We start from the raw sequence: 57,671 nt of genomic DNA on the forward strand, positions 1-57,671 counted from the left end.
ATAATTGATAGTTTGCTGCCTTTCACAGTTTCACTGGCACCAGTGTTCAGTTTTAGCTGCCCACTGGTGTCTCTCAAATAAACCAGTTTGTAACTGGCGGGGGTGCAATATCCCTGCAATCTAGAAAAGCCTTATTTTTGTACCGTAAAAGCACCCAACTCAAAGCTGTTTACAAACCTAATGTACTAGCGGCAATATCGTAGTTCTTTTTTTGCTAATATTAAAATAGTAGTTTTTCCAAAATAATACCTTGTTCTAATTGTTATAAAGTATGCAAAAATCACCCACAAAATGAGCAAAAAATGAGCAAAAAATAAGCACCAAATAAGCACTTGATTTTGAAAATATGGTTGAAAATCAATGATTTACTATCTTCTGAACGATTTTTGAAAAATGCGAGTGTAGTAAAAAGACTTAGAATTGGCAAAAACTGAAACTATTTTAATAAAAAGTAAACCATTGCCATGGCAGGAGTGAAAAGGGCAAAGGGCAGCATAAAAATCCTTTTAATCCCACTAATCCTATAAATCATGGTTCAGACAAATTATATCGAACTTACCTCCACTATCAAAAATTTCAGGTAATTCGTGTTTTCCAAGCCCCAGATAATAGGGTGGTCACTAGATTGTGCCTTGAAAGTAACTTGCCTTATTTTCTTCTTTGCGTCTTTTGCGGCGGCGGCAATTGTTTGCAAAAACAAGTCGGGCGAAACAAGGTTGGTGCAGCTACTGGTAACCAAGAAGCCGCCATTTTTTATCAATTTCATGCCACGGAGGTTTATTTCCTTGTAGCCCGTTATGGCCTTGCCAATATTTTCCCGGCTTTTGGTAAAAGCAGGTGGGTCTAGCATCACCACGTCATATTTCTTTTCTTCCTTGTCCCATTGTTTCAAGGCATCAAAAGCATTCTTGGCTTCAAAGCGGCAAATGTTTTCTAAGCCATTCAGGGCAGCATTTTTATTGGCTTGTTCCACAGCCTGCTCGCTGATGTCTATACCTAACACATATTTTGCCCCATAATGGGCAGCATGTATCTCAAACGTTCCAGTATATGTAAACGCACCCAATACACTTGCGCCTTTCACTACTTGTTGTATGGCTCGGCGGTTGTCTTGCTGGTCTAGGAAATAACCTGTTTTCTGGCCGTTTTCAATGTTCACATTAAATTTCAGCCCATTTTCATTAATAATAATATTGGTATCGAATGGGGCTGACAAAAAGCCTTTCTGTTGTGGCAAACCTTCGAGTTCCCTTACAGGCACATCGTTACGTTCATAAATACCTTTGGGGTTAAAAATGGTTTCTAGGGCTTTTATTATAGCTGGTTTCCATTGCTCTATACCCAATGATAAGGTTTGTATTACAAAATAATCATTGAACTTGTCAATAATCAAGGCTGGCAGGTAATCTGCCTCGCCAAATACAAGGCGGCAGTTTTCAGTATAGCCCAGCTTTTGCCGATACTGCCAGGCTTTTTTAATTCTATCCAAGAAAAAAGCCTCGTTTATTTCTTCTTGTTTGCGGGTTAGTAATCGCACTGCTATTTGCGATTGTGGATTAATATACCCACGCCCAGCCAATTTTTTATCTGCAAAATAAACTTCTACAATTTCCCCTGCAACAATATCCCCTTCCGTTTTTTCTATCTCATTGCCATATATCCAAGGGTGGCCATTGGCTATGCGGGGTGCTATCTTGCGCTTCAAATACACTTTTACCATTGGGTAAAGGTATAGGAAGATTGGTTACTACTCACCACATAGGCACAGTAGTACATATAGATATAAGCGAATAAAAAGGAAGGAAACATAGTTGTTCGCCACTTTTCTATTTTCCTTAAAAGCTATTAGGAGCTAAAAGAAAAAGAAAACCTCTATGTTTTCTTTTTCTTGCTATTTATTTTATGTGCCTCTTTTTATTCCTAATTCCTAATTTATAATTCATAATTACTAAGTGTCCCTCTGTCAGGTTTTTCCTGCATTACCGTCATACAACAAAGTGGTGGAAAAGTCAATTAAGCACATTTTGAGGTTTGGGTGTATATTTGACATTTGGTAATAATGAACAAGGAGAATCATCTCAATTATAAATTTAAAATTGTAAAACAATGGCTTTAGAATTTACGGATGCTAATTTCAAGACAGAAGTTTTGGAAAGCGAAACATTAAGCGTGGTTGACTTTTGGGCAGAATGGTGTGGTCCTTGCCGTGCTATAGGGCCGGTAATAGAAGAACTAAGCAAAGAGTATGCTGGCAAAGTAAAAATTGGCAAAGTAAACGTGGATGTAAATCCAGAAACAAGCGTTAACTATGGCATTAGCTCTATACCTGCTATCTTGTTCATTAAAGATGGCAAAATAGTGGACAAGCAAATTGGCGCAGTGCCAAAAAGTGTGTTGGACAAAAAAATACAAGCACACTTGTAGTTATGAGTTATAAATAATGAATTATGAGTTGCCTGCATTGGTAGGGCTAATTTATAATTTTTCGATATAGCTTGGGGCTTCCTTTTTTGAGGAAGCCTTTTTTTTGCCTTTTTTGTAATATTCCAGCTAATTGGCTTACTAAATATGTGCATGACATTAAAGCTAGAGGAACAATTTGGAGCGATGTCCCAGCAGTACCTATCAGAAAAATAGTAATTTATGAAAAAGATTTATGCCTTTGTAGTATTCCTAGTTATGGCTGCTTTAGCCCAAGCCCAGCCACCCAAAGAAAAAGCCCTGCTGTGGAAAATTAGTGGCAATGGCATAGCCCAGCCTTCTTATTTGTACGGCACTATCCATTTGATGTGCCCAGACCAAATAAACGTAGATAAACTAATTAAAAGAAGTTTTGATGCAACCAAGCAATTGTTCTTGGAAATAAAAATGGACGACCCTGAGATGATGGCAAAAACAATGCAGCATATCATGATGAAAAATGACACATCCTTAGAAGATTTGGTAAGCAAAGCAGACAATGATAGCATGAATGCTGTTTTTAAGGAAAAAGCAGGTATGCTCATGAGCATCATGGCAAAAGCAAAACCCATGCTGCTCATGAGTGCAGTGTTCCCATCCCTGCTAGGCTGTTCGCCCGAAGGGTGGGAAAAGCAATTCCAAGACATGGCAAAGGCAAAGGGAATACCTCTTAAAGGGCTGGAAACCATTGAGTACCAGTTGAGTGTTTTTGACACTATCCCATACAAAGTACAAGCTGATATGCTGAAAGACTTGCTATACCACCTAGACAGCACCAAAAAGAGCTTTGCAGAAATGCTGGATGTATATTTGAAAAAAGACATTAATAAACTGCATAAAATGACCGTGAGCGACCCAGACTTTGGCAGCTACGAGGCATTGATGCTAAACAACCGCAATAATAACTGGATAACCTTTATAACTGCCGAGGCAAAGCAAACCCCTACCTTTTTTGCAGTTGGGGCAGCCCACCTAGGTGGAGAAAATGGGGTAATAAGCCTGCTTAGGAAAAAAGGGTTCACGGTGACTCCAGTTGCCAACTAAAAACAACAACAATTAATTATTCCAGCTACATGCAAGGAGAAAAGGAATTTATAGCACTGCTAAACAAGCATCAGCACATTCTGTACAAAGTATGCAGTATGTACATGGATGAAAGGGCAGAGCGTGAAGATCTTTTTCAGGAAATAGCATTGCAAGCCTGGAAATCATTTAGCAGTTTCAAGGGGCAATCGCAGTTTTCCACATGGCTATACAGGGTGGCTTTAAACACTGCCATCAGTTTTTTTAAGAAAGGGAAGAAAGCAAATACTACTTATTTCCCAGATATTATCATTAACACACCAACGGAAGAACTCAACCCAATAGAAGAACAAGTAAAAGCCATGTACAAAGCAATAGGGGAGCTGTCTAAAATAGACAAAGCCCTAGTGATGCTGTACCTAGAAGATTATAGCTACAACGATATTGCCGATATGCTTGGCATAACCGCCAACAATGTAGCGGTGAAAATGAACAGGTTGAAAATAAAATTGAAAGAACAATCACAAAAATATTATCAGTCCTAAAAAGAAATAAACAATGGAGTTAGAGGAACTGAAGCAATACTTGCAAAACAAGCAGCCCCAGAAGGAGGCTGCTAGTAAACCTGTGGAAAGTTTAGCTTCTTTAATACGGACTAACCCTAAATCGCCGATAAATAAAATAAAGAAAAGCCTTCTGTTCGAGATGTGGTTTACTGTAACCCTTGTTATTGCCGTTGGCTATGCTATATCGGTTACCCATATATGGTCGTTACGCACATACCTTATTATTGTTTTACTTTTTGGGATCGCCTGCTTAATCCCCTTAAATAAGTCCGCAAAAAAAATAAACAGGCTAAGCAATACGGTTTTGCCTGTGAAAGAAAACCTACAGGAAATACACGATATTATGAAAGCGTTCGTAAAAAGGTATTTACAGTTTACCATGGGGCTGATACCCGTATTTTTTATCCTTGCTTTTTCCTTAGGTTTTTATGAAGGTAGGACAAATGTTGTACCCCAATATGAAAAATATACTCATTATTTCACCAGTACTAGCCAGGTGTTAGTGTTCCTGGTGCTATATATTGTTTTTCTTACCGTGGGTATGTATTATTTTACAAAATGGTACTTAAAAAAACTATATGGAAAGTATATAGAAGAATTATCGTTTTTGATTGGCGAGTTGGGGGAATGATAAAGCTATAATTAGTTATTAACTATTTTTATTGGAAAACCTGTCTTTTTTAGGATATTTGCGTATGAACTTTTCTTTTTTCAATAAAACAATAAAGCCAGACCTTTCTTTTCTTACTGTGGACATGCACTCGCACCTGCTGCCAGGCATAGACGATGGCTTGAAAACAGTGGAGGATTCAGTCATTTTTATAAAAGAGTTGTACGCTTTAGGCTACAGGAAGTTAATTTGTACCCCTCATATTTTGGCTGGCATACACGACAATACCCCCGAAACCATATTGCCTGCGCTTGCCCTTGTAAGACAAGCTTTGGCTGCAGAAGATATACAAATGACAGTTGATGCCGCAGCAGAGTATATGATAGACAGGGAATTTGGCGAACTAATAAAGGAAGATAAGCAATTGCTCACTTTTGGCAAGAATTATATATTGGTGGAAATGTCTTATGTGGCAGCATCACCCAACTTGCACGAAGTACTTTTTGCACTGCAAATGAAAGGGTACAACCCCATCATGGCGCACCCTGAGCGTTATAATTTTTACCATGACGACTTTGAAAAGTATGAGCAGTTGAAAGACAGGAATGTTTTGTTCCAAGTGAATATTTTGTCGCTGCTGGGCTACTACGGCAAACCTGTAAAGAAAACGGCAGAAAAATTAATTGAGAAAGGCATGGTCAATTTTATAGGCACCGACATGCATCACCAAACCCACTTGAATGCCACCAAGCAATTTGTAAGCAGCAAAGAATTTTACAAGCTGGCAGAAAAAATACAATTGCTAAATGCAAGCCTGCTTTAATTATTTTGAATGATGAATTTTGAATTTTAAATGAAACAAGCGGCTCAATTATTTATATTGCCACAAAGGCACAAATAAAAACTAAGGGGTTAAATAAAAAAGAAGAAAGAAAAACACATGCTTTTCTTTCTTCTTTTTTATTTCTGCTGCTTTGAGCCTTAGTGTCAATAAAATTACACCAATCCCTTGGCACTTAAATACCTTTCTGCATCTAGGGCTGCCATGCAGCCACTGCCTGCGGCGGTAACAGCTTGGCGGTAATTTTTATCCTGCACATCGCCTGCGGCAAATACGCCTTCTAGGTTTGTTTTAGACGTGCCGGGTATGGTTTTGATATAGCCAGTCTCGTCCATGTCAATATAATCTTTGAATATGGCACTGTTTGGCTGGTGGCCAATAGCCACGAAGAAGCCGCCGATAGGCACTTCCTGCGTTGTATTGTCTTTTGTGTTTTTAATGCGCACGCCTTTCACGGAGTGGTCGCCTAGTATTTCATCCGTTTCGCTGTTCCAATAAACGGTAATGTTGGGCGTGGCCAATACCCTGTCCTGCATTACTTTGCTGGCACGCATGGTGTCTTTGCGTACAATCATGTGCACCGTGGTGCAAAGTTTAGATAAATACAAGGCTTCCTCAGCGGCAGTATCGCCAGCACCAACTATGGCCACTTCCTTCCCCCTGAAAAAGAAACCATCGCACACAGCACAGGCGCTTACGCCAAAGCCATTCAGGCGTTGCTCGCTCTCTATGCCTAGCCATTTGGCCGATGCTCCCGTGGAAATAATCACCGCATCTGCTTCTATCCAGGTTTCTTCGTCTATTTCTACTCGGTAGGGCTGTTGGCTAAAGTCAACCTTTGTAGCCATGCCATAGCGTATGTCTGCACCCATGCGGGCAGCTTGTTTTTCAAAATGCACCATCATTTCCGGGCCTTGAATGCCATCGGGGTAGCCGGGGTAGTTTTCTACTTCCGTGGTAATAGTCAGTTGCCCGCCCGGTTGTATACCTTGGTACAAAACTGGTTTCATATTTGCCCTAGCTGCATATATGGCGGCCGTGTAGCCTGCTGGGCCGCTGCCTATAATCAATACATGTACTTTCTCTATTGCCTTCTCGCTCATTGCTTCTTCTTTTATGGACAGCAAATTTATTGTTTGCTGCCTATTGTTCCCTATTAAAATTCCCACCCACCCGTTGTGGACGGATAAAAGCGGGAATACTTACTGATAACGAAAGTGGTTTTTAGTTTTGCCACAAAGCCATGAATGCATGAAGTGGGCACAAATACTTAGGCAGGGAAGGTGCAGAAGGCGATTTATGGTTTGTAAGACATCCCCTAAACTTTCGGGATGTTGCCGCTTAGGCCTAGTAGGTAGAATGAAATGAAGGATACGCGCCACAGGCACGCACCTGCAATACTTCTTTTTATGCATAATTAAGTTAACGTGGACTAGCTTGGAGGGGGCAAGAAGGTGGAGTGCAAACCGAGAACACTAATACAATTTTTATACTATTACTTTTGCTGGTTTTTTTATTAAAATAGTTTCGGTTTTGCCAATTTTGGGTCTTTTTGCAGCTTTTTATTTTTTTTAAAATCCTCACTATTTTTTGTAAACTATTGATTATCAATGATATTAGCGGATTTTAGGTAGAAAAAAAACTATCATTGATGATAATTTTGGTATCATAAAGTGATACCAAAATGATAATAGAATGATAGTTTTATGATAATAAAGTGATAATTTATTGATAAGGAATTATAATACCCTAATTTTTAAAAACTACTATTTTAATATTAGTAAAAAAAAACTGCGATACCGCTGCTTGGAAACTAGCTTTGTAAATGCTTTGTATCAGGTGCATTTATGGTGCAAAGATAAGTTTTTTTTAGTTAGGCCTAGTTTTTGGACAAATCAAAAAAAGGCAGCCCAAGCGAAAAACTCCTATACAACCAATTTGCCACGAAAGCACGAATAGCACTAATTTTATATACAAATTGGTTGTTTCTAGGTAAACACTAGTTGCTTGTAGGGAGACTTTTATGCACCCCGCGCCACAGGCACACACCAGCAAACAATTCTTTTTTAGCTAGGATTAAGTTGGCGTGAACTAGTGGGGAAAGTTTAGCATATTGAAATATGTTGACCAATTAAAAAGGGATTCATTATTGAATCCCTTTTTAATTTTTACTGATAACAAGCACTGCTTATTTTTTTGAATTATTTGCACCCAAGCCTTCTCTAACCATTAACGGGTGAGAAGGTTTTACATCACTTGCCTTTATTCCCGGCAAAGAAGATGTAGTTGGCGCAGGAGAAGGATTAACGGCAGTACTGTTGTTTTTTTTGTCTTGTGCCATAAAAAAAGTTTTATCAAAGATATTAAGTTTATTAGAATTAACGATTTCTACCTTTTGAATAGTGTCGGTTTTGATGCCAAAATGGAAAAGAAGGCAAAATAAATATGGGATACAAGCTAATAAGCCACATTGTAATGCTTTTAAATAAAAATTCCCTTTTCTTGTAAAAAGCCCTTTGTTAATTGATACTGCTTCTTCCAATTCATTAATATAGGAAGCTTTAATAAGATTGTCTACTTCTTCTTTTGTTTTACCTTCTTCTTCATAAGACATTCTGAATGTTCTGTAATAAATCTTCGGTTCATCAAGATATGCAACGCTAATGGGCATTAATAATCTAATTGTGTTAAATAATGAAAAGCCCAATACAACTATATAAAAGTAGAAACACAAATGGTTCCAGTCAAACCAACAGCCTATATTATCAAAAATCAGTCTTTGAGTCAATTGCACCAAGAATAATCCAAGTATAGAATAGATAAACAGCAAATTTGTAAACCTGTTGTAGTTTTTTTGGTATGCTTCTGAATATTGCTCTAGCCGTTTTTCATTAATTTCAATAATATAGTCTAGGCTGTAAAAGGATTTACTATCTGCCATAATTAATTTGCTTTTTTGATTGCGATTGAATGTTGTACAGCAAATTTATTGTTTGCTGCCAAAATCAAAAATAATGTTTGTCAAAACAATTGAAACCTTGAAAAATTATCACCTAAAATATAAAGTGATAAAAAGGCATAAAATATTTGTATCAAGAAAAAGAAGATTAGGTAATTAAAGGGGAGAGGTGGTTACCGAGCAAGGCTTGGCGATTGTGGCTGAAAATAGCGCTGGGTTAGCCGATAATTAAAGCCAAATACGGGCTTCTAAGGTTCAAATATATATGCTACTGCCCAATATTGTAAGGTCAGCCAGAACAAAAGTTTAAAAAAGGACTAAAAGCCGAGTGTGTTCCGCCATATTGCAAATATGGATGTTGTGTGCCGTATCATTTGTTCTCGTCTAGTTTTTTCAACAGTTCAGCAATTTGCTTATCTTTTTCAGTCAATGCTTGGTCTTTTTCTGCCAATGCTATATTTTGTTGTTCAATTTTTTCTCTTAACCCACCTGTCATAGCATCAACTGTCCTCCATGCCTCTTGTTCCGTTTCAATTTTCTTTTTTTCCGCTGGGTTTGTACCAGAATGGTGTAATATGTCTGTTGTAACTTTCATATCCTCAAAGTCGATTTCGTGGGTAAACTCTTTTGTTATTTTTTTATCGTCTATAAAATTAGTCTGCTCAAAAATGCTTAATAATTTATCAAGTTTTGTCTGATAACGATTGGTTATTCTTTCAACTTGCACAATGAAACTATCGTGGGTCAGTTTTTCTACAAAATCACTTTTTGTGTCAAGGTTGGTTTTGTTTATATGGTCAATATAATTGCGTTCTACCTTCAAGCACGGGGTGTCAATTTCATTGAGCCTAAATCCTAAAATGTAAATTGTGGTAATTGGCAATACTACTTTTTGATTGTTTATTGTGTCCTCTTTTTTATATTGCTCGGCTAAATAGTTTCTAAAACGCATCAAATCAATTTGATTTTTAGCTTTTTGAATTTCTATCAATACTTTTTTTTGTTCCCCTCCCTTAGTTTTTATAGTTGCAATAAAATCAAGCCTAAAAACTGCAAGGGCAGAAAGCTGGTCTGTATATGTGAATTCCTGTGGTTTTACTTCAACTGTTTCAATAGTTTGCTCCAAAAGAGTGCCAATGAAAAATTTGGCAACTCTTTCATTCTCCATCATCCTTTTGAAAACCACATCGTAAATAGGATTTGCAATTACCATTTTTTGTCATTTCAATGTGCAAATGTACAAATTTTCAGTTGTCTCTTCTATGTTGATGCTTGTTGGGTGATCGCCAGATATGGCACACAACGAGCAAGGTATTGCCTGCAGGCAGGGGCATAAAGCTGGGAGGGGTGGTTAACATAACCAAAAATATTTGTAACGGAGGAAGTATAAACCCTTTGGGAATCGCAGGATGTATGCCCATGTAGCTTGGCATAATATGAATAACCAAAATACAGGTTGTGGAAAACCATATTTAGCCCAAGATATTTGGTTGAGGCATTGGGGATGAGTTAGGTTTATTAACTATCTTCTTCCTCATTAATGCTTTATCTGAGAAATGGGTGGATATATCATATGTTTTATCAGTGTAATCGTCTTGCGTCTTATTTGAATTGTGATAAAATATTTTTATTGATTTACACTTGTCGTCTTCAAAGATTTGCTTTAGCATGGTCCTGTCTGATAAACCTAAGGAATGCCCGAAAATGTACACTTGAAAAAAATCCTTTTCAATAAACCTTATCAAATCGTGGAGATTGGTTGTTTTAAAATATCCGAATGACTTTATATGCTTCAAGAGTTCTTTATTCTTTAACTCTTCAAATTCAAGATAGCTTTTATTATACTCATCACCATAACCAAAAATTAATGGATTAGAGCTAGTACCTAATTTGCCATGAATATAATTTATCTCTGTAGAAACGGATTTCTCGCATTCTTCCTTGTATTTTTCCAAAGTGTTGGTATAGTTAAAGTTAAGTATCAATATCTTATTTGGTGATTGATCTTCAATTGTTAATGTTACTATATCCCTACCTTTAATTTGTTCGCAAAATAAGTTTGAGATTTCGGTTGAAAAAGGACATTCATTTTCATTTTCAACCTTAATCAGATATTCTTCTAACTTCTTTTTCAAGAAATCAAATTCATCATTTAAAGTCTTCACTTTAGCAAAATCAAATCCTTTAGAGTTTTTGCAAGCCAATAAATCTTTAAAATAGTCATCTTCTAAATCAACCCAATTAATTTCATTAATTTTATTTAATGTTTTCTCTAAAAAGCTAGATTTTATGTTTACTGAAACAATCCCTCGCCTTGAACCTGATTGGAGTGTTTCTAAAACCTCTACTGCATTTTCGGCATCAATTTCATGTTGATCATTAATATAATAAGAAGAATGCCTATAAGTTATTTCTATTAATGGGTCTATTGAAGAGTCATTTTTATAAAAGTAGTTAATTACATTTTTGATATAATCTTTAACAAAATCTGCGTAGCTAGTTTTTAGTTTGTGTGCAAGGTCAAACCCATTTCCAATAATAATTAGTCTATTCATTTTTACCTGTTTTTTTGCCATATTTCTTTAACTTCTACAAATATCAACACTATTCATATATTAGCCTCATCAATAACTTCCACCTCATTTATAGTTTTTCCGCATCACTGATATATTTTTTTTATTATTGCATATAATTCCCCTATTGGTTATGGCAAAAAAAGTAGTAAGTGTTTATGGCGATATTTCCATTAAATCCCCTTTCAATAGCGACCAGCTTATTATTGAAATTGGCAATTACCATATAGCCTGCCTGGTAAAGCTATCCGTGAAGCAGGAGCTTGCTGCCGTGGAGGTTTACCACTTTAATAGCTTTGAAGAAGAATGGTACGATATTTTTCAGGACGTGCGCTCAAAATCGAAGATACTGAACAGGGGCTTTATCGATACCCGTGTTTTTTTCAACCTGCCCGATACAGTTTTAATCCCTTCTGCCATGTATTCCGAGGCCGCTGCTTCTGAATACTTGCAGTTAATTCATGGGGATGTAATAAACCAAGTAATAAAGACAGACAAGGTGAACGTGGAGCCTTCGATAACGGTAGCCACAAAGATAAAGCGTGTGCTGATGGACACTGTGAACAGCAACCTGATGATGATAACCGTGCACAACAGCTACCGTGTGTTTTTAGAAAATTTGTTGGCTACCACAAGGCCATATAACCATTCCTTGCTGAAAGTACAATTGTACAACAACGAAATGATGGTGGGACTAGTGTATAACAACCAATTGTTGCTAGCCCAATTATACACGCAAAAAACATCGGAAGATATTTTGTACCATTTGCTGAATGTGCTGCAACAATATAACCTGCGTGCAGAGGAAACAACGTTGGAATTATCGGGCATGATAGAAATAAAAACAGCCTTGTACGAAAACCTGAAAAAAGTGTTTCCGAGGATTACCTTCGATAACCCTACCGAAGAATTGATAAAACTGCACGATTTTACCAAATACCCCAAGCATTATTTAACACCTTACCTTAATTTGCTTTAGGGTTCTTTGATAATATAGTTTGTAGGCCACTAGCGTATTTTTACCACTTATGACTTACTACTTACGACTTATGCGTATTATTTCCGGCAAATATGGTGGGCGAAGGATAACCCCTCCAGCCAATATGCCCCACACGCGGCCTACCACCGATATTGCAAAAGAAGGCCTGTTTAATATATTGCAAACCCGCATCGATTTTGAAGGGGCAAAAACCCTTGATTTGTTTGGTGGCACAGGGTGCATCAGTTATGAGCTTGCCTCAAGAGGGGCAGGGGCATTGACCATTATAGAAAAAGACGGCATTATGCAAGCGTTTATCAAGAAAAACATTGAAACGCTGAAAATAGAAAATGCTAAAGTAATACAGATGGACGTGTTCAGCTACCTGAACACCTGCAACGAGCAGTTCGACTTTATTTTTGCTGGCCCACCCTACGCATTGAATACTATTGATGACATACCTAAAATAATCGCCAGCAAAAAATTAATAGCCGAGGAAGGCTTCTTTGTGTTGGAGCATACCCCACGGAACAACTATGCTGCTTACGAAGGGTTTAGTTTCCAACGGAATTATGGCACTACTGTTTTTTCTTTTTTTGAAGGGGGGAAATAAGGTTAGATTTTAGCTTCATTTTAATTATGGCGAATTCGCCATAATTAAAATTCGATGTAAATTAAGAAATGAAAATACAATTTTCATTTCTTAATTCAAGTATTAAACAGAACTTTTATGCTAAAAAATTAAACATTTTAAATGATGGCTAAAAGCAAAATAATCAATATCCAAGGTGTAGAAATTTCAATAATCCCTTCGAAATTAGATGATTATATTTCACTAACAGATATGGCGAAAAGCCAAATGCAAGAGGTGATAATCATTAAATGGCTTAGCTTAAAAAGTACAATTGAATATATCGGAGAATGGGAAGCATTGTACAATCCAAGTTTTAATTATACCGAATTCGGTATAATTAAAAACAATGCTGGTAGTAATAGTTTTGCATTGTCTGTAAAGCAATGGATTGAACAAACCCAAGCTATTGGCATTACCGCAAAAGCAGGGAGATATGGAGGTACTTATGCTCATAAGGATATTGCATTTCATTTTGGTATGTGGATTAGCCCTAAATTTCAATTACTTTTAGTAAAAGAATACCAACGTTTAAAGGAAGATGAAAATAACCAGCTGAAACTTGAATGGAATTTACAAAGAACATTAACCAAAGTAAACTACAGCATACACATGGATGCTATAAAAGAAAATTTGATACCAAAAGAAATAACCAAGCAACAAGCCGCATTTGTATATGCCAATGAAGCTGATTTATTAAATGTGGCTTTATTTGGTATTACTGCAAAACAATGGAGGGAAGCTAACCCGGCTTTAAAGGGCAATGTTAGAGATGACGCTACTTTGGAACAATTGGTAGTGCTAAGTAATATGGAAAGCATAAATGCTTTATTAATTAACCAAGGATTAACTCAATCAGAAAGATTAGTGCAATTGAATAAAGTTGCCATAACACAAATGAAATCATTATTGGCATCTAGTAATTTTAAAAAACTGACGGATGGGAAATAATAAATACTATTTATAATTGAACAGGTACATGCTTTTTTAGGATAATAAGTTTTCTATGCAACCCATTTTTATCACAGGCATCGGTACAGGCATTGGCAAAACAGTTGTTAGTGCCATCATTACAGAAGCACTGGAAGCAGATTACTGGAAACCTATACAGGCAGGTATAGAAGAAGGAACTGATGCCTTGCAAGTAAGGTCTTTGCTTTCCAATACAAAAACAATGATACACCCAGAAGCTTATACCCTTCAAATGCCCGCCTCCCCACATATAGCCGCAAGGGCAGAAGGCAGGGAGATTAGTATTCCAGTTTTAATTAAAAGTCAACCGTCAACTGTCAACTGTCAACGGCATCTTATCATGGAAGGTGCAGGCGGCATCATGGTGCCAGTAAATGATAATGAATTTGTGATAGATTTGATTGTGGCATTGAAAGCCAAAGTAATATTGGTAAGCAGGAATTATCTGGGTAGTATCAACCATTCTTTATTAACAGCAGCTATCTGCAAACAAAAAAATATTGATGTAATAGGGTGGGTATTTAATGATCAATACTTGGATTATGAAAATGAAATTGTGCAATGGACAGGCTACCCAAAAATTGCATCCATCCCTTTTGTGGAAAATGTAGATAAATCCTTTGTTTTGCAGCAGGCAAACCTGCTAAAAGATGCTTTGCAAAAGCTTTTATAAATGACAAAGAAAGAACTGAGGACAATATATAAACAAAAGCGGCTTGAAATTGAGGCAAGGGAAAAATTGAAGCTGGACGATTTGCTATTGCTGCAACTGCAAACCTTCAATTTTGAAGGGGTACAAACCTTGCTTACCTACTGGCCTATGGCAAACATGGTCGAACCCAACACGCATTTGTTTTCTGGCTATTTGAGGCACTTTGTACCAGATTTGCAAATTGCTTACCCGGTGTGTGATTTTGGGTGCAACAACATGACAGCCATTTTAATTGATGAAGATACTGTTTACACCACCAACAAATTTGGCGTAACAGAGCCTAAAGAGGGTAATGCCATTCATGCTATTGACTTAGATTTGGTTTTTGTACCTAACCTTATTTGCGACAAGCAAGGCTACAGGGTAGGGTATGGCAAAGGTTTTTACGATCGATTTTTGGCTGCTTGCAGCGAAAATGTAACATTGATGGGTTTTAATTATTTTGCTCCCGTTGAAATTATTACCGATACCAACGATTTTGATATACCTTTAAATTATTGTATTACGCCAGAGGAAGTATTTGAGTTTTAAAACACCAGCAATAGTTTTCGCACAAAGCACAAAATGACTATTAATCGGGGAACTTAAAGTTTTTTGCCCTTGCCTCTCTCCCTAGTAGAGTGTTGGCGTGAGGTCTAACTACTAAAAAGTAAACTACCTTGTGTCCTTTGTGCGTATTTTCGTTGTGCCCCTTGTGGTTAAATGGCTTCTGTTGAATGGATATATAAGCATACTGAATGAATTTTAATAATGTTTTCCTGAAATCTTTCCGTGTTGTTTTGCTCCCGTTTGCTTTGTTGTATGGGCTGGGGGTAATTATTAGGAATTGGTTGTACGATAAAAAATATTTCAAGTCTATACCCTTTAATTTCCCCTTGATATGTATTGGGAATATAGTAATGGGCGGCACTGGCAAATCGCCGATGGTGGAATACCTGATAGATTTGTTGCACCCCGAATATAAAATAGGCACCCTAAGCCGGGGCTACAAACGCAAGACAAAGGGTTATTTGCTAGCTACTGAAAAAACAACGGCACTGGATATTGGCGATGAATCGATGCAGTTCCACAACAAATACCCCAATGTGGCTGTTGCCGTGGGGGAAGAGCGTTTGGTGGCCATCCCGCAGTTGCTGCAGGACAGGCTCGATTTAGATACCATCATCATGGACGATGCTTTTCAGCACCGCCAAGTTGCCGCAGGGCTAAATATTGTGCTTACAGAATACAGCAATTTGTATGTGCATGATTTCTTTTTCCCCACCGGCGATTTAAGGGATCAGCGTGCATCCATGAAAAGGGCAAATATTATTGTGGTTACCAAATGCCCAACGGATTTATGGAAAGACAATCAGGAAAAAATCATTAGGCTCATTGAGCCGTTGCCCCACCAAAAAATTTTTTTTACCACTATCAATTATGGCATACCTTACCATATTGTTCATAAAACAGAGCGTACCATTAAAAATACGGATGAAGTCTTGCTGGTTTGTGGCATAGCTAGCCCCAAACCCTTAAAGGAATATTTGCTAAAATATGCGTACACCTATTATCAAAAGAATTTCAACGACCACCATATATTCACCATAGACGATTTTAACGATATTAAGGAAAGGTTCGAGCGGATTGAAACTACAGAAAAGTTTATAATCACCACGGAAAAAGATGCTGTGCGTCTAGCTAAGTTTACAGAAGAAATAGAACAGCTACCCATTTATGTATTGCCAATTAAACACAAGTTTCTGTTCAACGAAGGAGAAGCATTTAATCAGTTGGTAATATCTTTTATCAACAGTTTTTCAAAACCTCAACACCATGAGTAAGAGTACAGGCAGCAAGAAGGCCAAGAATAAAAACGGCAAAAAACCAAGCGGCGGCCACAATACCGTGAAAGGAAGCCTGGAAATTACCAGGAGTGGCATGGGCTATGTAGTAATTGAAGACAAAAGCGGCGATGTGCTGGTAAGGCCCGGCGACTTTAATACTGCCCTAAATGGCGACATAGTAAGGGTGCGGATTATAAAGGAAAACCTTACCACGAAAAAGAAAGAGGGCAAGATTACTGAAGTGGTTACCCGCAAGCAAACAGAGTTTATTGGGCATATACAGCTATCTACCAACTTTGCTTTTTTTGTGCCGGACACCGACAAGCCTATGCCCGATTTGTTTATCCCATTAGACAAATTGAAAGGCGCCAAAAACAAAGACAAAGTGGTAGCCCGGCTGGTAGAGTGGGGCAAAGACGACAAAAAACCTGTTGGCGAAGTTGTGAGCCTGTTGGTGGCTGGCGACAGCAACGACTCGGCCATGAAAGAATTACTGGCAGAAGCTGGTTTCCCATTGTCGTTTAGCGATGAAGTAATGGAAGAAGCCCTCCGCTTGCCAGACGTGATAAGCGAGGAAGAAATAAAACTGCGCAAAGACTGCCGCGATATATTAACCTTTACCATCGACCCAATTGATGCTAAAGATTTTGACGATGCTATTTCTATACGCAAACTAAAAAATGGCAGTTATGAAATAGGTGTGCATATAGCCGATGTGAGCCATTATGTAAAGCCTGGCAGCCTGCTGGACGAGGAAGCCTATAAAAGGGCTACTTCCGTTTATTTGCCCGACAGGGTAAACCCCATGCTACCCGAAAGGATATCCAATGAATTGTGTTCGCTCCGCCCAAATGAAGACAAATGCACTTTCTCTGCCATGTTCCAGTTGAGCGCAAAAGGGGAGGTAAAGCAATATTGGATTGGAAAAACGGTGATACACTCCAACCATCGGTTTACTTACGAAGATGTGCAAACCATTGTAGAAACGAAGGAAGGACCATATAAGGACGAAATTCTATTGCTGAATACAATAGCGCAAGGTTTCAGGAAAGAGCGGTTTAAAAGCGGCGCTATCAACTTCTCGTCAACAGAAGTAAGGTTTAAGCTAGACGAAAAAGGCAAGCCTATTGATATTGTGGTAAAAGAAAGCAAGGAATCGCACCAGTTGGTAGAAGAGTTTATGCTGCTTGCCAATAAAACAGTTACCGAAAGCGTGTTTAAAGCAGAGGAAACAAGCGGCAAACCTATTCCATTCCCTTACCGCATACACGACCAGCCTGATGAAAAAAAGCTATTGCCTTTTATGGAGTATGCCAAAAGGTATGGCCATCAGTTCAATACCTCTACCCCGGAAAAAATAGCCCAGAGCTTCAACCAAATGTTGGCCGATGTAAAAGGAAAGCCGGAACAGCATGTGCTGGAGCAACTAGGCATCCGCACCATGGCGAAGGCGGCTTATACTACTAAGAATATTGGCCACTATGGTCTATCGTTTGAATACTACTGCCATTTTACCTCGCCCATACGCCGCTACCCCGATGTATTGGTACACCGTGTGATAGAAAGCATTTTGGAAGGCAAGCCCATGCACGACAAAAAAATGGAGGAAAAATGCAAGCACACCAGCGAGCGGGAACGTGCCGCCATGGAGTGTGAGCGCAGCGGCAACAAGTACAAGCAAGTGGAATTTATGCGTGCGCACCTTGGCCAGGAGTTTGAGGGCGTGATAAGCGGCGTGGCTGGCTTTGGATTTTTTGTAGAAACGATAGACTACAAGTGCGAAGGCATGGTAAGCATCATAAGCCTAAGCAGCGTGGACGAATTTTTTATGGTGGAAGGCGATTACAGCCTAGCTGGCAAACGTAGCGGCCGCAAGTTTAAAATGGGCGACAAGGTCTGGATAAAAGTAGTAGCCGCCAACTTAGAGAAACGCCAGCTAGACTATGAGTGGGTAAACAAGCCCATTACCATAAAAGAACAGCCCGTTGTGGCGGTAGTTCCGTCAGTCCCGGTGCCTCCTGTACAAAAAAAGCAAGTAAAAAATAAACCAGTAAAATCGGTTGTTGCGGAAGTAGTGCCACCAGTACCAGTAGAAGCCCCTCTTGTAGTTGAAAAGAAGGCAGCAAAAAAGGTAGCTGCTAAGCCTATTGATATTGTTGTGCCACCAGTTGTACCAGTTGAAGAAAAAGTGAAAGCTAAAGTAACAAAGAAAGCTGTGGCAAAACCTAAAACAGCAGAAGTTCCTGTTGTGGAACAAGCGGAAAAGAAGGCTGCAAAAAAGTCGGTGGCTAAGCCTAAGATTGTAGAAGTGCCACCCGTAGTAGAAGCAGTGGAGAAGAAGGTTGTTAAAAAAGCTGTCGGGAAGACGAAGAAAGCATAAACATTACATAAACATCAAAACACACACACACTACCTGCATATTATCCTTGACAGATAATGTGCAGGTAGTTTTTTTGTAGCCTGACAATATAAAAAATCAGCAAACATAAAATGTTGATTGAGAAATTTCGCCATTACCAAGTAATAGCACCAAGCCTTTTTACACAAAAAACCTTCAATAAAACACTCTTTTCTCAGGCATAAAAAAAGATTGTGCATAAAATTCTTCCATTATATATAAAAACTCTCTAATTTTGCTATTAATGTGTATTAATTACACAATAACGATTGAAATAAAAATGGTTGCAAATGCTGTATGGAAAGAAAATCTTTCCTTTGTTTATTCATGCAAAAAGTGTGCAAACAGCTAGTTTGGTCGTTTTAGGCAATTTTTTGAAACTTGCCGCCTTGTGGCTTAGTATTTGAAGAGCATACCTTGCATGTTTTTTATTGTTGGCTACCTCGTTAGGTAGCAATGGGCTAATTCTATCAAATTGTATTAGATGCAGCCAAGATTTTTTTATAATAAAATTATTAAGCATATTTTTTTTTAAATTGTTTGCCATGAAAAATTTTACTCCTTGTTTCCAACTTTGGAAAAATGCTTTAGCCAATATAAATTTAAAAAAAATACCTCACTTGGTATTGGCGTTGTTTTTACTGGGAGGGATGGAAGCCAAGGCGCAATCTTACCGCACTGTCGGCTCATTTACAGGAACTACTGCCGATTTTACAACAAATGAAAAGTACTCTTCTGTCGATAATGTAGATTACTATGTAACCTTCGATGCAAACTATATTTATTTTGGTGCGTTTAGAACAAACAATAATACATGGGGGCAATTTGACCACTTAAATATATATGTTGATGCAGATGCAAAATCTGGTGTTACATCTGGCGGTAGTGGAACTACCACTGGTGTGAACTGGGATGGTAATACGCCAACATTACCCATTCAGGCCGATTATAAAATTGCATTGAGGAGAAATAACAGTGGTGAAAGTTTTTATAGCTCATATAGTGGAAGTTGGTCAACAGGCTCTGCAAATGCAAAAGGCTACAGCCAATATGCAACTTCTACTGCAAATGGAGCTTTAGAAATTAGGGTGCCTTGGACTGATTTGGGAAGCCCTAGTGGTATTTATTTTATTATGTATGCTTCCTATAGCACTGGTTATTATGGTTCTGCACCCAATGGCACTTCTGGTGCAGGCCCTGCAAGCGGTAAATACTTTGGAGGTATTGGTGTGAGTAGCGCAGGATGTTATCCTACCAACACAATAAGCACACCTATTATTGATGCTTATTCTGGTGGGGCTCCTACGAGTGGTCAATTGTACGGAAAAGTAACTTTAACAGGTTCTTCAATTACCTTAACTGGTAACACAACTGTGGCACCGGGCGGTAGTTTGGTTTTGGCATCAGGCGTTACTTTTGGTGTACAAAGTGGCAAAACGTTGAATATGGCATCTGGTAGTTCGCTAACCAATAATAGCGGGTCTACTACTCCTTTTACAAATTTAACTGCTACTCTGAATTTCAATCTTTCTACAAATTATACTACTATTACTGGCTCGGTTTCTTATATTAATGGAAGCAGCACAACTACTGTGCCTTCCACTGTTTCTTTAGCCCTCAATGCTGGGGTTGATTTCGGGGCATCCTCTAATACTACTGTAAATGGTACAGTTACCTTGAACAATGGGGGCTATGTCAGCACCAACCCACCTGTTTATGCCGCTGGTACACTTATTTATGCAAGCGGTACCACTTATACTGCTGGTTCTGAGTGGGTAACCAATGCCAGTTCAGGTGCTGGCGTGCCTAATAATGTGCAAATAGGTGCTTCCGCAACAACCAACAATACGGTGCTTACTTTTGGCAGTTCCAGCGGCTACCGCCAAGTACTTGGAGCTTTAACGATTACAAACTTAACAACTGGTAACGGCTTGATCCTTTCTTCCAGCTCAGGTGGCGACCTTTACCTTGCTGGAAACTTTTCAGCCCCCCAAACAGCAGCATCGGCTTACGGAGGCTTCGCAGGTGGCTTTAATGGAAATGGCAGGGCTGTATTTTTTACAAGCGCAACAAGTGCTATTACAACACAGTCAGTTACTGGGCCTTCCTCTGGAGCTGCATTAACCATACCTTATGTAGTTTTTGGAACAAGTGCTTCTTCAGCTACTGCTGGGCATAGAAACGTTCAATTGGGTGCAGACCTTATTATTTCGGCACCTAATGGCGGCAATGCCGTTATTTTCGACTCTAGCTATTTAAGTTCTACGGCAGTTGGTGATGCAATAATTATTAATGGCAAAACGCTTACTATCGGTACAAGCGGCCAATCTTGCAGTACGACTGCTTTATATAACACGGGCAGAAGCACCATTGGAACAATAAAAGGCAGTTCTACTTCTAACCTAGTGGTTAATGGTAATGGAGGTAGTACATTTAATTTAAATTTGGATAATGGTGGAGGAAGCTCTGGTTTAAATACTTTGACATTAAACCAGCCAATAACCTTGCTTACAAAAGCTACAATATACGGTACTGGTTCAACAGCAGGTATTGTGTTGAATGGTAGCTCTATGCTAACGTTTGCACCCACAGCTGCTAATTTTCTCTACATAACTGGTGATATTAATATTGCTTCATCAGGAAGTATTGATGCAACCTCAGCTAACGCTACAGTTGCGTTTAGTGGTGCAGCAGCCCAAAGCATTCCTGCTGGTACTTTTAATACATCAACTGTAAATAACTTAGCAATCATAGATTCTGTTGGTGGAGCAACTTTGAACCAATCGCTTACTGTAACTGGTAATACACAGGTTGGTACTTCTAATCAAAGTGGTATATTGATTGTTCCCAATGGAGTGGTTTTAAATACTGCTACACTGTCATTAACAAGTAGCAGTGTGGTAGGTCATGTTGGTACGCTAACCATTAATGGCGGCAGTGCCCGTGCTGTTTATGGTGGCTCATCAAATGGTACAGTCGTTTATACAGCTGGAAATTTCAATACTGCAAGTGGCACTACCACGCTTACTGTGAATGGGTATTTAAAAAATTCTGTAAGCTCAACTATAAATCCTATTGCACTCACATTTGGGGCAAACAGCTTATATGAACATGCAACTAATGGTGGAACAATACCTACCCCTACTTCTGGTGTTTGGCCTTCAAACGCTACTGTTTATGTAACAGGCATGAGTTCAACCGCGCCATCTGGATTAACGCAAAACTTTGGCCGCTTTATCTGGAATTGTGCTAGCCAAACAGCAGACGTACAGGCTGGTTCTGGTTTTGGGACGCAAGACTCATTATATATACAAGCTACCAACGTTGCTAGCCCATCAACAGTTAGGAATTTTAGGTTAGGTGTAATCAGCGCAACTACAGCTTATTTATTTGGGAATATTTATGTAGGTAGTGCAAGTGGCAATACTGCCTTGCTTGATTTGAATTATAATGGAACTATAACAACTGATACCGCATCGAAGGTTACATTATTGGCCTCTGGCACTTTGAAAGCCACTGCTTCTAGCTCGCTATTTTTAAAGGGCGATTGGAGCAATGCTGGTACTTTTACATCAACAAACATTCCGGTTACATTTAATGGTACTTCAGTTCAGGCAATTAATGGCACCACTTCTTTTAATGCGTTAACGGTCAATAATGCTGCAGGGGTTAATGCCAATACTGATGTTACCGTTTCTGGTCTATTCACTCAAACAAGTGGTACTTTAACTATTGCAAGTGCTAAAACATTAACAATTGGTGGTACATTATCCTATACAGCTGGTGGCATAGATGCAAGTGCATCAACGGCTACGGTGGCTTTTACCAATAGTGGTGCATTAACATTAAATGCAGGGTTCTTTAATGCTAATGTTTCAAAACTTACTTTGAATGGTGCTGGCGGTGTAACGTTAGGTGCTGCTTTGACTGTTTCAAACACATTGACATTAACAAGTGGAATAATAACTACTACTGCTAGTAATTTATTAACCCTTTCTAATACTGCCAATACAGCAGTAAGTGGAGGTACTACTACTTCATTTGTTAATGGCCCATTAATTTGGAACTTACCTTCTGGTGGTAGTAGTAGTACATACACATTTCCCGTGGGTGCTGCTACGACTTATCTGCCATTGGCATTGGCTGCCCCATCTGGCACAGGTGCTTTGACTGCTACTATTCAAGCTTTTTTAGCTAATTCAGGAGGTTCAGCAAGCGGTACATTGTCTTCTATCAGTACTACAGAATATTGGTCTATCTCAACAACTGGTAGTTTTACAGGAGCTTCTGTTTCTTTAACAAGACAATCTACGATTTCACCACTCAACGTTATTGCTTCTAGTACCACTTCAAATGGTGCTTACATTTCCTTGGGGGGTACACCAGCGGCTTCCTCTGTAACTGGTTCAAACAATACTGGAAGTACAACACCACAATACTTCTTATTTGCACAAGTTTCTACCCCTACAGTTACTTCTGTTACTGCAAACAGCCCTATCACAGGACAAACTGCATTAGGGAATGGTTATTTTGGTCAAACTGTAGCTATTGTGGGGACGAATTTTGCAAGCGATGCTACAGTAAGTTTCAATGGCACTACTGCAGCTTCTCTTACTTATAATAGTGCTACATCTTTAACAGCCACTATTCCTAACGGCTGTACTACTGGCGTAGTTACAGTTACTAACCCAAGCACTACCTTGTCTGCAAATTCAAGCTCTTTTAATATACTTGGATATTTATCTGTTGCATCAACTGATTGGAATACAACCACCACATGGGCGGGAAGTGTTGTACCTGCTTTGAATTCAACAGTTACTATCAATACGTCAGTAACATTAACTGGAAATGTAACAAATGCACCCACAAGCATTACCATTAACAGTACTAAGAGCTTAATATTAAGTTCAACAGGTACAATAACTGCTACTACTGTTGTAAATAATGGCACATTCACACTTAATGCAAGCGGAGCTACTTTAAACATTGCAGCTGGTGGCACATTTACCAATAATGGTACTTCAACAAGTACAAACGGTACTGTAAACTTTGCTGGCGCAGGCACGGTAAATGGCTCTTCAAATACTACTTTTTATAACTTTACTATCAATACAGGCATTGTAGCTTTAAGTACTGTTCCTACTATCAATGGTACTTTCACTATCAATGGGGGCAATATAACAGCATCGCCCATTTATGGAGCCTCTTCCACGCTTACTTATGCCGTTTCTTATGGTCGTTATTTAGAATGGAATGCAACAGGATCTGGTACAATAGGTACAACCCAAGGATATCCAAATAATGTAACGGTTACTGCTGGTACATTAGATATACCTAATGGTACAAATAATGTGGCTAGGGCAATGAATGGAACGTTTACTATTGCTAGTGGAGCAACTGCAACGATGAGTGCTATGACAAACGCATTATCTATTGCGGCACTATCCAATACAGGTACTTTAACGCTTTCCACTGTATCAGGTGGCGACTTGAACGTAACAGGTGCTTTGGGTAATACTGGCACTTTCACACCTAATCTTCGTTTGGTAACTTTCAATGGCAGCTCAGCCCAAACCATTACGGGTACAACTACTTTTGATTATGTTACATTAAACAATAGTGCAGGACTTACTTTAGGCACTAGCACCAATGCCACTATAAACAAAACACTCACCCTTACTGCTGGAACATTTACTGTTGCGGCAAACACTTTAACCATTGCAAGTACCCTATCAGTAAGTAGCGGTAATATTGATGCTTCAAATAGCAGTGCAACTGTTGTATTTAATGGTTCGGCTGCCCAATCTATCCCCAATAATACATTTACAAGCACAGTGAAAAACCTTACCATCAGTAATACCAATAGTTCAACTGGGGCTACATTAAACCAAAATATTACTGTAAATGGCACGTTATTGGTGAGCAGTGGTGGATATTTTACCATTCCTAATGCTATTACTTTATCTTCGTCTAGCACTGTAACAGTTACGGGTACAATGACTGTTGCTGGTACTGGTTTATCATCTGCGGCAACTATTGGCGGGGTAAATAATGGTACTGTTTTGCTTTCAGGTTCTGGTGTACCTACAATCAATGGTACTTTAGCTATGAATGGTTATTGGCAGCATGGTACATCGGCTGTATTTACCTTGGGTGTTTCTCCCACAATGACTTTTGGTGCTAATAGCGTATATGAAATTACTAATATTAATTACACATCATTGCCATTTGTTACAGCTACAAACCCGCTTTGGAACAGTAATTCAAATATTATTGTTACCAATATGAGTAATGCCAATCCTTTGATTGCAACAACATCTTCTGGAACAATTTTAGGCAATGTAACTTATCAAAGTACTAGGACACTGGTATATCTTGCAGACGCTAATACCAATGGTTTTAAAGCTACCGTTGCTGGTAACATTACGTTCAACAATCCTACCATTACTACTAGGTCATTTATTTTTGGAGACCCTGGGGTTGGTGGTGCTACAAATATTAATGATACCATCAATATTGGAGGCGACTTTACTGCTACTTCTTGGACAGGCCTGTTAAACAACTCCAGTGGTAGAACCTTTACAGGTTGCAATTACGTTTTTAATTTTGCTGGGAATTTCATTGCCCCAGGAAGTGTTTCAGGAACTTCTGGAAATGGTTTACAATCAGGGGCATTAACCGCTGGTCAAAACACTATCAATTTTACTGGAACAGGCAAATATCTGAATTACAATTTGAATTTAGCCAATGCAGCTACAAATATTACCGGTTCATACAGTTTATACAATGTTTGGAATGTAACTTCAACAAATGTTACTGGCTCTTTAACTTGTTATGATAACACCCTTGCTCCTTTTGCAGTAACCAATGGCACATTTACGCTTGCAGATGGTGCAACCATCAAAACAAATAGTGCAACAGGTTTAAATGGTTCCATTACTACCGGTAGTACTAGAACTTGGGGCATTGCCACTTATCAATTTGATGCACCTGCTAGTGCTGCAGCAACTATTACGGGTAGTTACTTACCTACCACCGCTATTGCCAACTTAATTATCAACAATACTTCGGGCGTAGCATTAACCAATAGTTCATCTACAGTAAACACTGCATTAACACTTATCTCAGGTGCTTTAAGTTTAAATGCTAAAACCATCAATATAGCATCTAGTGGTGTTTTAAACAATAGTGGAGGTAGTATTGCAACTACTAATACAAACGGTTCTGACGGGGGTACTATATCATTTTTAGGTACAGGAACTGTAAATGGAAGTGCTCTCACATTCTATAACCTTTCCGTTGCAGGTGGCACTACTTTATTAAACGCCTCTCCAACCATCAATGGCGTATTTACCATTAATACCAATGGATTTATAAGTACCAATTCACCTTATTATGGCACTTCATCAACCTTGTTTTATAACCAAGCAGGTGCTTATAATCGTTCTATAGAATGGCTGCCAAATACCACAAGCAGTTCAGCCGCTGGTTACCCCAACAATGTAACTATCGGCAGCAGTACGCAAGCAGGAGCATTTAATTTGAGGAACGTTACTAATAACCTGCAAATGGGTGGCAACTTAACCATTGGTGCATCTTCTGGCTCTGCCAGTTCCTTAACGATGGATGAAGCCACCACCCCAAGAGCATTAACGGTGGTAGGAAATGTAGTTATCAATGCAACTGGCACGTTAACGCTTGGTAACCTTGTTAGCGGCAATGCTGGTGACCTTTATGTGAAAGGCAACTTTACCCGTTCCGGCACATTTGTGCCTAATAGTAGAGCTGTGTTTTTTACTGGCTCATCAGCTCAAACAATTACAGGTGCAACCACATTCGATTATTTAATTATCAATAATACTTCTGGTGGCGTTTCCTTGGCTGCAAGCAGTGCTTGTGCGGTTAATCAAACCCTTACATTGACCAGTGGCTTATTAAGCACGGCCAATTCAAACCTTACTATTGCCAGCACTGGCAATGTATCTGGTGGCAGCACCACGAGTTATATAGATGGTCCATTGTTAGAAACATTGGCTGGTAGTTTAACTTCGTCTGGAACATACTCTTTCCCAGTAGGTAATAGTGGTACTTATTTGCCGCTCACTTTGTTAAATGTTACTACTGGAGCAACTGGGCCAACTATTACCGTTACTGCAACTAATAGTGGTTCAGGCGGTACGGCGGATGGTACTGGAGTCTCATCTATTAGTGGTACTGAATATTGGAAAATCGCTACTTCCGCATCTGGCACTTATTCAGGCGGCACGGTAAATATTACTCGCCAAACTGCACTGGGTTCGTTCAATATGATTGCTAAGTCCACCACGTTATCGGGTACTTATAGTGCTATTGGCGGCACAACAAGCGGCACTACTATCACTGGTATTGCTACCCCTGGCACAGGCAGCATTGCAACAAATAGTTCTATTTATTTGGCAATGGCAGTTGCAGTAGGCGGCACACCAACCATAACTTCAGTTACGGCAAATTCGCCTATCACGGGGCAAACAGCCTTAGGCAATGGCTATTTTGGCCAATCTGTTGCCATTGTGGGTTCAGGTTTTGTAAGTGGGGCCACTGTTAGCTTCAATGGTATTGCATCTCCTTCTGTTACTTTTAATAGTTCTACTTCTTTAACGGCAACTATTCCCGCTTTAAGTACTGCAGGTGTGGTTACAGTTACTAATCCAAATACTTATTCTGGCAATTCATCTTCTTTCAATCAATTGGGATATGTAACCACGGCAGATGGCATATGGAATGGATCAAATACCGCCATTTGGCTAGGTGGTGCAGTGCCTGCAACGGGTTATCCCATTACATTGGTTAATGCCATCACTTTGGGGAATACAATTAGCAATTCACCAGCAGGTATTACTATTGCAAGTGGAGCAAGTTTGACTCAATCTAATGGTTCAGTAACTTCAACTGGGGCTGTGTTGAATAATGGAACATGGTCTTTATCTAATGGTACATTTACTACAGGTAATGGTGTTGCAGTAACAAATGCAGGTTCATTAACAATATCTGGTGGGACATTTACTACGGGCACTTCTGTAGTATTTACAAACTCAGGAACTTGGTCAATGACAAATGGTACGATAAACATTGGTGCTAGTGGCACATTGACAAATAATAGCACAGCATCCTTAACAGGTGGTACTATCAGTTTTACTGGTGCAGCAACTGTAAATGGTTCTACTGCATTGACTTTTAATAATATTAATATAAATACAGGTACTGTTGCGCTCTCTACTGTACCTACCATCAATGGCACATTTACCATTAATGGTGGTAACGTAAGTGCAGCACCTATTTATACGGCTTCTTCTACGCTTTCTTATGCTACTTCCTACAGTCGTTTTAACGAGTGGTCAGCAACTGGTGTGGGAACAATAGGAACTACTGCTGGTTATCCAAACAATGTAACCATTGCTGGCACTGCTACCACGGTTGATGTATCAAATAGTAGCAACACCGCTAGGGCATTGAATGGTGCTTTGACCATTAATAGTGGCAATACCCTAACCATGTCTGCCATGACTGGTTTATTAACTGCCTCAAGGGTTTCGATAGCTGGTACATTAACACTTTCCTCAGCAAATGGTGGTGACTTAGCTGTAACAGGAACTAGTTCTGGAACTGGTGCTGCATTTTATTTGAATGGAGGTACTTTCACACCTAATGGCAGAGCTTTATTTTTGTCTGCCACAGCAGGTACTACGCAGTATATTGGTAATGCAACTGCTACGGTAATTACTATTCCTTATTTAGTATTTTCAAATGCTTCAAACCTAATATTAAATAGCGATGTGTCTTTTACTGCACCTAGTGGTGGAAGTGCCATTTCGTTTCCTTCGGGCGGAGGTACTCTTAGCAACTTTATAAATATCAATGGCTATAACATGGTGGTTGGTACTGCTTCGCAAACAGCAAATGTATCTGGTACTTTGTATGTAAAAGGCGGTGGCACTGGAACATCTTCTACGCTTAGCATCAATGGAGCTTCTGGAACAATTTCATTAAATGTTGATGGTGGTGGTGGAAATTCATTCTTAAATACATTAACCATTAATCATCCTGGTGTTACACTAGTGAATAATAGTAATACTTATGTACAAAATTCCTTGGTGCTAACTTCTGGCACACTGAATATTGCCCCATCAAGTGGTACTGTTAATTTTCAAATTGGAGGCACTGTTTCTCGTACATCTGGCAATATTAATGCATCTACTTCTGCTGCAATAGTTACTTTCAATGGAACATCTGCTCAAACATTCCCTAGTTCTACTTTTTCAGGGTCAATTTATAAGTTGGTTATTAATAACACAGCTAGTACCAACCCTGGAATAACTATTCCCGCTGACTTAACTATTTCTAATAACCTAACGCTTACAGCTGGCTTAATAAGCACTGGGGCAAATACGGTTATCATGAGTTCAGGTGCATCTATTTCTACTCCTTCAGCTAGTTCTTATATTGATGGCAAGTTAAAACAGACTTATACTTCTGCTTCCGCAAAAACATTCCCTGTAGGTAAAGGTGGCAATTATCGCCCTGTGGTGTTTACTTACACGGCCAATCCAACCAATAAGGATGTAACAATAGAGCAGTTTGAATCTGGCAACCCACTTACAATTCCTTCCACGGCCAGCACTGCAAGGCTTGGCAATAGGTTTTGGAACATTGCTCAATCTGCTACTGGTACTAACTATACTGTTGGATTAAACAATGGTGGTTTCACGCCAACAGGCACAGTGAGTATGCTTAGAAGAGAAGGTACTGGTTCAACTACTTCTAATGCGGTTTCTTTCAGTACGCCAACTTATACAAACAGTACCAGTTTCTCTACTACCAATACCTCAAATGATGTGGCTTTGGTTGAGTCTGCCATACCACTTACTGTTACAGGTGTTATAGCTTCTAATAAATCCTATACAGGTACTAACACTGCCACGCTTGATGTATCAAGCGCTGCATTAAGCGGTGTGCAAAGCCCAGATGTGGTAACATTAAGTACAGGTAGCGCAACAGGCACTTTTGCAAGTGTAAGCGTGGGTACAGGTATCACGGTAAATACTGCTGGCTTCACTATTTCTGGTGCAAATGCTAATGCCTATACCTTAACCCAGCCTTCTACAACAGCAAACATTACCACTGCTTCCTTAACCATTACTGCCAATGCTGTAAATAAAACCTATGGCACTACGATTACGGGTGGCAGCGGCTCCACAGCATTCACGCCAAGTGGACTGCAAAATAGCGAGACTGTTGGTTCGGTTACTATTGCTTATGGTTCTGGTGCTGCGGCAACAGACGCTATTGCTACCTACACAGGTAGCGTAACGCCATCTGCAGCTACTGGCGGCACATTTACTGCCAGCAATTATAGCATTTCGTATGCGGCTGGAAACTTGAATGTGATAGCTGGTGCTGCTGGAAACTGGGTGGGTCTTACAAGTACAGATTTTAGCACGGCATCTAACTGGGCGGACAATGCACTGCCTACAAGCAGTACCAATATTGTAATACCAACAGGTACTACCTATTTGCCAGTATTGTCAGCAGATGCCACAATAGCCAATTTAAGCATTGCTAGCGCAAAAACAATAGGCCTAGGGGGTAATACCCTTACCATCAATGGAGCAGTATCGGGTACAGGTACCATTACAGGTTCTGCTACATCCAGCTTAGTAATAGGTGGCACGGCAGGCACTATCAGCTTCACCGGCGGTGCAAAAACATTGAAAAACTTTACGATTAACAGTAGTTCAAGCGTTACGCTAGGCGATACATTAAACATTACAGCTGGCTCCACCCCTGGCACGGTAACAGTGGGCAGCGGTTCCACATTATCTAGTGGCGGCTACCTGATATTGAAATCGGATATCAACGGCACGGCAAGGGTAGCGGCAAGTGCAGGCACTATTAGTGGCAACGTAACCGTGGAAAGATACATTACTGCAAAATCTGTCCGCAGGTACGGCATACTTGGCAGCCCAGTGAGGGGTTCCACCATCCGCAATGGCTGGCAGCAGCAGGTGTATATTACTGGGGCTGGCACTGGCGGCACGGTGTGTGGCAGCACAACTGGCAATGGCGGTACAACCGACAAATACAACAGCAATGGCTTTGATAAAACCCAAGCCGCAACCCCAAGCATGTACACCTACTCGGTAAATGGGTCAGGCACTCCATCATGGACATCGGTAGCAAATACTACCTCTATCAATACGGTACCCGGCACTGGCTACCTCATCAGCATCCGAGGCGATAGAAATGCTGGGGCAAGCTGCGCAGACCAGTTGAACACCACTACGCCTACAGCACCGGCAACGGTAACGCTGAGTGCAACAGGCACTTTGGGCCAAGGGGACACAACAGTTAATTTGAACGACCCTTCCAAGCATTTATATACGTTGTTAGGCAACCCTTACCCAAGCCAAATAAGCTTCACTGCTCTGCAAGGAAGCAACAGCAGCAATATTACTTGGAACATGTGGACGCTTACACCAAGCAAAACCACTTATACAACCTATTCAAATGGCACAATAGCCAATGGGGCTACAGGATATGATAATACTTATGGCGATTTTATAGGCAGTGGGCAGGCTTTCTTCGTGGAGGCAAAAACAACTGGCAGCGGCACGGTAACCTTTCAAGAAAGCCATAAAATAGGAAATGCCCTTCCTAATACCCAGTACTATGGCACAGCCAATAGTAAAATAATAAGGGTCGGCTTGAAATCGGCATCAAGCGACCCGATTGACGAAGCTGTATTGCGGTTCAATAATTATGGTTCTAAGTCATACAGCCCAGACTGGGATGCTGCAACGATGGGCAGTGCTAGCCAGTCAATAGCAGCATTGAAAGGCAGCACGAGATATGCCATAGCCACTTTCCCAGATAATATTGCAGACACCACGGCTTTAAGCGTAAACGGTACCACAGGTACTTTCCACCTGTCTATAACAGGGGTTGAAACATTGGATAGCACACAGACAATCACTTTGCGCGACAAGTTCCTGTCCACCAGCCAAGACTTGAGGGCAAACCCTGTGTATGCCTTTAATGTAACAAGTGATACAGCAAGCAAAGGCAACAACCGTTTCGACATTGTGTTTGGCATGAGCAGCGGAACGCTGCCTGTAAACTTCACTAGCATTACTGCAACGGAAAATGGGGGAGGGGTAGCCGTGAAATGGAAAGTGGCACAGGAAACCAACATTGCCGCCTATAGCGTTGAAAGGAGTGTTGACGGGGTTAGTTTTGCCCCTATCGCTACTATAAAAACAACAGGCAGTAATAGCTATTCAATACAAGACAACCAATTGCCAACAGCTAGTGCCTTGTACTACCGCATCAAGGCAGTAGAGCAAAGCGGCACAGGCAAGTACAGCGGCGTGGCCAAAGTAACCCTAGCTGCTGCCCGTGCATCTATGGTTATTTACCCTAACCCGGTAAAAACCCAGTTGAACCTGAGCCTAAGCCATGCAAGCAGCAACGGTAGCTATACGGTGAGGGTAGTAACAGTGGCTGGCATAGAAGTGTTGAGGCAAGCAGTGCAAATGAGTGGCACAGGCATCAGCATCAATGCAAGCACATTAGCAAGCGGTGTATATATGGCAGAACTTACCAATGCCAATGGCGACAAATGGATGGAGAAATTTGTAAAAGAATAGGATTTTAAGTGTTAGGATAGGGAGAAAGGTAGCGGCTACTTGCCAAAGCAAGTAGCCGCTTTTTGTTGCAACAAGCAATAACATAAGGCTACGAGGCTAGAAGCCTCGTAGAGTAGGGCGAGGGATTATCTATTAAAAGTGTCAACTTTTTTAGAACGAGGCAACTTGTAATATTTTTTTTGTAATAAAAATAATTATCACAAAATGATTATTGCAACTTTGTAATAATTGTTTTGTGATAATTTAAATTATTGCAGAAAATTTATTACAAGCATTGTTGTTTTTCAAAAAAGTTGATATGAAGGTGGCGAAAACCAATGACAATGGCGACAAATGGATGGAGAAATTTGTAAACGAATAAGATTCGTTAAGTGATAAGGTAGCGGCTATTTACTTTGGCAAATGGCCCCTTTTTTTGCTATAATTTGGCAGCTTTCTGGAAGTTGGTAAATCTTTAGCATATGGCTTTTCCCGCGCGGGCAGCCATTTTTTGTTGCTCCAAGCAACAGCATAAGCCTACGAGGCTATAAGCCCCGTAGAGCAGGATAATGCAAATCATTTAATCAGTGGTATATTTTGCCTATATTTTAGCATCAAATTAAAAAGCCCAAACAAGTTCATAGTATATATTTGCCGCCGATGAAAAGGTTAGTAGCTCCAGCAGTATTTATTCTTTCTTTTTTGCTTGCCAATGCCGCACAGGCACAGGATACCTTGCCAAAATTTAATGTCAGGGACGTGAATAGTACAAAGTTGCTCATAACATGGATAAACCCTTATGAGTACAACTGTATTCAACTGGCAGTGCAGCGTTCTTTCGACAGTACCCATTTTTTCTCCACTATATATTCTGCCCAGTCGCCAGAACTGCCTCAAAATGGGGTTCTGGATGCCCGTATGCCTAAGGGTGTGAAGGTATATTACCGAATATTTTATGTACTGGATGGAGGGCAATATTTTTTTACAAAATCAGTAGGCATAGCATCTAATTATATCAGTTTACAAAATACTGTAGGAGGGGGGCTGGCACAATCGCCTAAGAAAAATAGCCAGCGGGAGATAGGTGCAACAATAGCGGCTGAGAATGCCAATGCCCAAAATCCACTGGAGAAAAAATGGATAACAATTTATAAAGGCAATAGGAGCGATATATATGAGAAAGTGGGCTATAACGATTTTAAACGGTTCAGGGATTCTATTATTAGCTATACAAAAGATACGCTGTACAGTGCAAACGAATACGAGGTTATTATTAAGCCATACATACCCAGACCAACATGGAAGCCTTCTTTATATGTATTTACTGGCAGCGATAATTTTGTAAGCCTGCACTTGCCACTTTCAAAAATTCACAAATATCGCATTGTCTTTTATGAAGAAGACGGCACCGAAATTTTCCAAATAAAACAATTGAAAGAGCCAGACCTTGAGCTAGACAATACTAATTTTGTGCACGCAGGGTGGTTTTATTTTGATTTGTTTGAAGACGAAAAATTGAAAGAACACGGCAAGTTCCAGATACTGTTGCCATTTTAATAATTTGTTTTAATACATCACACCCAAACCCCTACCTCGGCAGCACCTCATACAATTTCATACCCAGTTCCCTGCCACGCAGGTCGGCGGCAATTACTTTGCCGCTTGTATCTAGCAATACATTAAAAGGCAGGGCGGTTACTTGGTATTTTTTTACCACCGGGCTTTCCCATAGTTTGCCATCGGTTAGTTGCCTCCATGCTAAATTGTCATTGTCTATGGCTCGCTTCCAAGCACGGCGTGTGCTATCCAGCGATATGCCCAATATGGTAAAATTCCTGCCTTTGAACTTGTGGTAGGCTTTTACATGGTTGGCATTTTCGTCCCGGCAGGGCTTGCACCAACTAGCCCAGAAATCGAGCAGCACATATTTGCCCCTTAGGCTGTCTAGGTGGTAAGGGTTCCAGCCTGTATCGGGCAAGGAAAAGGTTGGGGCTAGTTTGTTCAGCAAAAAATATGGATGTTCCTGCTTTAACTGTTCTTTAATAATCCTGTCCAAAAAGGCAATAGAATTATTGTTCTTATATTCTTCCTTTGCTTCACTGGTTAATTTATGGATGGTTTCCTTGTCCATAGTGGCGAACGACTTTGCCAAAAAATAAGAAAGCAGGGCAGGGTTCTGTGTTTCCCTGATATTATTAATAATCAGTTTATTCACTTCTGCCAAGGCCTTGTCCTTTGCCTTTTTGTAAATGGACAAGATGCTGTCTGATACTTCTTTTTGCTGCATGGTGTCGTACAGGTTTATTTTATCAAGCAGCTTTGCGTAGCCACTGCTATAACTATCTAAAAACGCATGTAGCTGCTTGCTGGCAGGCGATCCATCCACGGTGTAGGCTTTATAATGGTCTAGGTCAACATTTAGGGTAATGGTTTGTGCATCGTTTACTAGGTAAACATCTGTGCTGTCTAAACTTAAAACATACAGGCTTTGCTCCAGCGGCATGTAGGTGCGCATTGAGAAACTGCCGTCGAGGTTTAGCAGGGCAGTATCTACAATTACAGGGTTTTGGTTGCCAATGGCCAACTGCTTCAGTACTAGCTTTTTGCCTTTTGCATGTAGTATGGTCCCCTTTACTTCAAAGTAGCTGCGCTTGCCTTTGCAGGCTGCTAGGGAAATGATTAATATAAATACAATGTGCAGTTTCCGCATTTTATTTTAAATAAAAGTTTTAATCAGGTGCAAGTTTGGTTAATCTGCCACGAAGGCACGAAGACATAAAGAGGCACAAAGTTTAAAGAGAAGAAAAAAAAAATTATGTTGTCAATGCCTTTTTCTTCGTGTTTTTGTGCCCTTGTCGCTAAAAAAAACGAGGTTAATAACTATTGTTTTCTTTCTTTTTGCTTGCTTAAATTTATGTGAGCTATGTACCTATGTGGTGAAATAAGCCTTAGCCGTAATAGATAATATTATGTGTTTCTGGGGCAGGGCCTACACATTTATTCCCCTTTAGGGGGCTAAGGGCGCTAATTCAATTTTTGCTGCAACAATTCAGTAACCACTTTGGGGTCTGCCTTGCCCTTGCTTAGTTTTTTTACTTCGCCCACAAACAAACCAATAAGCCCTTTTTTGCCTTTCTTGTATTCTGCTGCCTTGTCGGGCATTTTAGCAATTGCTTCATCTACCCATGCTTCCAGTTCGTTGCTGTTGCTCACTTGCAGCAGGTTTAGTTCTTCTGCTACTTGCATAGGCTGCTTATCGCCTTGCAGCAATACTGGGAATATTTTAGTGGCTGCTACAGAGAAGTTTACTTTGCCATCGTCTATCAATTGTATCAAAGCCGCCAGCGTGGTGGCTGACAGTTTCAATTGACCAATAGCAAGGCCACTATCATTCAAATATTGTTTTATGGGGCCAGTAATCCAGTTTACAATGGCTTTGTAGTGCTTGCTTTCTTTTGCTGTTTCATTAAAATAATCTGCCGTGGCTTTTTCATCGCAAAGCTGTGCCGCATCATAGGCACTCAGCCCAAAGTCCTGCTGGTAAGTAGCAGACAATTGGTTGGGCAAGGTTGGCAGCCCTGCTTTTATTGTATTGATAAATTCATCTGTTAAATGGAAAGGTGCCAAATCGGGGCAGGCAAAATAGCGGTAATCATTTGCTTCCTCCTTGTCCCTCATGGAGAAGGTAGTATCGTTGTCGGCATTAAAGCTGCGTGTTTGCTGCGTGATGGTGCCGCCTTTTTCTACAATGGCTATCATGCGTTCCACCTCATAGTCAATCGCTTTTTTTACGTTGCGTATGCTGTTCAGGTTTTTTACTTCTACTTTAGTACCTAGTTTCTTTTCGCCTTTCAGGCGGATAGACACGTTTGCATCGCATCTTAGGCTGCCTTCTTCCATGTTGCCATCGCAAACGCCAATCCATTGTACTAGCTTGCGTATCTCGGTTACATATTGGTAGGCTTCCTCGCTGCTGTGCAAGCAAGGCTCAGTTACTATTTCTATCAAAGGCACGCCCGCACGGTTCAGGTCTATACAAGTATAGGCTTCTTCCCAATCGTGTATGCTTTTGCCAGCATCTTCTTCCAAGTGTATCCTGTTTAGCTCAATGTCCCTTGTGCCTTCGCTGGTGGTAATGGTTACCCAGCCGCCTTTGCAAATAGGGGTTGTGTGCTGCGATGTTTGGTAGCCCTTGGGCAAATCAGGGTAAAAATAATTTTTTCGGGCAAAATAGTTGTCTTTCTCTATCTCGCACCTGCAGGCAATGCCCATTTTAATGGCATATTCCACGGCTTTTTTATTGGTCTTTGGCAGCGTGCCGGGGTGCCCCATGGTAATGGCGCTGATATGTGTGTTGGGCGTGCCGCCAAAAGCAGCGCTGTCGCCACAAAACAATTTGCTTTCTGTTTGCAACTGGGCGTGTACCTCCAGCCCTATCACCACTTCGTATTTACCGCTTATGCCCATCGTGAAAATAATTAGCTAAAAATGAGGCGCAAAAGTATTGTTTATTGTGGCTACTTGCAAGGGATATATTGCCACAAAGGCTCTGAGGCTCAAAGCAGCACTAAGAAAAACAAGATAGGATTATATGTTTTCCCTTTCTTATTTCGCTTAAAACTTTGCACTTCTTTGTGTCTTCGTTCCTTCCTGTCTTGTCCTGAAATAGGTTGATTATTTTTATAAAAATTGTGTGTTTAAATGTGGATGCCGCTATTGGAAATGCAATTGATTTTTTTTACAATAAGCAACCAATATAGCAGTTTAACAAGAATTTTACCTACTATCATAAGTGTATAGTGTGTAACGGGCAAACGTCTTTATATTGCTTTTTTATCGATTAAATGGCCGTTTACTTCACCCCATATTCAATACGGATAGTAATAGTTGCTTTTTTATTAATGGATGAAGTATTGAAAGTGCCGCCTTCTGAATAAGCCTCATTACTGTTTTGCCCAGTTATTTGGAAAACTCCCATGGCAGCACTCCTGATTTTTCCTAGTGAACTTCCTGAATTTTCTGCTATGGTTTCTGCCCTTTTTTTTGCATCGGCACTTGCCTTTGCCAATAAATCAATTTTCAGGTCAGATAGCTTTGTGTAATAGTAAGAAGGCTCGTAAGAATTTATTTCTATGCCATTTTCTACCAGTTGCGTTACCTCCCTCGAAACTTTTTCAATTTTGTCAATCTGCTGCGATTCCACGCTAACATCCTCGCTCAACTTATAGCCAGTAAACGTGGGGTTTATCTTGTTGCCCTTTGCATCAAAATTGTCAGAAAATTCCTTTGTGATGGTAATAGATGAAAAAGCAGTTTCCGAAGGGGTTACGTTTTTGGTTTTTAAATAAGCCCTTATCTCGTCTTCATCTTTTTTGATGAGGGTATAGGCGTCTTTCAACAATAGGGTTTTCCTTTCAAAACTTGCTTTCCACACAATCAAGTCGCTTGTAAAATTCTTCTCTGCAATGCCTGTAACGCTAATAATTTCGCTCGATTTAAATTTATATTTATAGGCATTGGCAAATAATATAGATGCAATTACAATTGCAAGCCCAATAATGAGGTTAGGGAAGGAACTTTTCATTTTATCAATCATTTAAGTTATAAAGATAGTAGGTTTAAAAATCTAATGTATAAATTGATAAAAAACAATATTTTCACGCCAAGCATTAAAAAAACAGGCAGGCTGCTGCACAAAACCTCACTATGTATTTCTTGTTATTTTTGTTGGTTGGCATACCGAAACTAACCTATTCAGTACCCCGAGCTGAAAAAAATAAACACTTTGCAAATAGCCAAAACAGAAAGCCTGCCTCTATTGGTGATGCAAAGCAACATATCTATTTAACCTTTGACGATGGGCCACAAAATGGCACGGCGGTTTGCATGGAACTTTGTAAAAAATGGCATGTAAAAGCTACTTTTTTTATGGTGGCCAACCATGCAAATAGCCCGAAAATGAGGGCAATTGTGCAAAAAATAAAAGCCTGCTATCCTGCTTTGCTTGTGGCCAACCACAGTACAGACCATGCTGGCTGCCGATATGTGCATTTTTATAAAAACCCTGTGGCGGCCGCGGCAGATTTTAATGAAGCACAACAAGCACTTTCTGTGCCATATAAAATAATAAGGCTGCCAGGCAATAGTGCATGGGCTTGTAACAATTGGGTAAAAGCATCTGCCTTAGTAAAGCCATTGTGTAATATATTAGTAAATTTTGGTTACAATGTAGTAGGATGGGATGTGGAGTGGCGGTTTAACCATGCAAACAGTTACCCTATACAACAGCCTGCGGCAATGGCACATGAAATAGAAAATGCCTTGGATGCAAACCATGTACACACCAGCAAGCACATTGTACTATTAGCTCATGACAGGATGTTTAGGAAGCAGCGATTTGCCGATAGCCTTGAAAAATTGATTGCTATTTTGAAAAAAGACCCTCGCAATGTTTTTGAAACAATAGACCAATACCCTGGTTTAAAACTAGAAAAGCCTATTAAGGGGTAGGTGGTGTTAATTCGATATTTTTATAAATATCTTCCATGGATAGGCTTATGCCCTCGGCCAATTCTATCTTAGTATCCATGCCTTGGTAGTGTGCGTAAGTGAATAAAGGCGTTTCTTTTTGCCTGCTATATACTTCTATCGTTGGGTATTTTTGCGATACCAATAAATAATATTTTAGGGATGCTGTGCGTATATAACGTTGCAGCTTTACTACATGGTCGTATTCGCTAGTAGTCTCAGAAAGCACTTCTACAATAATTGTTGGGTGGCAGATAAACTGGCTTGCTTTCAAATCTTCTTCATTACAACTCACCATTACATCTGGGTACATGTAATAATTATTTTCTTCCAGTTGCAACTTCACATTTTCCTGAAAAACATAGCAGCCTTTCGGTTCAAAAAGCTGGCGCAATGCATCGGATACATTTCTTGCTACACGAAAATGGTTGATAGAACCACCCGCCATTGCAAAAACCTCCCCATTGAAAAATTCATAACGGATGCCATCTGCTTCTTCCAAAGCAAGATATTCCTCAAACGTATAGACTTTCTTTTCCTTAATTGATGTTTCCATAAATTAATTATTTAAACACGAATTACACGAAATTCCTAATTTATAATTCCTAATTCCTAATTACCGCCTGCTTGCTATCAGCAAATTCAAATCGGTATATTTCAGGTCAAATTTCTGGCTGATATAGAAATCTGTCAAAGCCCCTTTAAACAGGTAAATGCCCTCGCGTAGGTTAATGTTGTGCCAAACCATTTCTTCCAGCCCTCCCTCATCGCTAATGGTTAGCAATAAAGGCATCAATACATTGCTAATGGCCTGGCTGGCAGTGCGGGCAAAGCCACTGGGTATATTGGGTACGCAATAGTGTATCACATTGTGCAAAACAAAAGTGGGGTTTTCGTGGCTGGTTAGGCGGCTTGTTTCAAAACAGCCGCCTCGGTCTATGGCCACGTCTAGTATAATGCTGCCTGGCCGCATGGCTGCCACCATTTCTTCTGTAACCACTACCGGTGCCCTGCCATATTCGTTGCTCAATGCGCCAATAGCTACTTCGCAGGTTTTTAATTGCTTGGCCAAAATGCGTGGTTCCAGCACACTTGTCCATACTCGTTGGCTAAGGTTGTTCTGCAGTTCTTTTAGGCGGTAGATATTATTGTCGAATACTTTTACCGATGCCCCCAATGCAAGCGCATTTCGGGTGGCGGTTTCGCCCACGATGCCTGCCCCTACTATTACTACTTTGGTGGGTGGTATGCCGCTAATACTGCCCAGCAGGACGCCTTTGCCCTTATTGAAGCTACTTAGGTATTGCCCAGCAATCAACATCAAGGCACTACCTGCTATCTCGCTCATGCTTCGCACTATTGGGTAGCTGCCATTATCGTCTTTTAAGTTTTCAAAACTTAGTGCGGTTATCTTTTTTTCCATCATCTTGGCAATGATGATTTCTTTTAAAGCAGAATGGTGCACGGGGGAGATAATGGTTTGGTTCATTTGCAGCAAATCCATGTCTTCCTCCACCACTGGTGCGCTTTTCAGCAGCATAGGGGCTTTGTAAACTGTTGCTTTGTCATAAACAATCGTTGCCCCAGCTTCTGCATAGTCTTTGTCGTTGTAGTGGCTGCCCATGCCTGCATGGTGTTCTACCATTACGGTGTGACCATTGCTTACAAGCACCCCTACCGCTTCTGGCGAAAGGGAGATACGGTTTTCCTGGAAAGCAAATTCCTTGGGTATGCCAATTTCTAGTTTGGCACCCTGCGGCTTAATGTCCAGTGTTTCTTCCAAGGTTTCATAATTGAAAGAAGTAGAAATAATTGGTTTGCTTGTTGCCATTGAGTTTATTGATTGCAATTTTACGAACAGTAATCAGGGATAAAATTACCGCATTCGTAGTGTTCCCTGAATATAATTATTAAAAATGGTGCAAATACACTTTTTAGCTATCCACTAAGGCACAAAAACACTAAGAGCCACAAAGCATTTTGCTATGTTTCTCTCTTTATTTTCTTTCTTATTTTCATAGTGCTACTTTGAGCCTTCGTGCCTTTGTGGCGAAAAAACTTTAGTATGCAAATGGCGTTCCATTTGGTCGCCTAGGTCAATATATACATGGAATGTATGGCCATCCTCAAATAAACCTGGGGCTTTTTCGGGCCATTCTATCAGGCACAAGCCCGCATTGGCAATGGCATCATCCACGCCAGCAGCAATGGCTTCCTCCTCGTGTTTCAATCGGTAAAGGTCTATATGGTAAACAGTTCCAGCAAAAGGGCTTTGGTATTCGTTAATAATGGCATAAGTAGGGCTGCTTACAACATCCTGCACTTGCAGCAAACTACATAAAGCATGTATAAAAGTGGTTTTGCCACTACCCATTGCTGCATGGAAAGCCCATAATTTATAAGGTTTCCCTTCTTCCCAGACCTGTTTGGCTACTGTATCAATTTCTGGCAGTGTATAGGTTGTTTCCATGCTGCGAAGATAAATGGTTCTGCGTAAATGGCTTAATAGCGCAGGTGCATAAAAGTTTTTCGCTTTGCCCCTCGCCTTCGGAGAGGGGTTGGGGTGAGGTTTAACCCGGATTTTGCAGTTGACTTCGTTATGAAAGGCTCAAATGCAATAAAGACAAGTATTTGAGCCGAATTTTTGGTTGAAAACATAGTGTACTATGGCAAGGCCAAAAAATCAAGCAAATGCTTGTGTTTGAAGTAGTTGGGGCTTACAATAGATTTCAACTGCAAAATCCGGGTTTAACTAAAAACTGCGTAAAGGACTTAATAGCACTAGTGTATTAATAGGCATATTGTCTTTTAGCCTATGGGCTATATCCATAGTTAGTATATGATACCCTTTCGGGGCTTTACGGGCTTATTTGCCATCAATCTTGATTGTATAAGCGTTGTTTGCATTTGCCACAATTATTACTCAGCAATGCTTTTCTTTTTCTTTGGGTTTAGCCATTTTATCATGCCCAAAACGATAAAGAATTGGGAGAACCCATTGGAAAGTGCCACCAAAACATCCAATATAGATAAAGTTCGATGGTAACGAAGTTCATCAATGCCATAAATCATGTTGGATGCGATTAATAAAAAAACGCCTATTCCAAATATCAGCCTTAATTTTTCTAAAGCCACTTCCCCCCATAAATTAGCAGTAAACGCTCCTGCCAAAAGTAATATTATGGTATTGGCATATATGCACAACTGATAAAACTCCGTGCCAAATCCAACTATTTTATTCAGGTAAACCATGGCTATTAAAAGCAATATCAAAAAAGTAGGCAAGGCTTTTTTTACATAAATAAAGATTTTTTTCTCCCTAGACGAGGCACGCTGCACTTGTAGCAATATGATGGCATACAATAGATATACCAAAGGGTATAATAAAAGTGCAATTTTATAGAGTAGCGTGCTTTGTATAGTGCCGCATATATCAGAAGCCCATGCCAAAACAAAAGCTATATACAGCAAAATACGGCCTGTGAGCGTAGCAGGTGTACTAGTGATGTTAAAAGAACTGTTATTGATAAAAAACAATACCAAGAAAGGCATTAAAATCGTTTTGCTGTATATGCGGTAACTGTACTTGCCTGTGTATAAATACCAACAATCTACCAACAGTAAAAGTAGGTAAATGAAAAACAGGTAGTATTTGCCAATAAAACTTTTTTCATGCAGCATATCCAAGCAATTTTCTAATGTTATTGTATATAGGGTAAAAGTAAAAAATAAAATTAGATTATTTTTATTTTTTATATAACCCTTTCAATAGATATACGAGCTTTTTTCTCTTTGAGTTGCTAACTGCCATAAAAGTACTGAGACAGAAAAGGCCAAAAGGTTTAAGAATAAACAAAGCAATCGGGTGCATTTCAAAATTTCGCTTTTGCTCTTGTCTTAAAATACCTATCCCTTTCGATGAGCTACAGGGTGTAATTCCTAATTCTTAACTCCCCCTATATGGGGGAAATATGCCCCCATATAGGATTGTGCTTTTCAAGGGTGCATAAAAGTTTTTCGCTTTTTAGTGAAAAACACCCTAGTATCTCCCTACCCGCCACTTATCCCAAAAAGCCGGAACAAACACCCCACGGGTAAAAAGATGGGATGCAAAACGAGGACACTTATACAATTTCTACACTATTACTTTTTTCGGGGTTTTTATTAAAATAGTTTCAGTTTTGACAATTTTCGGTCTTTTTTCCTATTCGCGATTTTTTGAAAAAACATCCCCTCGCCTTTAAGTCATTGATTATCAACAATAGGGGCAAAATATTATGCGTATTTTATGCGTATTTTGTGCCTATTTTTTGAGTAATTCGTGCATACTTTTTGCGTATTTTATGCTCATTTTGTGCATACTTTTTGCCTATTTTACAGCCATCAATACAAGGCTAATTTTTTAAGCTAAAACTATCTTAATATTAATAAAAAAAGAACTTTGATGTAAGTACTGGTTGATAGCTTGTAAAATACATTTAACCTAGGTTTTTAGCAAGTGCATTCCTAGCACAAAGATAAGGTTTTTAAAGATTGGGGAATATCGCCACAAAGCGAAAAGCTTTTATGCACCCCTTTTCAATATCCAGTAAATTATCCCCAATTTTACAGTATATGGCTTCCTTTGTTCCCGTTAGGGTTCAACCGAACTGGTTGCCCTAGCAACGGCTATTGGCTTCGTAGTATAATATTTAACATCAAAATTATAAAGTTATAATATGTTATTTTTACTCAAAAAACACGCAGAAAGTAGGCATCTTTTAAGCGCAAAATATGCACAAAACACGCAAAAGGTAGGCACAAAATACGCACAAAATACGCATTCTTAAAAGTATAAAAATGCTGAATTTCAATGAGTTACCTGCTTTGAAAAGCCTAAATTTAAAATCAAGGTGTCAAAATGCCCTGCCAAAACATCGTTCAAACCCTTCTATTCTTTGTGTGGCATGCACCACTAGCGGTGTTTCACCTGGGCTAGCAGTGTTTTGCAGTATCAATGCTTTAGCTTCTTTTAAATCGAAAACAACCAAGTGCAAAGTTTTGAAAAGCACCCACCACCTCTCTTTATTTCCATTTTTTCTTAGGGCTACTTTCTGCCTTCGTGGCTATTAATATGGCAAAAAATAACAAAAATTCAATCTTCATTTTCAATGATTAAGTTTGCATCTTATGCAAGTATTTACTACCAAGAGCCGCATTGTTATTACCTGCCACAAATGGCTTTCGCCGGCATTGCAAGCCGAGGTTATTGCTTTAGGGTATGAAATTGAAGCTGCAGGGCAAACTTCGGTTACCTTAATAGGCACGGCGCAAGATTGCATACGGCTGAACCTAAACCTGCGATGTGCCAGCCAGGTAATGTATTCGCTCAAGTCTTTTTCTTGTGATAGCCCTGATGAATTGTACAATGCGCTATTGCCCATCCCTTGGGACAAGCTACTGGCACCAGATGGCTATTTTTCTGTAACCAGCAATGTATCCCACTCTTCCATTACCAATGGCATGTTTGCCAATCTAAAGGTAAAAGATGCCATTGTTGACCACATGCGGGACAAAACCAACCAACGCCCATCAACAGGGGCCGAACTAAAAGGCGTGGTAATAAACCTGTTCTGGAAATATGGCGAGGCAGAAGTTTTTATAGATACTTCGGGCGAAACCCTCACCAAGCATGGCTACCGCAAGCTGCCTGGCAAAGCCCCTATGCTGGAGGCTTTGGCTGCTGCCACTATATTATCTACCAAATGGGATAAAAGTGGGCTTTTTGTAAACCCCATGTGTGGGTCTGGCACATTGGCTATTGAAGCCGCATTGATAGCAACGAACAGAACACCGGGTTTGTTGAGGAATCAATACGCTTTTATGCACCTTATAGGCTACCAACCAGACATGTACACCACCGAGAGAGAAAAGCTAGACAAGATTGTAAAAAAAGTGAGCGGGTTAAAAATAATAGCTAGCGACATAAGTAGTGCCGCCATTTCAGTTGCCAAAACGAATGCCGAAGCAGCAGGCGTGGCAAACCTAATAGACTTTGCCACATGTGATTTTGAACGAACAACCATACCTACCGCTACTAATGGCGTAGTGATGCTGAACCCTGAATATGGCGAACGGTTGGGTGTAGAAGCCGAGCTGGAACTAACTTATGCTAGAATAGGCGATTTCTTTAAAAATAAGTGTGCGGGATATACTGGCTATATATTTACTGGCAATTTGGAACTAGCAAAAAAAATACGACTGAAAACCAGCCGCCGGATAGAATTTTTCAATGCAACGATTGATTGCCGCTTGCTAGAATATGCGCTGTATGATGGCACAAAAAGGGTGGAAAAACTGGTGAATGAGTAGTTATGTATGTCCCGAATTCTTAATTCTTAATTCCTAATTAAAAAATGGTGGTATATATTTGCCGCCCGTATTTTTTCGTTCCTAATGGCATAAAATAGATACCGCAATGAAAATTTTAGTTTGCATCAGCAAAACGCCCGATACCACCGCCAAAATAGCCTTCAAAAATGGCAATACCCAATTTGAAGACGCAGGGGCACAATGGATAATAAACCCTTACGATGAATGGTACGCCTTGGTTAGGGCCATAGAATTGAAAGAAAAAGACCCTGCCACCATTATACATTTGGTTACAGTAGGCGGTGCAGACACCGAAGCCATCATCCGCAAGGCATTGGCATTAGGTGGCGACGAGGCCTATCGAATTGATGCCAGCAACAACGATAGTTATTATATAGCTGCGCAAATAGCAGCCATTGCGCAGCAAAACAGCTACGACTTGATTTTCACGGGCAAGGAAACCATCGATTACAATGGTTCCTCCGTGGGTGGCACGATTGCCGAATTACTAGATTTGCCGTACATTTCTTTGGCTACCAAATTTGATGTAGAGGCAACCTCCGCAACAGTAACAAGGGAAATTGATGGCGGTGAAGAAACTGCCGAGATAATGCTTCCACTGGTAGTAAGCTGTGCCAAGGGTATCGCAGAGCAGCGCATCCCTAACATGCGTGGGATAATGGCTGCCCGTACAAAGCCACTAAAAGTAGTGGCCCCAGCAGCCATAGATGCCCTTACAACAGTAGCAAGCTACGAACTAGCCCCGGCAAAAGCAGGCGTAAAACTGGTAGCTGCCGATAATGTAGCAGAGCTGGCAAGGCTGCTGCACGAGGAAGCAAAAGTTATATAGTCTTGACCTAATTTAAAATGCAAAATTTATAATTTAAAATTCCTCTCATGTCAGTTTTAATATTTGTAGATCAGGCAGATGGCCATATAAAGAAAGCTGCTTACGAAGCTCTAAGCTATGGAAGCAAAATAGCTGCTCAGCTAGGCACTACTGCCGCCGCATTGGTGCTGGGCAACGTGCCTAGCGATTTATCGGCACTGGGCAAATACGGCGTGCAGAAAGTATATACCGTGAACAACGACAAGCTAAACCATGTTGACTCGCAGGTATATGCCTCGGTAATTGCGGAGGCTACAAGCACAATTGGTGCAAATGTGGTTGTATTCAGCCACAACCAAACAGGCAAAGCAGTAGCTGCAAGGGTAGCTGCACGATTAAAAGCAGGTTTGGTATCTGGTGCTTGTGCTTTGCCCGATACAACTAATGGTTTTGTGGTAAAGAAAACAGTGTTTAGCGGCAAGGCTTTTGCCAATATCAATATTACCTCCCCAATAAAGGTAATTGCGTTGAACCCTAATAGCTTCCATGTAACCGAGAATGGCGGCGTAGCAGAAGTAACTGAATTAGCGGTAACTGTACCCGAATCTAAAATACAAATAACCAATATCACCAAAGTATTGGGCGAAGTGCCACTAACCGAGGCAGATATTGTGGTAAGTGGTGGCCGTGGGCTGAAAGGCCCTGAAAACTGGGGTATGATTGAGGACTTGGCCCATAGCCTTCATGCTGCAACAGCATGCAGTCGCCCAGTAGCAGATGCACATTGGAGGCCTCACCACGAGCATGTGGGGCAAACAGGCTACCAAATTGCACCTAACTTGTATATTGCCATCGGCATTTCTGGTGCCATACAGCACTTGGCGGGCGTAAACAGGAGCAAGACTATCGTTGTGATAAACAAAGACCCTGAAGCACCTTTTTTCAAAGCTGCAGATTATGGCATTGTAGGCGATGCGTTTGAAGTAGTGCCTAAATTGACAGAAGAAATAAAGAAATTGCAAGCATAGCCAGCTATTATGTTTCTTTTTTGCCACGAATGCACTAATGGCACTAATATTTTTATTCGTGTTTATTCGTGTTTATTCGTGAATTCGTGGCAAAAATAAAAAACCTATGCCAATCTAACTTGTAACAATGCCCACACAAGCAATCCTTCCCCTACTATCTGTTTCAATGTTTTGATGGCCTGCGATATTTGGTTGCGGGCTACTTGGTATTGTATCTGCATAATATCGCAAATTTCGTCGTAGCTTAAATTGAGGTAATATTTCAGGTAAATAATTTCCCTTTGACGGTTGGGCAGTTTCTCCAATGCGGCAATTAGCTGCAAAACCTTTCTCTTGTCTTCCTCGCTGCTTATTAAAAAAGACTCGTGGCTAATTTCAAAACTCGTATTCAACTGCCCGTCTAGGCTGCCCGTTTTTTTTGCTTTTGCCACTACTTTCAGCAGCTTGTACTTCAAGGCTTTTATCAGGTAAGCTTTGATGGAATTTACTGGTGGTGGTGCTTTTTGATGCCACAAATCCAAGAAAAGTTCCTGTATGGTATCTTTCAGCATCTCGGTATCGTCAGAAAATTTACAACCATACTTAAACAACTCTGCAAAGTATTTGCAAAACAGTTCAGCCAATGCGTCCTTTCTCCCTTGTCTAAAATGCTCCCACAGTAAAATATCATTTTCCCTTTCGCCCATTTTTTTTATTTTCTTCGCATTACATTATTACATTGGCAAGCACTCTATCATATTAAGTATAGGAAAAAAGCATAACTATGAAAAAAATTGATGAAATATTGGTTGATGAAGGCTTTATTGATTGGGCTTCAAACCAACAATCCATACTTGCTACCGATTGGCAAAAATGGATGGTGGAGCATCCAGCACAAAGCAGCAATGTGGACGAAGCCTTAAAGTTATTCAAAAATTTACAACTTGAAGAAATAAAAGTTCAAGGGGAAGTAATAGAATTTGAGAAAAATCGGCTAATGGCGGCTTTAGATACATTTAAAAAGCCTGCTAAAGTAGTTTATGTGTCTAGGCTTAAATGGCTGGGCACGGCTGCCGCATGTATAATGCTTGTTGCCGCAGGGCTATATACTTTCAGCGAATTTTTTGGCAAAACAGTCCAGAAGACCAGTTTTGGCGAGATTGCTGAGAAAGTATTGCCCGATGGCTCGTCTGTGCTGCTAAACAGCAATAGCTCTGTAAGCTATGCTGCCGACTGGGCAAAAAGCAAGCAAAGAGAGGTATGGATAAACGGAGAAGCCTTTTTTCATATATCCAAAAAACCAAACCACGAACGCTTTGTAGTACATACTGACAATTTTGACATTGTGGTTACGGGTACTAAATTTAATGTGTTGAACCGTAAAAACAAGTCAACGGTTATGCTTCAAGAAGGCGGCGTAACCATACAATTGCAAAACGGTAAAGAAATAAAACTGCACCCAGGAGAATACATTAATTATAGTGCAGCAATGGAAAATGAAACAGCAATAAAGCCTGAAACAGGGAAAGAAGAAAAAGAACTAGCCTGGGTGAGCAAAAGGCTTTTTTTTGAAAATACCAGCATGGTGGACGTATGTGAAAAAATAAAGGAATTGTACGGCGTGGAAATGGAACTTGGCAGCGACAGCGTAGCCAAGAAAACCATATCGGGCATATTACCAAACGACAACCTAGATATTCTTTTGCAATCCCTCGAAGCAACTGCCGACTTTAAGTTGGAACGCAAGGGCAACACAATAACCATTAACCTGCCAAACTAGTAGGATAAACATTCAAATAACGCTAAATAATAACTGTTTATGAAGGCTACCAATGTAGTGTGTGGGTATTTTTGCATGATAGTGCCGCTATTTGTATATGCAAAAGATGGGGCGGCACAATCGTATGACAATTCTTCTAACAAGAATGTGTTTCACTATGCTGTTAGCAACCAAGTGATTGAAAAAACGCAAAAACAAAACCTTTTTTCTGTTTTAAAAGAACTGAACAAGAAAAAAGGCGTCTTCTTTCTTTTTAGCGATTCGTCTATAGCCAACAAACAGGTAAACGCACCTGACTTTAAAAATGAAATAGACGATATTATTTTGCAAGTGTTTAAGAATACAGGTCTTAAATACAAAAAAATATCTGCCAATACCTTTGTTATCACCAATGAGCGGGCAACAACTAGTACTGGCGACAATAATATATTGTTCAACCTGATAGAAACGCCGTTTGGCGAGCCTAGGTTTGTATCCATTAACGATGCAAACCTGCCACAAAGGAAAATAACGGGCAAAGTAACGGGCAAAAATGGAGTGCCGCTAGAAGGCGTAACCATAAAAGTAAAAGGGCAAAAAACAGGAACCACCACAAAAGCGGATGGTTCTTTTTCTATATTAGTACCAGACAATGCAACGTTAGAATTCTCTGCTGTTGGCTACTTAAGCACTACCGCCAAGGTAAATGCGGCAGCTAGCCTTTCAATCGCCTTGCAAGAGTCGGCAGCAGACCTAGACGATGTAGTGGTGGTAGCTTATGGCACACAAAAACGCTCTACATTTACAGGTTCTGCCACAACGGTAAGGCAGCAAATGCTGGAAGATGTGCCGCGTGCCTCTTTCCAGGAAAGTTTGCAAGGCAATGCAGTAGGTGTATTATCTACCAATGGTACAGGTCAGCCAGGGGCGGCTCCATCGGTAAGGATTAGGGGGGTTGGTTCGATAACCGCTTCCAGCACACCATTGTATGTAGTGGATGGTGTGCCACTAGTATCTGGGGATATATCAAACGGTTTAAATTCCAACACCATTGCAGCCATCAATGCGATGGATATACAAAGTACTGTAATTTTGAAAGATGCGGCTGCAACAGCTTTATATGGCTCTAGGGGTGCAAATGGTGTGATATTACTAACAACGAAAAGAGGAAAGGCTGGCAAAACAATAATTGACTGCAGGGCACAAACTGGCGTTAGTTTTTATAGCCTCAATCAGTCAAAAGACAAAACCCTGAATAGTTCCCAAATGGTTGATTACCTAAGGAATGCTTGGGCAAATGCGGGCAATGCCCCAGCCGATTTTAATGCAGAATTGACCAAAAGCCATGTTGATACAACAGTAAATACCAATTGGTTCAAGGAGATATTGCATACTGGTCAGTATGCCAATATGTCTCTGAACCTGAGCGGAGGTAACGAAAAAACAACTTTCTATATTTCTGGGGGGCTTTTCCAGCAAGATGGTACGCAAAGAAACACAGATTACAAGAAAATAACAACTATGATTAGCGTTACCCACAAAGCCACGGACAAGCTTACTGTTTCGGCAGGCTTTAGCGGGGCTTACCAGTTGGCCAATAGTTCTGTAGTCGGGGCAACTTACGAAAACCCAACTAGGGCTATGTACCGCCTCCAGAGCTGGCTCACGCCTAAAAACCTACAGGATGGCAGCTATCGGATAGATTTCAACAACGGTTATAACCCTGTGGCTATACAAACTGCTGATATACGCAGGACTACAACTTATGTTTTAAGGGGGGTATCGAATGGTATTTATAAATTAGGTAAAGGCTTTACATATGAAACAACCGCTGGTTTAGACTTTAGCTATGCTTTTAACCTGCAATACAACGATCCTCGCTACGGTAATGGAAATGCATCAGCTGGGGGTAGTGTTGCTAATTATTTTCAGGATATAGCTAGTTGGGTATGGACGAATATCATTAGGTATAAAAAGACAATAAATATTGACAACAACTTCGAAGTATTTGGAGGCTATGAGTCTTCCATGAGGACTGGCCATAATTTAAGTGCTACCGGCAGCAATTTGGCAGTAAGGGATTTGTATTCAATTGCTGTTTCAGCAATCCCTTCTAGGCAGTCTAGCACGCCTACTAAAAGCAGCCTAGTATCGCAATTTGTAAATGGAACATATACATTTAAAAATAGATACTATATTTCTGGTTCTTTTAGGAACGATGGTTCTTCTAAGTTTGGATATGTGAAACAAAGCGATCAATTCTGGAGCGTGGGTGCAGGATGGGATATAACTAAAGAAAGTTTTTTAAACATCAAATGGCTTTACGACCTGAAATTGAGGAGTAGCTATGGCAAAACCGGCAACTCCATTGGTCTTGCAGACTTTGGTCCTAGCACCCTATACGATGCCACTGTTGCGTATAACGATCAGCCTGGCATTATTTTTTCGCAAATTGGCAACCCATACCTAACATGGGAAAAAAACTATCCTTGGAATATTGGACTTGATGCCGCTTTCCTAAAAAATAGGATTGTTACTTCGGTAGACTGGTACACAAGGAAAACAACAGACCTGATACTAGCTTTCCCAGTACCTAATACAAGCGGTCAACCTTCGGTAAATGGGGGGTATGGGTCTATGCGAAATACTGGTTTTGAGATAGTGGTAAACACCATTAATATATTGCCTAAAAAGGTAGATGGTTTTGGCTGGAAAACACAGGCTATGTTTACAACAAACCAAAATACCATACTTAAATTGGCACGTTCTTACACGGGCACGTACGACAGGCATGTGGGCATAGATTATTATCAATTTTATATGCCTAGCTATGCAGGTGTAGACAGTTCAAACGGAAAAGCGCAATGGCTAAGGTATGATACAGCCAAGAAACAGGATGTGATTACAAACAACTGGGGTTCTGCAAAATATTACGACCAGGGCAGTGCGTTGCCTAAGTTCTATGGCTCGCTTATCAATACGTTTAGTTATAAACGCTTTTCATTATTGATACAATTTTATTATAACTGGGGCAATAAAGTATTGGACGACAACGGTACTTTCAACAGTTCTGATGGTTCTGCTGGTTTCAGCGCCACGGGCAATGTGCCTTACTACGATTACATTCACAGGTGGAAAAAACCAGGAGACATCACTGACGTGCCTGCCCCCGTTTTTGAAGGTATACAAACAGGTCTTAGCACACAAAACTCTTCCCGGTTTTTGTATGATGGGAGTTATATTCGCCTTAGGGATATTATGCTTTCGTACGATTTGCCTGCAAGAGTATTGGCAAAGGCAAAAATAGCTACTGCTAAAATATATTTCAGGGCCAACAACCTTTACACATTTGTAAAAGATAAGCGTTTGCTGTATGACCCTGAAACACCTGTAGATGGAACGCTAAACCTTCGTCCACCCAAAGCAATTACTTTTTTGTTAGGCATGAATGTTAATTTTTAATTATTGAAAGTGATAAAATTGTAAAAATGAATAGGTTAAAATATCTAAGCTGCATTGTTATCACCCTAGTAATGGGTGGTTCATGCTCCAAAAGTTTTACTAGCATAACGCCAACAAACAATATTTACGCAGCAGATGCCATTACCAGTGTAGAGAATGTAAGGGCAGCAGTAAATGGGCTTTATTACCTTATGGCCACCAGCGATTATTATGGCAGGACAGCAGTGCTATTACCCGATTTGATGGCAGATAATATATATAGGAGCGTACAAGCGGGTGCAAGGTTTACCAGCTATGCCAACCAAAGTGTAACATCAACGGATGGCTATGCACTATCTTTATGGCAACAATTATATTCTATTGTTATTAATGCCAATACCATAATCAACAAATATCCAGCTGTACCTGTAAAAAGTAGCGATTCGCTTGAATTCAGGCAGCTTATCGGCGAGGCTTATGCAGCAAGGGCATTGGCATATTTTGACCTGACCCGTTTTTTTGCTTATTCCTACACAAAGATGACCGATTCTACTAATTTTGCTGTTCCTATTGTTTTAGGTTCATACCCTAACGACCTGTCCGAGGTAGAATACCCTGCAAGGTCTAGCACGGCTGATTGTTATGCCCAAATATTTAGAGATAAAGACTCCGCTCTTCAATATTTAAACCCAAATGGGAATGTATTGATAAAAGGGGCAGTTGACCCTTCTTTGTTCAGGATTAGACTTAATTATTTCAGCGTAAATGCATTGGCAGCAAGGGCTTACCTATATAAAGGAGATTATGCAAATGCTATTCAAGCTGCTAGCATCGTTATTGCTAGTCCCCGCTATTCATTGTTGCCAGCATCAACGCTTACGTCAGATTTTCACTCGCAAGGCAATAGCGAATCTATATTTGAAATAGCCAACAATGCCTACAACAACCAAGGGTCCAATAGCATCGCTTACATATTTAACCAGAATGGCTATGGCGAAATGCTAGCCCCAGACACCATGTATAATATTTATGATACTGTCGATGCAAGGAGGGGCTTTATTACCCCAGGCAGGCGCAATAGTTTTGGCGGGGAAGATTCAACCTATATCATCAATAAATACAGCAATATCACCAATTACCAGGAAAATATCAAAATTTTTCGTTTGGCAGAGATGTACCTTATCCGATCAGAAGCGTTGGCGCTTTCCTCAGGCGTGCAGTCCGCCATACCCGATTTAATAACCATAACAAGTGCAAGGAAGGAAATACTAAAAGCAGATACTTCATCAAAAGCAACATTAGTTACCTTCATGCCCACCATTTTATTGGAAAACAGGAAAGAATTTGCATTTGAAGGCCACAGGATATTCGATCTTACTAGGATACATGATCAAACATCAACTAGGCTTACCACCACTTATGCCTACTACCACTACAGGTATCAAACCTTAACAAAAGGGCAGATACCAAGGTCTGGGGCAATGATCAGCACCCTAAAAAAATATGCCCTTTTGCCTATACCAAATACAGATAGGAAAAACAACATAGCGCTTACACAAAATCTAGGTTATTAAAATAAAACAAGACCTGTAAACTAAAGGCTGCCTTGGCCTTGGCTAGCTGAGGCAGTTTTTGTTTATTTTTTGCCCAGCATATTGCTACGAGGCTGCAAGCCTCGAAGCAATATGCTGTCGCTTGTAGAAACAAAAAACGAAACGGTTAGCAACAAAAAGCAATTTTTTAACACGGGTTGCACCCATGGCTACTATTTTTCAACCTCTATTGAGGTTTTTAGGCAATAATAGTTTCACAAACTATAACCACCAGCTTTATAAAAAAACCATTTGCTGCAAAATAGGCCTTAGCCAATGAGCGTATGCAATATCCCCCTACATGGAGATACCTTCTATGGTAGGCAAGATAATTATTGTATATCTTACAACCTACCACTACCTAATGCCCACTCACTAATCACCACTGCCCACTAAAAAATGTGATTTCTATGTTTATAACTATCTATTGCTTTCTATTGGCTATCTGTAAATTTGTGGAATGAAGAAAGAGGTGTTTTTTAAAGACCTAGGGCTTAGGCATTTTAAAGAAGTATGGGACCTGCAGGAGGTATTGCTGAAACAAAACGTAGAGGCAAAGGGCATGCTAGCCAATGCGCATACAGAGGCAGACATTCATTTGTACAAGCAGCAAATAAACAACCACCTGTTGTTTGTGGAGCATTACCCTGTTTACACACTCGGTAAAAGCGGTCGAGAGGAAAATATTTTGATAAGCGATGAAGAAAGGATAGAAAAAGGCATTGAATTTTTCCATATCAACCGTGGGGGGGATATTACCTTCCACGGCCCCGAACAGCTTGTTGGCTATCCTATACTAGACTTGGATAACTTCAAAACTGACTTAGGCTGGTACTTACGTTGCCTAGAAGAAGTAATCATACTAACACTAGAAGAATATGGCATTGATGGCGATCGCAGCCCTGGAGAAACGGGTGTTTGGCTGGATGCTGGCATACCCGGCAAGGAAAGGAAAATTTGTGCCATGGGCATACGCTGTAGCCGATGGATTACTATGCACGGTTTTGCCTTGAATGTAAATACAAATCTTAGTTATTTCGACAACATCATCCCCTGTGGTATTGCAAACAAGCAGGTAACCTCGCTGCAAAAAGAGCTAAACAGCAAAGTACCCTTGTATGATGTAAAAGAAAGGGTAATGCGTAACTTCGAGATTGTTTTTAGTGCGCATTTGGTGTAGGGGGAGTTTTGTGTTTTAGGGTTTAAGATATTATGGCAGCGTGAAGGAAGTTTCTTTTATCATTTTAAGCCGAGTTGGTGGTATGTGGTCAGAAGCAATGCATCAGTCAAAATTTAAAATTCAAAATAAGCTAGATGGTACAGTTTACAGCTATGCTGAAAAGATATGAACAGCATGGCGAGAAAACAGGGTGGACATATATAGACGTACCTACTGAAATAGCCCAGAAATTGAAACCCAACAATAAGAAAAGTTTCCGTGTAAAAGTAGGGCTGGACAATGCCCATTTTGAAGGGGTGGCTTTGGTGCCGATGGGAGAGGGGGATTTTATAATGGCTATAAATGCCACTATGCGAAAAGCCATTGGGAAAATAAAAGGGGATACAGTGAAAATAAGCCTAGAGATTGACGAAAACCCCTATCAATTGAACGCAGATTTTATTGCCTGCCTAGAAGACGAGCCGAAAGCCACTGCCTTTTTCAATACGTTGCCCAAAGGCCACCAGAACTATTTTAGCAAATGGATAGAAAGTGCCAAGACAGATGAAACAAAAGCCAAGCGGATAGCCCAAAGCGTAAATGCGCTTTCTAAAAAATTAGGCTATGCTGAAATGATTAGATTTTTGAAAGGTCAGGTATAAGAAATTGCCACAAGTAGTAAACTAAAGAAGCAAATGTTTATTTGCGCATAAATCCAATTTATTGTGCCAATCAATTAACCTAAAAAAATGGGTATAAAGCTCTCACCTTATACCCATTTCTTCAAACAATAAAAAACTTACCCCCTAAATTTCTTATAAATATTAATCAACCCATTGGTAGAGCTATCATGCGATGTGACAGGTTCGTCGTTCTCCAGTTCAGGAAGTATTTTGTTGGCCAATTGCTTGCCTAGTTCCACGCCCCATTGGTCGAAACTGAAAATGTTCCAGATAACGCCTTGGATGAATATTTTGTGCTCGTACAAAGCAATCAAACTGCCCAATGTATAAGGCGTTATTTTCTTTACGATGAATGAGTTGGTAGGCTTGTTGCCTGCAAAGGCTTTAAAAGGCACTAATTTCTTGTTTTCCTCTTCTGACTTGCCCACTTTCATCAATTCTATTTTCACCTCGTTCTCGCTTTTGCCGTTCATCAACGCCTCGGTTTGGGCAAAAAAGTTGGATAATAGCTTTTGGTGGTGGTCGCCAATTGGGTTGTGGGAAATAGCAGGTGCAATAAAGTCGCAAGGGATTACCAATGTACCTTGGTGTATCAATTGATAAAATGCGTGCTGACCGTTTGTGCCAGGTTCGCCCCAGATAACTGGGCCTGTTTTATAATCAACGCTGTTGCCGCTCCTGTCCACGCTTTTGCCATTGCTTTCCATGTTCCCTTGCTGGAAATAGGCAGCAAAGCGGTGCATGTATTGGTCGTAAGGCAGTATGGCTTCGCTTTGCGCTTTGAAGAAATTGGTGTACCAAATACCAATCAAAGCCATCAGCACAGGTATGTTTTTGTCGAACTTCTCGGCTTGCACATGCTTGTCAACGGCATAAGCCCCTTTTAGCAATTCTTCAAAATTGTCATAGCCTACTGTTAAAGCAATGGATAAACCGATAGCGCTCCACAAGCTGTAGCGGCCGCCAACCCAATCCCAAAACTCAAACATATTGGCTTTGTCTATCCCAAACTTGGTTACTTCCTTTTCATTGGTGCTCAATGCCGCAAAATGCTTGGCTACATGGGCTTCATCTATGGCCGATTCTAAGAACCAAGCCCTTGCCGTGAGTGCGTTGGTCATGGTTTCCTGCGTGGTGAAGGTTTTAGATGCCACAAGAAACAGGGTTTCCTCAGGATTTACTTTTTTCAAGGTCTCGGCTATGTGCGTGCCATCTACATTGCTTACAAAATAAGGCTGAATGCCTTCCACCCAATAAGGCTTCAAGGCTTCAGTTACCATTACAGGTCCTAAGTCGCTGCCGCCAATGCCTATGTTTACAATGTATTTTATGGGTTTGCCTGTGTAGCCTTTCCATTCGCCACTATGTATTTTAGCACAAAAAGCCCGCATTTGTTTTTGCACTTTATGTATATGGGGCATAATATCTTTCCCATCTACCAAAATGATGGTGTCGGAAAAATTGCGAAGGGCTGTATGCAGCACGCTACGCTGCTCGGTTTCATTTATTTTTAACCCTGCAAACATATCATGTATGGCTTCCGGCACTTTGCAGTCATCAGCCAGTTGCAGCAGCAACTGCAATGTTTTTTGATTGATGATATTTTTTGAATAATCAAAAACAATATCTTCAAAACAAAGCGAGAACTTTTGGAAACGATCTGGTTCTGCCGCAAACAAGTCCCTCATGTGCTTGCGGCTCATTTCGTCTTCGTAATGCTTTCTTAGCAGCAACCATGCCTGCGTGTTTGTAGGATTAATTTTCGGCAACATAATTTTTTATCGTAATTGACAATTGATAATTAATAATTGATAATTCTTTAGTTACTACTCAAGTGCAAGTTTGATTAATCTGCCACAGAGGCACAAAGCTGCACAAAGTTTTAAGGGAAGAAGACGAAAAGAAAAAACAATGAAAAATTATGTTATCAATACCTTTTAACCTTCTTTTTCCTTTGTACTTCTTCGTGTTTTTGTGCCTTTGTGGCAAAAAAAGCAAGTAGTAATCTGCTTTTCAATCCCTACAATCCAACTTTACAAATTGTTAATAGCCTGCACCACTTCATCCACCATTTCCCTAGTAATCCCCAAATGTAACACCATTCTTATTT

38 protein-coding genes (1 of these 38 running past the window's edge) are annotated in these 57,671 nt (G+C 40.2%); 23 read left to right on the forward strand and 15 right to left on the reverse strand.

Annotation, left to right across the window (positions count from 1 at the left end; translation table 11 throughout):
* Positions 1-544 precede the first annotated feature (544 nt).
* Complete coding sequence (locus ACHFIY_RS15590) at positions 545-1,720, reverse strand: class I SAM-dependent rRNA methyltransferase (RefSeq protein ID WP_410847042.1); 1,176 nt, start codon at positions 1,718-1,720, stop codon at positions 545-547.
* A 386-nt stretch (positions 1,721-2,106) separates the two neighbouring features.
* Between ACHFIY_RS15590 and trxA the strand changes: the two genes are divergently transcribed.
* From trxA to ACHFIY_RS15615, 5 genes are all read left to right on the forward strand, one after another.
* On the forward strand, positions 2,107-2,424 hold the full coding sequence (trxA, locus tag ACHFIY_RS15595; RefSeq protein ID WP_410847043.1) for a thioredoxin: 318 nt from the start codon (positions 2,107-2,109) through the stop codon (positions 2,422-2,424).
* 219 nt (positions 2,425-2,643) lie between these two features.
* Complete coding sequence (locus tag ACHFIY_RS15600) at positions 2,644-3,504, forward strand: TraB/GumN family protein (RefSeq protein WP_410847044.1); 861 nt, start codon at positions 2,644-2,646, stop codon at positions 3,502-3,504.
* A gap of 29 nt (positions 3,505-3,533) precedes the next feature.
* A complete protein-coding gene (locus ACHFIY_RS15605) occupies positions 3,534-4,028 on the forward strand; it encodes an RNA polymerase sigma factor (protein WP_410847045.1) in 495 nt (164 codons plus the stop codon).
* Positions 4,029-4,041: 13 nt separating this feature from the next.
* Positions 4,042-4,680 (forward strand): hypothetical protein, encoded by a 639-nt coding sequence (locus ACHFIY_RS15610; protein WP_410847046.1) that lies wholly within the window; start codon positions 4,042-4,044, stop codon positions 4,678-4,680.
* Between the two features lie 64 nt (positions 4,681-4,744).
* A complete protein-coding gene (locus ACHFIY_RS15615) occupies positions 4,745-5,482 on the forward strand; it encodes a tyrosine-protein phosphatase (protein WP_410847047.1) in 738 nt (245 codons plus the stop codon).
* A 173-nt stretch (positions 5,483-5,655) separates the two neighbouring features.
* Here the strand turns inward: ACHFIY_RS15615 and trxB are convergent, their stop codons facing one another.
* The 4 genes from trxB to ACHFIY_RS15635 all read right to left on the reverse strand — a co-directional run bounded on the left by trxB (position 5,656) and on the right by ACHFIY_RS15635 (position 11,035).
* Complete coding sequence (gene trxB, locus ACHFIY_RS15620; RefSeq protein WP_410847048.1) at positions 5,656-6,603, reverse strand: thioredoxin-disulfide reductase; 948 nt, start codon at positions 6,601-6,603, stop codon at positions 5,656-5,658.
* Between the two features lie 1,085 nt (positions 6,604-7,688).
* Positions 7,689-8,441 (reverse strand): hypothetical protein, encoded by a 753-nt coding sequence (locus ACHFIY_RS15625; RefSeq protein WP_410847049.1) that lies wholly within the window; start codon positions 8,439-8,441, stop codon positions 7,689-7,691.
* Between the two features lie 388 nt (positions 8,442-8,829).
* The gene (locus tag ACHFIY_RS15630; protein WP_410847050.1) at positions 8,830-9,672 is read right to left on the reverse strand and encodes a hypothetical protein; all 843 of its coding nucleotides are present in this window, start codon (positions 9,670-9,672) and stop codon (positions 8,830-8,832) included.
* Positions 9,673-9,931: 259 nt separating this feature from the next.
* Positions 9,932-11,035, reverse strand: coding sequence for an AbiH family protein (locus ACHFIY_RS15635; protein WP_410847051.1), 1,104 nt, complete (start codon positions 11,033-11,035; stop codon positions 9,932-9,934).
* A gap of 130 nt (positions 11,036-11,165) precedes the next feature.
* Here ACHFIY_RS15635 and ACHFIY_RS15640 point away from each other — a divergent pair, with 130 nt between their 5' ends.
* From ACHFIY_RS15640 to ACHFIY_RS15680, 9 genes are all read left to right on the forward strand, one after another.
* Positions 11,166-12,011: a DUF3822 family protein gene (locus tag ACHFIY_RS15640; protein WP_410847052.1), complete on the forward strand. Its 846-nt coding sequence runs from the start codon at positions 11,166-11,168 to the stop codon at positions 12,009-12,011.
* Between the two features lie 70 nt (positions 12,012-12,081).
* Complete coding sequence (locus tag ACHFIY_RS15645) at positions 12,082-12,624, forward strand: RsmD family RNA methyltransferase (RefSeq protein ID WP_410847053.1); 543 nt, start codon at positions 12,082-12,084, stop codon at positions 12,622-12,624.
* Positions 12,625-12,765: 141 nt separating this feature from the next.
* Positions 12,766-13,593: a KilA-N domain-containing protein gene (locus tag ACHFIY_RS15650; RefSeq protein ID WP_410847054.1), complete on the forward strand. Its 828-nt coding sequence runs from the start codon at positions 12,766-12,768 to the stop codon at positions 13,591-13,593.
* 55 nt (positions 13,594-13,648) lie between these two features.
* Complete coding sequence (gene bioD, locus ACHFIY_RS15655; protein WP_410847055.1) at positions 13,649-14,287, forward strand: dethiobiotin synthase; 639 nt, start codon at positions 13,649-13,651, stop codon at positions 14,285-14,287.
* Complete coding sequence (locus ACHFIY_RS15660) at positions 14,288-14,857, forward strand: 5-formyltetrahydrofolate cyclo-ligase (protein ID WP_410847056.1); 570 nt, start codon at positions 14,288-14,290, stop codon at positions 14,855-14,857.
* Positions 14,858-15,063: 206 nt separating this feature from the next.
* Entirely contained in the window at positions 15,064-16,149 is a 1,086-nt protein-coding gene (gene lpxK, locus ACHFIY_RS15665) for a tetraacyldisaccharide 4'-kinase (RefSeq protein WP_410847057.1), read from the forward strand.
* On the forward strand, positions 16,142-18,532 hold the full coding sequence (gene rnr, locus ACHFIY_RS15670) for a ribonuclease R (protein WP_410847058.1): 2,391 nt from the start codon (positions 16,142-16,144) through the stop codon (positions 18,530-18,532). Before lpxK ends, rnr begins: the two co-directional genes overlap by 8 nt.
* 564 nt (positions 18,533-19,096) lie before the next feature.
* The gene (locus tag ACHFIY_RS15675; protein ID WP_410847059.1) at positions 19,097-32,233 is read left to right on the forward strand and encodes a DUF8693 domain-containing protein; all 13,137 of its coding nucleotides are present in this window, start codon (positions 19,097-19,099) and stop codon (positions 32,231-32,233) included.
* Positions 32,234-32,872: 639 nt separating this feature from the next.
* Positions 32,873-33,769, forward strand: a complete 897-nt coding sequence (locus ACHFIY_RS15680) for a hypothetical protein (RefSeq protein WP_410847060.1) — start codon at positions 32,873-32,875, stop codon at positions 33,767-33,769.
* A gap of 31 nt (positions 33,770-33,800) precedes the next feature.
* Here the strand turns inward: ACHFIY_RS15680 and ACHFIY_RS15685 are convergent, their stop codons facing one another.
* The 3 genes from ACHFIY_RS15685 to ACHFIY_RS15695 form a co-directional block, all read right to left on the reverse strand.
* A complete protein-coding gene (locus ACHFIY_RS15685; RefSeq protein WP_410847061.1) occupies positions 33,801-34,922 on the reverse strand; it encodes a peroxiredoxin family protein in 1,122 nt (373 codons plus the stop codon).
* 314 nt (positions 34,923-35,236) lie between these two features.
* The gene (gene gatB / locus ACHFIY_RS15690) at positions 35,237-36,679 is read right to left on the reverse strand and encodes an Asp-tRNA(Asn)/Glu-tRNA(Gln) amidotransferase subunit GatB (protein WP_410847062.1); all 1,443 of its coding nucleotides are present in this window, start codon (positions 36,677-36,679) and stop codon (positions 35,237-35,239) included.
* Positions 36,680-37,064: 385 nt separating this feature from the next.
* Entirely contained in the window at positions 37,065-37,796 is a 732-nt protein-coding gene (locus ACHFIY_RS15695) for an SIMPL domain-containing protein (RefSeq protein ID WP_410847063.1), read from the reverse strand.
* Positions 37,797-37,918: 122 nt separating this feature from the next.
* Between ACHFIY_RS15695 and ACHFIY_RS15700 the strand changes: the two genes are divergently transcribed.
* Entirely contained in the window at positions 37,919-38,722 is an 804-nt protein-coding gene (locus tag ACHFIY_RS15700) for a polysaccharide deacetylase family protein (protein ID WP_410847064.1), read from the forward strand.
* On the opposite strand, the gene ACHFIY_RS15705 is transcribed toward ACHFIY_RS15700, so the two are convergent.
* The 4 genes from ACHFIY_RS15705 to ACHFIY_RS15720 all read right to left on the reverse strand — a co-directional run bounded on the left by ACHFIY_RS15705 (position 38,712) and on the right by ACHFIY_RS15720 (position 42,421).
* Complete coding sequence (locus ACHFIY_RS15705; protein ID WP_410847065.1) at positions 38,712-39,296, reverse strand: Uma2 family endonuclease; 585 nt, start codon at positions 39,294-39,296, stop codon at positions 38,712-38,714. The genes ACHFIY_RS15700 and ACHFIY_RS15705 overlap by 11 nt on opposite strands.
* 60 nt (positions 39,297-39,356) lie before the next feature.
* Complete coding sequence (locus ACHFIY_RS15710; protein WP_410847066.1) at positions 39,357-40,571, reverse strand: alanine dehydrogenase; 1,215 nt, start codon at positions 40,569-40,571, stop codon at positions 39,357-39,359.
* Positions 40,572-40,763: 192 nt separating this feature from the next.
* Positions 40,764-41,210: a tRNA (adenosine(37)-N6)-threonylcarbamoyltransferase complex ATPase subunit type 1 TsaE gene (gene tsaE, locus ACHFIY_RS15715; RefSeq protein ID WP_410847067.1), complete on the reverse strand. Its 447-nt coding sequence runs from the start codon at positions 41,208-41,210 to the stop codon at positions 40,764-40,766.
* A gap of 449 nt (positions 41,211-41,659) precedes the next feature.
* The gene (locus ACHFIY_RS15720; protein ID WP_410847068.1) at positions 41,660-42,421 is read right to left on the reverse strand and encodes a hypothetical protein; all 762 of its coding nucleotides are present in this window, start codon (positions 42,419-42,421) and stop codon (positions 41,660-41,662) included.
* 1,488 nt (positions 42,422-43,909) lie between these two features.
* On the opposite strand from ACHFIY_RS15720, the gene ACHFIY_RS15725 reads away from it, so the two are divergent.
* The 3 genes from ACHFIY_RS15725 to ACHFIY_RS15735 all read left to right on the forward strand — a co-directional run bounded on the left by ACHFIY_RS15725 (position 43,910) and on the right by ACHFIY_RS15735 (position 46,948).
* Complete coding sequence (locus tag ACHFIY_RS15725; RefSeq protein ID WP_410847069.1) at positions 43,910-45,091, forward strand: THUMP domain-containing class I SAM-dependent RNA methyltransferase; 1,182 nt, start codon at positions 43,910-43,912, stop codon at positions 45,089-45,091.
* A gap of 106 nt (positions 45,092-45,197) precedes the next feature.
* Entirely contained in the window at positions 45,198-45,941 is a 744-nt protein-coding gene (locus ACHFIY_RS15730) for an electron transfer flavoprotein subunit beta/FixA family protein (RefSeq protein WP_410847070.1), read from the forward strand.
* A gap of 47 nt (positions 45,942-45,988) precedes the next feature.
* Entirely contained in the window at positions 45,989-46,948 is a 960-nt protein-coding gene (locus tag ACHFIY_RS15735; protein WP_410847071.1) for an electron transfer flavoprotein subunit alpha/FixB family protein, read from the forward strand.
* Between the two features lie 104 nt (positions 46,949-47,052).
* Here ACHFIY_RS15735 and ACHFIY_RS15740 read toward each other — a convergent pair whose 3' ends face one another.
* Positions 47,053-47,634, reverse strand: coding sequence for an RNA polymerase sigma factor (locus ACHFIY_RS15740; protein ID WP_410847072.1), 582 nt, complete (start codon positions 47,632-47,634; stop codon positions 47,053-47,055).
* A 77-nt stretch (positions 47,635-47,711) separates the two neighbouring features.
* Here ACHFIY_RS15740 and ACHFIY_RS15745 point away from each other — a divergent pair, with 77 nt between their 5' ends.
* The 5 genes from ACHFIY_RS15745 (at position 47,712) to ACHFIY_RS15765 (ending at position 55,540) form a co-directional block, all read left to right on the forward strand.
* Entirely contained in the window at positions 47,712-48,707 is a 996-nt protein-coding gene (locus tag ACHFIY_RS15745; RefSeq protein WP_410847073.1) for a FecR family protein, read from the forward strand.
* A gap of 39 nt (positions 48,708-48,746) precedes the next feature.
* Complete coding sequence (locus ACHFIY_RS15750; protein ID WP_410847074.1) at positions 48,747-52,148, forward strand: SusC/RagA family TonB-linked outer membrane protein; 3,402 nt, start codon at positions 48,747-48,749, stop codon at positions 52,146-52,148.
* A 26-nt stretch (positions 52,149-52,174) separates the two neighbouring features.
* Positions 52,175-53,701 carry a RagB/SusD family nutrient uptake outer membrane protein gene (locus tag ACHFIY_RS15755; protein ID WP_410847075.1) on the forward strand — a complete coding sequence of 509 codons (1,527 nt, stop codon included), beginning with the start codon at positions 52,175-52,177 and terminating at the stop codon, positions 53,699-53,701.
* Positions 53,702-54,179: 478 nt separating this feature from the next.
* Entirely contained in the window at positions 54,180-54,899 is a 720-nt protein-coding gene (gene lipB, locus ACHFIY_RS15760) for a lipoyl(octanoyl) transferase LipB (protein ID WP_410847076.1), read from the forward strand.
* 134 nt (positions 54,900-55,033) lie between these two features.
* Positions 55,034-55,540 (forward strand): YdeI/OmpD-associated family protein, encoded by a 507-nt coding sequence (locus tag ACHFIY_RS15765; protein WP_410847077.1) that lies wholly within the window; start codon positions 55,034-55,036, stop codon positions 55,538-55,540.
* A gap of 137 nt (positions 55,541-55,677) precedes the next feature.
* Here the strand turns inward: ACHFIY_RS15765 and pgi are convergent, their stop codons facing one another.
* Complete coding sequence (gene pgi, locus ACHFIY_RS15770) at positions 55,678-57,333, reverse strand: glucose-6-phosphate isomerase (RefSeq protein ID WP_410847078.1); 1,656 nt, start codon at positions 57,331-57,333, stop codon at positions 55,678-55,680.
* A gap of 261 nt (positions 57,334-57,594) precedes the next feature.
* Positions 57,595-57,671: the end of a threonine aldolase family protein gene (locus tag ACHFIY_RS15775; RefSeq protein WP_410847079.1), read on the reverse strand. It continues 940 nt past the right edge of the window; the window shows 77 of its 1,017 coding nt (coding positions 941-1,017); the start codon falls outside the window, past its right edge — the gene reads right to left on this strand; its stop codon occupies positions 57,595-57,597.

Origin of the sequence: Parasediminibacterium schistidii, from assembly GCF_046546515.1 — a bacterium.
GTDB lineage: Bacteria > Bacteroidota > Bacteroidia > Chitinophagales > Chitinophagaceae > Parasediminibacterium.

What these genes read in the sequence shown, in the direction of transcription:
- ACHFIY_RS15615 (WP_410847047.1), top strand. Translation starts at nt 4,745, where the DNA reads ATGAACTTTTCTTTTTTCAATAAAACAATAAAGCCAGACCTTTCTTTT.
- trxB (WP_410847048.1), bottom strand. Translation starts at nt 6,603, where the DNA reads ATGAGCGAGAAGGCAATAGAGAAAGTACATGTATTGATTATAGGCAGC.
- ACHFIY_RS15685 (WP_410847061.1), bottom strand. Translation starts at nt 34,922, where the DNA reads ATGCGGAAACTGCACATTGTATTTATATTAATCATTTCCCTAGCAGCC.
- ACHFIY_RS15600 (WP_410847044.1), top strand. Translation starts at nt 2,644, where the DNA reads ATGAAAAAGATTTATGCCTTTGTAGTATTCCTAGTTATGGCTGCTTTA.
- ACHFIY_RS15695 (WP_410847063.1), bottom strand. Translation starts at nt 37,796, where the DNA reads ATGAAAAGTTCCTTCCCTAACCTCATTATTGGGCTTGCAATTGTAATT.
- ACHFIY_RS15635 (WP_410847051.1), bottom strand. Translation starts at nt 11,035, where the DNA reads ATGGCAAAAAAACAGGTAAAAATGAATAGACTAATTATTATTGGAAAT.
- ACHFIY_RS15605 (WP_410847045.1), top strand. Translation starts at nt 3,534, where the DNA reads ATGCAAGGAGAAAAGGAATTTATAGCACTGCTAAACAAGCATCAGCAC.
- ACHFIY_RS15640 (WP_410847052.1), top strand. Translation starts at nt 11,166, where the DNA reads ATGGCAAAAAAAGTAGTAAGTGTTTATGGCGATATTTCCATTAAATCC.
- ACHFIY_RS15765 (WP_410847077.1), top strand. Translation starts at nt 55,034, where the DNA reads ATGGTACAGTTTACAGCTATGCTGAAAAGATATGAACAGCATGGCGAG.
- ACHFIY_RS15700 (WP_410847064.1), top strand. Translation starts at nt 37,919, where the DNA reads ATGTATTTCTTGTTATTTTTGTTGGTTGGCATACCGAAACTAACCTAT.
- ACHFIY_RS15730 (WP_410847070.1), top strand. Translation starts at nt 45,198, where the DNA reads ATGAAAATTTTAGTTTGCATCAGCAAAACGCCCGATACCACCGCCAAA.
- lpxK (WP_410847057.1), top strand. Translation starts at nt 15,064, where the DNA reads ATGAATTTTAATAATGTTTTCCTGAAATCTTTCCGTGTTGTTTTGCTC.
- ACHFIY_RS15660 (WP_410847056.1), top strand. Translation starts at nt 14,288, where the DNA reads ATGACAAAGAAAGAACTGAGGACAATATATAAACAAAAGCGGCTTGAA.
- ACHFIY_RS15710 (WP_410847066.1), bottom strand. Translation starts at nt 40,571, where the DNA reads ATGGCAACAAGCAAACCAATTATTTCTACTTCTTTCAATTATGAAACC.
- ACHFIY_RS15675 (WP_410847059.1), top strand. Translation starts at nt 19,097, where the DNA reads ATGAAAAATTTTACTCCTTGTTTCCAACTTTGGAAAAATGCTTTAGCC.
- bioD (WP_410847055.1), top strand. Translation starts at nt 13,649, where the DNA reads ATGCAACCCATTTTTATCACAGGCATCGGTACAGGCATTGGCAAAACA.
- ACHFIY_RS15740 (WP_410847072.1), bottom strand. Translation starts at nt 47,634, where the DNA reads ATGGGCGAAAGGGAAAATGATATTTTACTGTGGGAGCATTTTAGACAA.
- ACHFIY_RS15755 (WP_410847075.1), top strand. Translation starts at nt 52,175, where the DNA reads ATGAATAGGTTAAAATATCTAAGCTGCATTGTTATCACCCTAGTAATG.
- ACHFIY_RS15625 (WP_410847049.1), bottom strand. Translation starts at nt 8,441, where the DNA reads ATGGCAGATAGTAAATCCTTTTACAGCCTAGACTATATTATTGAAATT.
- ACHFIY_RS15680 (WP_410847060.1), top strand. Translation starts at nt 32,873, where the DNA reads ATGAAAAGGTTAGTAGCTCCAGCAGTATTTATTCTTTCTTTTTTGCTT.
- ACHFIY_RS15750 (WP_410847074.1), top strand. Translation starts at nt 48,747, where the DNA reads ATGAAGGCTACCAATGTAGTGTGTGGGTATTTTTGCATGATAGTGCCG.
- ACHFIY_RS15630 (WP_410847050.1), bottom strand. Translation starts at nt 9,672, where the DNA reads ATGGTAATTGCAAATCCTATTTACGATGTGGTTTTCAAAAGGATGATG.
- ACHFIY_RS15705 (WP_410847065.1), bottom strand. Translation starts at nt 39,296, where the DNA reads ATGGAAACATCAATTAAGGAAAAGAAAGTCTATACGTTTGAGGAATAT.
- pgi (WP_410847078.1), bottom strand. Translation starts at nt 57,333, where the DNA reads ATGTTGCCGAAAATTAATCCTACAAACACGCAGGCATGGTTGCTGCTA.
- ACHFIY_RS15645 (WP_410847053.1), top strand. Translation starts at nt 12,082, where the DNA reads ATGCGTATTATTTCCGGCAAATATGGTGGGCGAAGGATAACCCCTCCA.
- ACHFIY_RS15720 (WP_410847068.1), bottom strand. Translation starts at nt 42,421, where the DNA reads ATGCTGCATGAAAAAAGTTTTATTGGCAAATACTACCTGTTTTTCATT.
- ACHFIY_RS15725 (WP_410847069.1), top strand. Translation starts at nt 43,910, where the DNA reads ATGCAAGTATTTACTACCAAGAGCCGCATTGTTATTACCTGCCACAAA.
- trxA (WP_410847043.1), top strand. Translation starts at nt 2,107, where the DNA reads ATGGCTTTAGAATTTACGGATGCTAATTTCAAGACAGAAGTTTTGGAA.
- ACHFIY_RS15735 (WP_410847071.1), top strand. Translation starts at nt 45,989, where the DNA reads ATGTCAGTTTTAATATTTGTAGATCAGGCAGATGGCCATATAAAGAAA.
- lipB (WP_410847076.1), top strand. Translation starts at nt 54,180, where the DNA reads ATGAAGAAAGAGGTGTTTTTTAAAGACCTAGGGCTTAGGCATTTTAAA.
- ACHFIY_RS15745 (WP_410847073.1), top strand. Translation starts at nt 47,712, where the DNA reads ATGAAAAAAATTGATGAAATATTGGTTGATGAAGGCTTTATTGATTGG.
- gatB (WP_410847062.1), bottom strand. Translation starts at nt 36,679, where the DNA reads ATGGGCATAAGCGGTAAATACGAAGTGGTGATAGGGCTGGAGGTACAC.
- ACHFIY_RS15610 (WP_410847046.1), top strand. Translation starts at nt 4,042, where the DNA reads ATGGAGTTAGAGGAACTGAAGCAATACTTGCAAAACAAGCAGCCCCAG.
- rnr (WP_410847058.1), top strand. Translation starts at nt 16,142, where the DNA reads ATGAGTAAGAGTACAGGCAGCAAGAAGGCCAAGAATAAAAACGGCAAA.
- tsaE (WP_410847067.1), bottom strand. Translation starts at nt 41,210, where the DNA reads ATGGAAACAACCTATACACTGCCAGAAATTGATACAGTAGCCAAACAG.
- ACHFIY_RS15590 (WP_410847042.1), bottom strand. Translation starts at nt 1,720, where the DNA reads ATGGTAAAAGTGTATTTGAAGCGCAAGATAGCACCCCGCATAGCCAAT.
- ACHFIY_RS15650 (WP_410847054.1), top strand. Translation starts at nt 12,766, where the DNA reads ATGATGGCTAAAAGCAAAATAATCAATATCCAAGGTGTAGAAATTTCA.